The organism is Sphingomonas sp. NCPPB 2930 (assembly GCF_042867205.1).
GTDB lineage: Bacteria > Pseudomonadota > Alphaproteobacteria > Sphingomonadales > Sphingomonadaceae > Sphingomonas.
Window position 1 is genome coordinate 53,241 of record NZ_JBHZQU010000009.1, and the last position, 56,742, is coordinate 109,982.

At 67.5% G+C, this 56,742-nt stretch carries 50 protein-coding genes and 1 riboswitch (1 of these 51 cut by a window edge); of the genes, 21 read left to right on the plus strand and 29 right to left on the minus strand.

Annotated features, from left to right (window positions below; genetic code table 11):
* Window positions 1-22: 22 nt before the first annotated feature.
* Window positions 23-535 (plus strand): thioredoxin family protein, encoded by a 513-nt coding sequence (locus tag ACFX59_RS11785; RefSeq protein WP_387432455.1) that lies wholly within the window; start codon window positions 23-25, stop codon window positions 533-535.
* Window positions 536-750: 215 nt separating this feature from the next.
* Here ACFX59_RS11785 and purB read toward each other — a convergent pair whose 3' ends face one another.
* Window positions 751-2,064 carry an adenylosuccinate lyase gene (gene purB / locus ACFX59_RS11790; protein WP_387432456.1) on the minus strand — a complete coding sequence of 438 codons (1,314 nt, stop codon included), beginning with the start codon at window positions 2,062-2,064 and terminating at the stop codon, window positions 751-753.
* 215 nt (window positions 2,065-2,279) lie between these two features.
* Here purB and ACFX59_RS11795 point away from each other — a divergent pair, with 215 nt between their 5' ends.
* Window positions 2,280-2,738, plus strand: a complete 459-nt coding sequence (locus ACFX59_RS11795; protein ID WP_307103132.1) for an EF-hand domain-containing protein — start codon at window positions 2,280-2,282, stop codon at window positions 2,736-2,738.
* A 178-nt stretch (window positions 2,739-2,916) separates the two neighbouring features.
* Here ACFX59_RS11795 and ACFX59_RS11800 read toward each other — a convergent pair whose 3' ends face one another.
* The 5 genes from ACFX59_RS11800 to ACFX59_RS11820 form a co-directional block, all read right to left on the minus strand.
* Window positions 2,917-3,522, minus strand: coding sequence for a 50S ribosomal protein L25/general stress protein Ctc (locus ACFX59_RS11800; protein ID WP_307103134.1), 606 nt, complete (start codon window positions 3,520-3,522; stop codon window positions 2,917-2,919).
* Window positions 3,523-3,644: 122 nt separating this feature from the next.
* The gene (locus ACFX59_RS11805; protein WP_387432457.1) at window positions 3,645-4,532 is read right to left on the minus strand and encodes a TraB/GumN family protein; all 888 of its coding nucleotides are present in this window, start codon (window positions 4,530-4,532) and stop codon (window positions 3,645-3,647) included.
* Window positions 4,533-4,573: 41 nt separating this feature from the next.
* On the minus strand, window positions 4,574-5,008 hold the full coding sequence (locus ACFX59_RS11810; protein WP_307103138.1) for a hypothetical protein: 435 nt from the start codon (window positions 5,006-5,008) through the stop codon (window positions 4,574-4,576).
* The gene (locus tag ACFX59_RS11815; protein WP_387432458.1) at window positions 5,005-5,184 is read right to left on the minus strand and encodes a hypothetical protein; all 180 of its coding nucleotides are present in this window, start codon (window positions 5,182-5,184) and stop codon (window positions 5,005-5,007) included. Before ACFX59_RS11815 ends, ACFX59_RS11810 begins: the two co-directional genes overlap by 4 nt.
* 81 nt (window positions 5,185-5,265) lie before the next feature.
* Window positions 5,266-5,469, minus strand: coding sequence for a helix-turn-helix transcriptional regulator (locus ACFX59_RS11820; protein WP_261269196.1), 204 nt, complete (start codon window positions 5,467-5,469; stop codon window positions 5,266-5,268).
* A 246-nt stretch (window positions 5,470-5,715) separates the two neighbouring features.
* Between ACFX59_RS11820 and ACFX59_RS11825 the strand changes: the two genes are divergently transcribed.
* The 3 genes from ACFX59_RS11825 (at window position 5,716) to ppdK (ending at window position 11,574) form a co-directional block, all read left to right on the plus strand.
* Window positions 5,716-6,555 carry a glycine--tRNA ligase subunit alpha gene (locus tag ACFX59_RS11825; RefSeq protein WP_314732876.1) on the plus strand — a complete coding sequence of 280 codons (840 nt, stop codon included), beginning with the start codon at window positions 5,716-5,718 and terminating at the stop codon, window positions 6,553-6,555.
* Window positions 6,555-8,789, plus strand: a complete 2,235-nt coding sequence (gene glyS, locus ACFX59_RS11830) for a glycine--tRNA ligase subunit beta (protein WP_387432459.1) — start codon at window positions 6,555-6,557, stop codon at window positions 8,787-8,789. Before ACFX59_RS11825 ends, glyS begins: the two co-directional genes overlap by 1 nt.
* Before the next feature lie 124 nt (window positions 8,790-8,913).
* Window positions 8,914-11,574: a pyruvate, phosphate dikinase gene (ppdK, locus tag ACFX59_RS11835; protein WP_387432461.1), complete on the plus strand. Its 2,661-nt coding sequence runs from the start codon at window positions 8,914-8,916 to the stop codon at window positions 11,572-11,574.
* Window positions 11,575-11,801: 227 nt separating this feature from the next.
* Here ppdK and ACFX59_RS11840 read toward each other — a convergent pair whose 3' ends face one another.
* The 8 genes from ACFX59_RS11840 to ACFX59_RS11875 form a co-directional block, all read right to left on the minus strand.
* On the minus strand, window positions 11,802-12,164 hold the full coding sequence (locus ACFX59_RS11840; protein WP_307103149.1) for a hypothetical protein: 363 nt from the start codon (window positions 12,162-12,164) through the stop codon (window positions 11,802-11,804).
* Between the two features lie 63 nt (window positions 12,165-12,227).
* Entirely contained in the window at window positions 12,228-13,232 is a 1,005-nt protein-coding gene (locus ACFX59_RS11845; protein ID WP_387432463.1) for a type II secretion system F family protein, read from the minus strand.
* On the minus strand, window positions 13,233-14,210 hold the full coding sequence (locus tag ACFX59_RS11850; protein ID WP_387432464.1) for a type II secretion system F family protein: 978 nt from the start codon (window positions 14,208-14,210) through the stop codon (window positions 13,233-13,235). It lies immediately after the preceding gene.
* A 4-nt stretch (window positions 14,211-14,214) separates the two neighbouring features.
* A complete protein-coding gene (locus tag ACFX59_RS11855) occupies window positions 14,215-15,474 on the minus strand; it encodes a pilus assembly protein CpaE (RefSeq protein ID WP_387432465.1) in 1,260 nt (419 codons plus the stop codon).
* Window positions 15,471-16,139 carry a CpaD family pilus assembly lipoprotein gene (locus ACFX59_RS11860; RefSeq protein WP_387432467.1) on the minus strand — a complete coding sequence of 223 codons (669 nt, stop codon included), beginning with the start codon at window positions 16,137-16,139 and terminating at the stop codon, window positions 15,471-15,473. The genes ACFX59_RS11855 and ACFX59_RS11860 overlap by 4 nt, the downstream gene beginning before the upstream one ends.
* Window positions 16,140-16,165: 26 nt before the next feature.
* Complete coding sequence (locus ACFX59_RS11865) at window positions 16,166-17,695, minus strand: type II and III secretion system protein family protein (protein ID WP_387432468.1); 1,530 nt, start codon at window positions 17,693-17,695, stop codon at window positions 16,166-16,168.
* A gap of 2 nt (window positions 17,696-17,697) precedes the next feature.
* Window positions 17,698-18,705, minus strand: coding sequence for a Flp pilus assembly protein CpaB (gene cpaB, locus ACFX59_RS11870; protein WP_387432469.1), 1,008 nt, complete (start codon window positions 18,703-18,705; stop codon window positions 17,698-17,700).
* 52 nt (window positions 18,706-18,757) lie between these two features.
* A complete protein-coding gene (locus ACFX59_RS11875) occupies window positions 18,758-19,252 on the minus strand; it encodes a prepilin peptidase (protein ID WP_387432471.1) in 495 nt (164 codons plus the stop codon).
* Window positions 19,253-19,302: 50 nt separating this feature from the next.
* Between ACFX59_RS11875 and ACFX59_RS11880 the strand changes: the two genes are divergently transcribed.
* Window positions 19,303-20,238 carry an alpha/beta fold hydrolase gene (locus ACFX59_RS11880; RefSeq protein ID WP_387432473.1) on the plus strand — a complete coding sequence of 312 codons (936 nt, stop codon included), beginning with the start codon at window positions 19,303-19,305 and terminating at the stop codon, window positions 20,236-20,238.
* Window positions 20,235-21,314, plus strand: coding sequence for an NAD(P)/FAD-dependent oxidoreductase (locus ACFX59_RS11885; protein ID WP_387432474.1), 1,080 nt, complete (start codon window positions 20,235-20,237; stop codon window positions 21,312-21,314). Before ACFX59_RS11880 ends, ACFX59_RS11885 begins: the two co-directional genes overlap by 4 nt.
* A gap of 21 nt (window positions 21,315-21,335) precedes the next feature.
* Here the strand turns inward: ACFX59_RS11885 and rnhA are convergent, their stop codons facing one another.
* From rnhA to ispH, 3 genes are read right to left on the minus strand one after another with little or no spacing between them, the layout of a single operon-like run.
* The gene (gene rnhA / locus ACFX59_RS11890; RefSeq protein WP_307103169.1) at window positions 21,336-21,773 is read right to left on the minus strand and encodes a ribonuclease HI; all 438 of its coding nucleotides are present in this window, start codon (window positions 21,771-21,773) and stop codon (window positions 21,336-21,338) included.
* Window positions 21,770-22,723: a homoserine kinase gene (gene thrB / locus ACFX59_RS11895; protein ID WP_387432475.1), complete on the minus strand. Its 954-nt coding sequence runs from the start codon at window positions 22,721-22,723 to the stop codon at window positions 21,770-21,772. The genes rnhA and thrB overlap by 4 nt, the downstream gene beginning before the upstream one ends.
* A gap of 3 nt (window positions 22,724-22,726) precedes the next feature.
* Window positions 22,727-23,683, minus strand: a complete 957-nt coding sequence (ispH, locus tag ACFX59_RS11900; protein ID WP_387432476.1) for a 4-hydroxy-3-methylbut-2-enyl diphosphate reductase — start codon at window positions 23,681-23,683, stop codon at window positions 22,727-22,729.
* A gap of 101 nt (window positions 23,684-23,784) precedes the next feature.
* On the opposite strand from ispH, the gene ACFX59_RS11905 reads away from it, so the two are divergent.
* From ACFX59_RS11905 to gcvPB, 5 genes are all read left to right on the plus strand, one after another.
* The gene (locus ACFX59_RS11905; protein ID WP_387432477.1) at window positions 23,785-24,435 is read left to right on the plus strand and encodes a hypothetical protein; all 651 of its coding nucleotides are present in this window, start codon (window positions 23,785-23,787) and stop codon (window positions 24,433-24,435) included.
* A gap of 291 nt (window positions 24,436-24,726) precedes the next feature.
* Window positions 24,727-24,834: riboswitch (glycine riboswitch) on the plus strand.
* Window positions 24,835-24,995: 161 nt separating this feature from the next.
* A complete protein-coding gene (gene gcvT / locus ACFX59_RS11910; protein WP_387432478.1) occupies window positions 24,996-26,171 on the plus strand; it encodes a glycine cleavage system aminomethyltransferase GcvT in 1,176 nt (391 codons plus the stop codon).
* Window positions 26,172-26,173: 2 nt separating this feature from the next.
* A complete protein-coding gene (gene gcvH, locus ACFX59_RS11915; RefSeq protein ID WP_307103178.1) occupies window positions 26,174-26,545 on the plus strand; it encodes a glycine cleavage system protein GcvH in 372 nt (123 codons plus the stop codon).
* Between the two features lie 188 nt (window positions 26,546-26,733).
* Window positions 26,734-28,092, plus strand: coding sequence for an aminomethyl-transferring glycine dehydrogenase subunit GcvPA (gene gcvPA / locus ACFX59_RS11920; RefSeq protein WP_387432479.1), 1,359 nt, complete (start codon window positions 26,734-26,736; stop codon window positions 28,090-28,092).
* Window positions 28,089-29,645 carry an aminomethyl-transferring glycine dehydrogenase subunit GcvPB gene (gene gcvPB / locus ACFX59_RS11925; protein ID WP_387432481.1) on the plus strand — a complete coding sequence of 519 codons (1,557 nt, stop codon included), beginning with the start codon at window positions 28,089-28,091 and terminating at the stop codon, window positions 29,643-29,645. Before gcvPA ends, gcvPB begins: the two co-directional genes overlap by 4 nt.
* Before the next feature lie 124 nt (window positions 29,646-29,769).
* Here the strand turns inward: gcvPB and ACFX59_RS11930 are convergent, their stop codons facing one another.
* Entirely contained in the window at window positions 29,770-30,009 is a 240-nt protein-coding gene (locus ACFX59_RS11930) for a SemiSWEET family transporter (RefSeq protein WP_042484722.1), read from the minus strand.
* Window positions 30,010-30,127: 118 nt separating this feature from the next.
* Between ACFX59_RS11930 and bluB the strand changes: the two genes are divergently transcribed.
* A complete protein-coding gene (gene bluB, locus ACFX59_RS11935) occupies window positions 30,128-30,751 on the plus strand; it encodes a 5,6-dimethylbenzimidazole synthase (protein ID WP_387432482.1) in 624 nt (207 codons plus the stop codon).
* 29 nt (window positions 30,752-30,780) lie between these two features.
* Here bluB and ACFX59_RS11940 read toward each other — a convergent pair whose 3' ends face one another.
* Window positions 30,781-31,677, minus strand: a complete 897-nt coding sequence (locus tag ACFX59_RS11940) for a DMT family transporter (protein ID WP_307103186.1) — start codon at window positions 31,675-31,677, stop codon at window positions 30,781-30,783.
* Window positions 31,678-31,748: 71 nt separating this feature from the next.
* On the minus strand, window positions 31,749-32,840 hold the full coding sequence (locus ACFX59_RS11945; protein ID WP_387432483.1) for a helix-turn-helix transcriptional regulator: 1,092 nt from the start codon (window positions 32,838-32,840) through the stop codon (window positions 31,749-31,751).
* Window positions 32,841-32,989: 149 nt separating this feature from the next.
* Between ACFX59_RS11945 and ACFX59_RS11950 the strand changes: the two genes are divergently transcribed.
* Together ACFX59_RS11950 and proS are read left to right on the plus strand one after the other, a co-directional pair.
* A complete protein-coding gene (locus ACFX59_RS11950) occupies window positions 32,990-33,193 on the plus strand; it encodes a hypothetical protein (protein WP_387432484.1) in 204 nt (67 codons plus the stop codon).
* 64 nt (window positions 33,194-33,257) lie between these two features.
* Window positions 33,258-34,790, plus strand: a complete 1,533-nt coding sequence (gene proS, locus ACFX59_RS11955) for a proline--tRNA ligase (RefSeq protein WP_387432485.1) — start codon at window positions 33,258-33,260, stop codon at window positions 34,788-34,790.
* Window positions 34,791-34,916: 126 nt separating this feature from the next.
* Here the strand turns inward: proS and ACFX59_RS11960 are convergent, their stop codons facing one another.
* A complete protein-coding gene (locus ACFX59_RS11960; RefSeq protein ID WP_387432486.1) occupies window positions 34,917-35,885 on the minus strand; it encodes a glutathione S-transferase family protein in 969 nt (322 codons plus the stop codon).
* Window positions 35,886-36,063: 178 nt separating this feature from the next.
* Window positions 36,064-38,262, minus strand: coding sequence for a ribonuclease R (rnr, locus tag ACFX59_RS11965; protein WP_387432488.1), 2,199 nt, complete (start codon window positions 38,260-38,262; stop codon window positions 36,064-36,066).
* Between the two features lie 144 nt (window positions 38,263-38,406).
* Here rnr and ACFX59_RS11970 point away from each other — a divergent pair, with 144 nt between their 5' ends.
* Window positions 38,407-40,905, plus strand: a complete 2,499-nt coding sequence (locus tag ACFX59_RS11970; RefSeq protein ID WP_387432489.1) for a family 20 glycosylhydrolase — start codon at window positions 38,407-38,409, stop codon at window positions 40,903-40,905.
* Here ACFX59_RS11970 and ACFX59_RS11975 read toward each other — a convergent pair.
* Together ACFX59_RS11975 and ACFX59_RS11980 are read right to left on the minus strand one after the other, a co-directional pair.
* Window positions 40,889-42,838 carry a beta-N-acetylglucosaminidase domain-containing protein gene (locus tag ACFX59_RS11975; RefSeq protein ID WP_387432490.1) on the minus strand — a complete coding sequence of 650 codons (1,950 nt, stop codon included), beginning with the start codon at window positions 42,836-42,838 and terminating at the stop codon, window positions 40,889-40,891. The genes ACFX59_RS11970 and ACFX59_RS11975 overlap by 17 nt on opposite strands.
* Before the next feature lie 246 nt (window positions 42,839-43,084).
* Window positions 43,085-44,872, minus strand: a complete 1,788-nt coding sequence (locus ACFX59_RS11980; RefSeq protein WP_387432491.1) for an ABC transporter transmembrane domain-containing protein — start codon at window positions 44,870-44,872, stop codon at window positions 43,085-43,087.
* A gap of 228 nt (window positions 44,873-45,100) precedes the next feature.
* Here ACFX59_RS11980 and ACFX59_RS11985 point away from each other — a divergent pair, with 228 nt between their 5' ends.
* Entirely contained in the window at window positions 45,101-46,318 is a 1,218-nt protein-coding gene (locus ACFX59_RS11985) for a polyhydroxyalkanoate depolymerase (RefSeq protein ID WP_387432492.1), read from the plus strand.
* Between the two features lie 204 nt (window positions 46,319-46,522).
* On the opposite strand, the gene ACFX59_RS11990 is transcribed toward ACFX59_RS11985, so the two are convergent.
* Window positions 46,523-47,002, minus strand: coding sequence for a pyridoxamine 5'-phosphate oxidase family protein (locus tag ACFX59_RS11990; protein WP_387432494.1), 480 nt, complete (start codon window positions 47,000-47,002; stop codon window positions 46,523-46,525).
* A gap of 578 nt (window positions 47,003-47,580) precedes the next feature.
* Here ACFX59_RS11990 and ACFX59_RS11995 point away from each other — a divergent pair.
* Complete coding sequence (locus tag ACFX59_RS11995; RefSeq protein WP_387432495.1) at window positions 47,581-50,511, plus strand: L-glutamate gamma-semialdehyde dehydrogenase; 2,931 nt, start codon at window positions 47,581-47,583, stop codon at window positions 50,509-50,511.
* A 124-nt stretch (window positions 50,512-50,635) separates the two neighbouring features.
* On the opposite strand, the gene ACFX59_RS12000 is transcribed toward ACFX59_RS11995, so the two are convergent.
* Entirely contained in the window at window positions 50,636-51,802 is a 1,167-nt protein-coding gene (locus ACFX59_RS12000; protein WP_387432496.1) for a mechanosensitive ion channel family protein, read from the minus strand.
* A 25-nt stretch (window positions 51,803-51,827) separates the two neighbouring features.
* Window positions 51,828-52,829, minus strand: a complete 1,002-nt coding sequence (locus ACFX59_RS12005) for a DNA topoisomerase IB (protein ID WP_387432497.1) — start codon at window positions 52,827-52,829, stop codon at window positions 51,828-51,830.
* A 121-nt stretch (window positions 52,830-52,950) separates the two neighbouring features.
* On the opposite strand from ACFX59_RS12005, the gene ACFX59_RS12010 reads away from it, so the two are divergent.
* A complete protein-coding gene (locus ACFX59_RS12010) occupies window positions 52,951-53,523 on the plus strand; it encodes a type 1 glutamine amidotransferase domain-containing protein (protein WP_309693136.1) in 573 nt (190 codons plus the stop codon).
* Window positions 53,524-53,650: 127 nt separating this feature from the next.
* Window positions 53,651-54,577, plus strand: a complete 927-nt coding sequence (locus tag ACFX59_RS12015; RefSeq protein WP_387432498.1) for a right-handed parallel beta-helix repeat-containing protein — start codon at window positions 53,651-53,653, stop codon at window positions 54,575-54,577.
* Here ACFX59_RS12015 and ACFX59_RS12020 read toward each other — a convergent pair.
* Window positions 54,552-55,910, minus strand: coding sequence for a putative O-glycosylation ligase, exosortase A system-associated (locus ACFX59_RS12020; protein WP_387432499.1), 1,359 nt, complete (start codon window positions 55,908-55,910; stop codon window positions 54,552-54,554). The genes ACFX59_RS12015 and ACFX59_RS12020 overlap by 26 nt on opposite strands.
* The gene (locus tag ACFX59_RS12025; RefSeq protein WP_307103216.1) at window positions 55,903-56,055 is read right to left on the minus strand and encodes a hypothetical protein; all 153 of its coding nucleotides are present in this window, start codon (window positions 56,053-56,055) and stop codon (window positions 55,903-55,905) included. The genes ACFX59_RS12020 and ACFX59_RS12025 overlap by 8 nt, the downstream gene beginning before the upstream one ends.
* 95 nt (window positions 56,056-56,150) lie before the next feature.
* Here ACFX59_RS12025 and ACFX59_RS12030 point away from each other — a divergent pair, with 95 nt between their 5' ends.
* Window positions 56,151-56,742 carry the 5' end (the start) of a TIGR04063 family PEP-CTERM/XrtA system glycosyltransferase gene (locus ACFX59_RS12030; protein ID WP_387432501.1) on the plus strand. 623 nt of this gene lie beyond the right edge of the window, so 592 of the gene's 1,215 nt are visible here — the first part of the coding sequence; its start codon is at window positions 56,151-56,153; the stop codon falls past the right edge of the window.

Below are 56,742 nucleotides of genomic sequence, written 5' to 3' on the forward strand. Positions count from 1 at the left end.
GGTCATCAGGATGGAGATTGTCATGTCGCCGTGGAAAGCCGCTTTGCCCCTTCTTGCTGCGTGCGCGCTGCTCCCCGCCGCCGCGCCGGTCGCCGCGCCGCGCGTCGGGATCGCCAGTTTCGAGGCGCTGCCCAAGCCCCTGCCGCTGCCCTATCATGCGGGCGACGCCAAGGCGGCCATCGCGGCGGCCCGCGCGCGGGCGGTCAAGGCGCACAAGCGCGTGCTGATCGATATGGGCGGCAACTGGTGCCTCGACTGCCGCCTACTGGCGGGGATGATGGAGTCGCCGAAGATGCGGCCCTTCGTCGCCCGGCATTTCGAGGTGGTGACGGTCGATGTGGGCCGGTTCGACCAGAATATGGATGTCCCGGCCTCTTACGGCATCACCGGGCGGCTGGCGGGCGTGCCCGCGGTGCTGATCGTCGATCCGAAGACCAACAAGCTGGTTAATGCCGGGCGAGAAACCGCGCTGGCCGATGCGCGGGCGATGACGCCGCAGGCGGTGGCGGACTGGCTGGCGCAGTGGGTGGGGTGAGGGGGCTCACGGCCGGTTGATCGTCATGTGACGACTTATGGGCCGATCGTATTTGATTGGCCGGGTTCCCTCCCCCAGCCCCTCCCGCTTGCGGGAGGGGAGAGGAAAGAGGGTAAGCGCTTCCCCAGGCAACTCCCCTCCCGCAGGCGGGAGGGGTTGGGGGAGGGGAGTCCGTCTCGGCGGGACAAGCCGCCAATGGGACTCCCCCCGACCGATTACGCGCCGAACACCCGCGCGAAGATCGTGTCGACATTCTTGTAATGGTAATCGAGGTCGAACCGCGCCTCGATCTCTTCGGGCGACAGCGCCGCCGTCACGTCCGCATCGGCCTTGAGCAGTTCCATCAGCGACAGTTCGCCGTCGGACTCCCACACCTTCATCGCATTGCGCTGGACGAGGCGATAGCTGTCCTCGCGGCTCACGCCCGCCTGGGTCAGCGCCAGCAGGACGCGCTGCGAATGGACCAGGCCACCCATCTTGTTGAGGTTCTTCTCCATCCGCGCCGGATAGACGACCAGCTTGTCGATCACGCCGGTGAGGCGGGCGAGCGCGAAGTCGAGGGTGATGGTCGCGTCGGGGCCGATATAGCGCTCGACCGAGCTATGGCTGATGTCGCGCTCATGCCACAGCGCGACATTCTCCAGCGCCGGGGTGACATAGCCGCGCACCATGCGGGCCAGGCCGGTCAGGTTCTCGGTCAGCACCGGGTTGCGCTTGTGCGGCATCGCCGACGAGCCCTTCTGGCCGGGCGAGAAATATTCCTCGGCCTCCAGGACTTCGGTGCGCTGCAGGTGGCGGACCTCGGTCGCCAGCCGCTCGATCGAGCTGGCGATGACGCCCAGCGTCGCGAAGAACATCGCATGGCGGTCGCGCGGGATGACCTGGGTCGAAACGGGCTCGACGGTCAGGCCCATCTTCTCGGCGACATGGGCCTCCACGCGCGGGTCGATATTGGCGAAGGTGCCGACCGCGCCCGAGATCGCGCAGGTGGCGATGTCGGCGCGCGCCGCGACCAGGCGAGCGCGGTTGCGGTCGAACTCGGCATAGGCTTGCGCCAGCTTCAGGCCGAAGGTGACCGGTTCGGCATGGATGCCATGGCTGCGGCCGATGGTCGGGGTCAGCTTGTGCTCCAGCGCGCGGCGCTTGATGACGGCGAGCAGCGCGTCGAGGTCTTCGAGCAGAATGTCGGAGGCGCGCGCCAGCTGCACCGCCAGGCAGGTGTCGAGCACGTCGGACGAGGTCATGCCCTGGTGCAGGAAGCGTGCTTCCGGCCCGGTCCGCTCGGCGACATGGGTCAGGAAGGCGATGACGTCGTGCTTGGTCTCCGCCTCGATCGAATCGATCCGGTCGATGTCGAAATCGCCCGCCGCCTTGTCGGCTTCCCAGATGCGCGCGGCGGCTTCCTTCGGGACGACGCCCAGCTCGGCGAGCGCGTCGGTGGCGTGCGCCTCGATCTCGAACCAGATGCGGAAACGGGTCTGGGGATCCCAGATCCGGGTCATGGGAGCACGGGAATAGCGCGGAATCATCGGGGCACCTTCAGGTCGTGGAAACGGCACGGCTTACCGTGCACTCCCTCTCGGAATCACGGTGTGCCGTGCCGTTAGCAGGGACGAGCCGAGCCTTCAAATCCGAAGATGCAAACCCCATATGGTCAAATGCCGAACGGGATCGTATCACTAAAGGCGAAGATGCGTTTCCGGTCTTCATAGTCATCGATCGACCAGAGTAAGGGAGAGACGAGATGATGAAATATGCTTTTCTTGCCGGTGCCATGATGGCGTCTGCTCCGGTGCTTGCGCAGGTTGCGCCCGCCCCCGCCCAGACCACGCCGGCGGCGCCGCAATCGGCGACGACAACCACGGCTGATCCGATGCAGGCCGCCACGCCGTCGGCAGAACCCGCCGCGCCCGCCCAGGCGGCCCCCGCCGAGGGCCAGGTCCAGGCAACCGGCAGCCAGATCGCGCAGGTCGTCGACACCCAGTTCCCGACCTATGACAAGGACGGTGATGGCCAGCTGAACAAGGCCGAGTTCACCCAATGGATGGTCGCACTGAAGGCTCAGACCGACCCGTCGACCAAGGCCGAGTCGCCTGCGACCAAGAAATGGGTGGGCACCGCCTTTGCCCAAGCCGACACCGACAAGAGCAAGAAGGTGTCGAAGACCGAGCTGACCGGCTTTCTGAGCCAGGGTCAGGGCTGAGCCGGAACACCCCCTCCGTTCCTACGATTCCCCGAGCGGGGATGAGCGGGGCCGTCGGACCACCCGGTTCGGCGGCCCCTTTTTCGTGCCTGTTTGCGGGGCACGAAAAAGGGCAGGGGCGTCGCCGCCACCTGCCCTGATTTTCGTTCGCTCGCTCGTGAGAGAGAGCGAGGCCGGATCAGGCCTCTTCCGAACCTTCCGACGCATCGGCCGCTTCGTCCGCGGCGGTCGGAACCGTCGGCGGAACGATGGTGGCGATCGCGAAGTCGCGGTCGTCGATGGCGGGCTCGGCACCCTTGGGCAGCTTCACGTCCGAGATGTGGATCGAGTCGCCCACGGCCAGACCCTTCAGCGAGATGCTGATTTCGGTCGGGATGTTGGCGGCGTCGACGACCAGCTCGATCTCGTGGCGGGTGATGTTCAGGACACCGCCCTGCTTCACGCCGCTCTCGTCCTCGTCGGTGAAGACGACCGGAACGGCGACCGTGACGGTCTCATGCTCGCCGATGCGCAGGAAGTCGACGTGCAGCGGGCGGTCGGTGACGGGATGGAACGCGACGTCCTTCGCCAGCGTGCGCTGGCCGTCCACCATGATGACCGAGGTGAAGAAGTGGCCGGTCATCAGCGCCTTGACGAGCGCCTTCTCTTCGAGATGGATCGACGCGGCGGCCTTGTTCTGGCCATAGATCACGGCGGGGACGCGGCCTTCACGACGCAGCGAACGGGAGGCTCCCTTGCCAACCTGATCGCGCGTCTCGGCGGCGAGCGTAAGGGTGTCGCTCATTCCAGTAACTCCGAAACAAAAGGGATATAGCTTCCCGATCACGCCTCCAGGGATGACCATGACCGGAAGCGGGGGCGCATAGCCGCAAAGACGGCAAAAGGCAAGGTGTCGGCCGCCGCGCCTCAATAGGCGATGCGCTGCGCCCTGATCCCTTGCTTGGCGAGTTGCGCCTGGACGCTGTCGTCCCCGGCCAGATGGCCTGCGCCGACCGCCATGAAGATCGTGCCGGGCTTGGCCAGCCGCTGCTTGATCCAGCTCGCCCAGCGGCCGTTGCGGTCGGTCAGCAGCGTCTTGGCGACCTCGGGCGAGTCCTTCAGGCTCTCGTTCATGTCGCGGGCCAGCGCATCGGGGTCGCCATGCGCCCATTCGTCGACCATCTTCGCCATTTCCTCGCCCGCCTTGGGCAGTTCGTCCACGGTCGAGGTCAGGAACTCGATCTGCGCCTTGGGCGACAGGCCGTTGAAATAGCCGATCTGCTGCTCGGCGGTCTCCAGCCCCTCGACCGGCTTGCCCTCCGACCTGGCGGCTTCGGTCAGCACCTTTTCCGGCCCGTTGGCGGGATCGTAACCCTGTTTCTGGAGCGGCGCGATCGACAGGGTGACGGCGGCCAGCCATGGCTTCATCCGGTCGAACGCCTGGGGCGGCGCGCCCAGATCGGCGATCGCCTTCAGATAGGCGCCGCGCTTGTCGGCGGGCAGCTGTTCGGTCAGCGTCGGCCCGGTGGGCGAAAAGCCGTTCTTCAGCACGATCTGCTGCATCGTCGCCTTGTCGGGCTCGACCATCTCCAGGACCAGCTGGTCGGACTTGTCGAAGGCGGTCTTCACCGCCTCGTCGAACCAAGTCAGGCCGGGCTTCAGCACATGGATGGTGCCGAACAGATAGATGGTGGTGTCGGCATCCTTGACCACCCACAAGGCGGGGTCCGCGTCATTGGGGGCCTGGGCGGGCTTGCTCTGCGCGCAGGCGGGGAGCGCCAGCATCAACGCGAGCGAGGTGAGGGCGGTCTTCATGATCGTCTTCATGGGATCGGGCTTTCGGAAAGGGAAGGGGATCAAATGTACTTGCGCCACAGCCAGACCAGGCCGGCGACCGCGAGCATCGCGCCGTACACCCATTCGATCTGCACCGGGGGCAACACGCCGCCGCGCCACAGGAACCACCAGACGGGCACGCCCAGGCCGACCGTATAAAAGCTGGCGACCGCACCGTCGCGGTAAGCCTGGCGTTCGTGCTCGTCGACCACCCGATGCCAGCGCCATGAGATGATGGGGATGACCACGCCCCAGATCAGCGCCATCAGCACGGCGAACCAGAGCGGCAGTGGGGAGGACCACAGGTCTGGGCGGGCTGCACCCTGCGGCTGTTGTAAAACGATCAGCGCGGTCGACAACCCCGCGATCCCGCCGACGGCGCCGGATATGGCAAGTAGGCGGTGATTGGCGCGTTCGCTTGGTCCCTTGGCGATACGCGAAGCGTTCATGGTCATGGCCGCACCTCGATGGAAAGATGGACGGAGAAATGCGGAAGCGCAGCCTTGGGGGCGGCCTGCATCTTCGGGCGGAACGTGTCGAACGCGATCCCGCCCACGCGATCGGCGCCCCAGCCGAGCAGCGACAGCGCGATGCCGGTCCCGATCACCGTGCGGGTCAGGCGGCGGCTCATGATCGCACCCGGCGGATCAGATAGGCCGGGCCTCCGCCGCGCGTCATCCGTTCCGGTTCCTGCGGATCGCAGTCCGGCGACTCACTCACCATGATGCTCGTCATCGAAAATCTCCTCGATGGGCATGTCGAACAGGCGGCCGATGCGGAAGGCGAGCGGCAGCGAGGGGTCGTATTTCCCCGTCTCGATGGCGTTGACGGCCTGTCGCGACACGTCCAGCCGCCCGGCGAGTTCCGCCTGGCTCCAGTTGCGTTCGGCGCGCAGCACCTTGAGGCGATTTTTCATGTCCACCTCCTCTTGCATGGCAACCTCCCTTTGTCACCTGTGCATGACGGAATGTCAGGTGACCATGACAAAGTGACAGTGAGTCGTGACCATGTCAACAAGACCTGACAAAATATCATGCTTGGCTGACTGGCGGCATCGCGGGCGCGGCGGCTCGCCTTGACCGCGAAGGGGGCATGAGCCAAAGCCTGCCGCGTTATGCTGACCCGGAACGGACCCCCGGAAGGACCACTTTCCTTCCAGCGCATGATCCTCACCCTCCATGACTATTGGAGCGAGCGCGGATGCGTGATCCTGCAACCCTATGACATGGAGATGGGGGCGGGCACCTTTCACCCCGCGACCACGCTGCGCGCGCTGGGTCCGGATTCGTGGAACGCCGCTTTCGTCCAGCCCTGCCGCCGCCCGACCGATGGCCGCTATGGCGAGAACCCCAACCGGCTCCAGCATTATTACCAGTATCAGGTGATCCTGAAGCCCTCGCCCGCCGACCTGCAGGACCTGTATCTGGGCAGCCTGGCCGCGATCGGCGTGGACATGGCCAAGCACGACATCCGCTTTGTCGAGGACGATTGGGAAAGCCCGACCCTGGGCGCCTGGGGCCTGGGCTGGGAAGTCTGGTGCGACGGGATGGAGGTGACCCAGTTCACCTATTTCCAGCAGATGGGCGGTTACGACATGAAGCCGGTTGCGGGCGAACTGACCTATGGGCTCGAGCGTCTGGCCATGTACATCCAGGACGTCGACAACGTCTACGACCTGCGCTTCAACGATGCGGGCGTGAGCTACGGCGACGTGTTTCTCGAAAACGAAAAGCAGATGTCGACCTGGAATTTCGAGGTGGCCGACACGGAAACGCTGTTCGACGCCTTCCGCAAGGCGGCGGCCGAGTGCGAGCGTTGTCTGGAGGCGAAGCTGCCCATCCCCGCCTATGAACAGGCGATCAAGGCCAGCCACACCTTCAACCTGCTGCAGGCGCGCGGCGTGATCTCGGTGGCGGAGCGCCAGGCCTATATGGGCCGCGTCCGCGATCTGGCGAAGGGCGCGTGCGGCGCCTGGATGGACAAGAACGGCTGGGCCGCGTGATGACCGATTTTCTGCTCGAACTCCGCTCCGAAGAAATCCCCGCCCGGATGCAGGCGGGCGCGCGGGAGAATCTCGCCAAGCTGTTCGCCGCCGAACTCGCCAAGGCCGGTCTGTCGGCGGGTGAGGTCGTCACCTATGCGGGCCCGCGCCGTCTGGCGCTGATCGCCAAGGGGCTTCCGTCCGCGACCGAGGCGGTGTCCGAGGAAGTGAAGGGCCCGCGTGCCTCCGCCCCGCCCCAGGCGCTGGAGGGCTTCCTGCGCAAGACCGGGCTGACGCGCGAGCAGCTGACCGAGCGCGACGGCGTGCTCTTCGCGATCACCGAAAAGCCTGGCCGCGCGACCGCCGAGGTGCTGGCCGAGGCGATCCCCGCGATCGTCCGTGCCTTCCCCTGGCCCAAGTCGATGCGCTGGGGGGCGGAGTCCGCCTCGACCGAGTCGATGCGCTGGGTCCGCCCGCTGCATGCCATCGTCGCGCTGTTCGGCGGCCAGGTGGTGCCGTTCGAGATCGCCGGAATCACCAGCGGCAATGTCACGCGGGGCCACCGCTTCCACGCGCCCGCCGAGATCGTGCTGACCGGCGCCGACACCTATGTCGAGCAGCTGCGCGCCGCCAAGGTGCTGGTCGATCAGGACGAGCGTGCCGCGATCATCCGCGAGCGCGCGTCGGCGCTGGCCGCCGAGGCGGGGCTGGAACTGGTCGAGGACGAAGGGCTGGTCGCCGAGAATGCCGGGCTGACCGAATGGCCGGTGCCGCTGCTCGGCCGCTTCGACGAAGCCTATCTCGACGTGCCGCCCGAGGTCATCCAGCTGACCGCGCGGGTGAACCAGAAGTACTTCGTCTGCCGCTCGGCCGACGGCAAGCTGGCGAACGCCTTCGTCTGCACCGCCAATATCGAGGCGAGTGATGGCGGCGCGAAGATCGTCGAGGGCAATGGCAAGGTGCTTGCCGCCCGCCTGTCCGACGCGCGCTTCTTCTACGAGACGGACCTGAAGACCAAGCTCGACGATCTGCGGCCCAAGCTGGAAAAGATCGTCTTCCACGAAAAGCTCGGCACCGTCGCCGACAAGGTCGAGCGGGTGGCCAAGCTGGCCGAATGGCTGGCGAGCGAGGGCATCGTTCCGAGTTGCGATCCCGCATTGGCGCGCCGCGCGGCCGAACTGGCGAAGGCCGATCTCGTCACCGGCATGGTCGGCGAGTTCCCCGAATTGCAGGGCCTGATGGGCGGCTATTATGCCGCCGCACAGGGCGAAGACCCGGCGGTGGCCGAGGCGGTGCGCGATCACTACAAGCCGGTCGGGCAGGGCGATGACGTTCCCGCCGCGCCGGTGACGGTGGCCGTGGCGCTGGCCGATAAGCTGGATACGTTGTTTGGCTTTTTCTTGATGGACCTGACACCGACTGGTTCAAAAGATCCGTTTGCATTGCGTCGTGCCTGCATTGGCTTGTCGGATTTGATAAACTTGAACGCACTACGCCTTCCGCTCTCTTTGGTGCTGCGTCAGGTTGCTTTTACTTATTTTCTGAAGGCGGTGAGAGCTGGGTGTCAGGAAAGTGGCAATTTCCAAAAGATGTTTGGGGATCTGTCGCGTATTGAGGAAATTAAGAACCATATAAAGTCACCAGAAGGCCCATTGCAGTGGACGGTGGATTTCAACGCCCGTGAAACGTGGGCTCTTCACATTATGATGCGACTGAACTTGAACGACGATGCGGCGATCGAAAAAATTCTTAATTTCTTCGCCGACCGCCTCAAGGTCCAGCAACGCGAAGCGGGCGTCCGTCATGACCTGATCGACGCGGTCTTCGCGCTCGGCGGTGAGGACGACCTCGTCCGCCTGTTCGCCCGCGTTAGCGCGCTGCAAGCCTTCGTCACCACCGACGACGGCATCAACCTGCTCGCAGGCTATAAGCGCGCCGCGAACATCCTGAAGAAGGAAGGCGTCGAGGGCGACCAGGGCTGGACCGCGCCGACCTACACGCCCGAACCCGCCGAGGCCGATTTGATCGCCGCGCTCGACGCCGCCGAGCCCAAGGCGGCCGAGGCGGTGCAGGCCGAGGATTTCGAGGCCGCCATGGCCGCGCTCGCTTCGCTCCGTGCGCCCATCGACCGCTTCTTCGACGATGTCACCGTCAACGACGCCGACCCGGCCAAGCGGGCGGTGCGCCTCGCGCTGCTCGCCCGTGTGCGGGCCGCCGTTCACATGGTGGCGGATTTTTCGAGGATCGAGGGATGAGTTGAGCCGGATCGGGAGACGGACCGACAGCTTCCTGTCTTCCCCTCCGGCAATATCGCCTTATTAACACCGACGCCTGTGTCCCCAGGGCGTCGGACGATACGACCAGTAAAGGATCGAACCGATGACCTATGTGTACCGCTTCGGCGGCGGCGTTTCGGACGGCGGTAAGGGGGACAGGAACCTGCTTGGCGGCAAGGGCGCGAACCTGGCCGAAATGGCGTCGATCGGGCTGCCGGTGCCGCCGGGCTTCACCATCTCGACCGCGATGTGCACCCGCTATTACGAGGATGGCGAGCAGTTTCCGCAGGAACTGCGCGACGAGGTGGCGGACGGCATCGCGCATATCGAGGCGGTGACGGAAAAACGCTTCGGCGACCCGGAAAACCCGCTGCTCGTCTCGGTCCGCTCGGGCGCGCGGGTGTCGATGCCGGGCATGATGGACACGGTGCTGAACCTGGGCCTCAACGACGCCACCGTCGAGGGGCTGGCGAAGAAGGCGGGTGACGAGCGTTTCGCCTGGGACAGCTATCGCCGCTTCATCCAGATGTACGCCGATGTCGTGCTGGAGCTGGATCACGGCGCGTTCGAGGAAGCGCTGGAGATCGCCAAGGAGGATAACGGCTTCACGCTCGACACAGAGATGTCGGCCGCCGACTGGAAGGCGCTGGTCACGACCTATAAGGGGCTGGTCGAGGAGCAATGGGGCAAGCCCTTCCCGCAGGATGTGCAGGACCAGCTCTGGGGCGCGGTCGGCGCGGTGTTCGGGTCGTGGCAGTCGGAGCGCGCGAAGGTCTATCGCCGCCTGAACGACATTCCCGCCGACTGGGGCACCGCCGTCAATGTGCAGGCGATGGTCTTCGGCAATATGGGCGACACCTCGGCGACGGGCGTGGCCTTCACCCGCGATCCGTCCAAGGGCGACCGTGCCTATTATGGCGAGTTCCTGATCAACGCGCAGGGCGAGGATGTCGTCGCGGGCATCCGCACGCCGCAGTATCTGACCAGGGCCGCGCGCGAGGAAGCGAAGGCCAAGCCCGCCTCGATGGAAGAGGCGATGCCGGAGGTCTATGCCGAACTGGCCGCCGTCTTCGACCGGCTGGAAAACCATTACCGCGACATGCAGGACATCGAGTTCACGGTCGAACAGGCCAAGCTCTGGATGCTCCAGACCCGCTCGGGCAAGCGCACCGCCAAGGCTGCGCTGAAGATCGCGGTCGACATGGCCAATGAGGGCCTCATCACCCGCGAGGAAGCGATCGCGCGGGTCGATCCGGCGGCGCTCGACCAGCTGCTCCACCCGACCCTGGACCCCAATGCCCGGCGCGACGTGCTGACCAAGGGGCTGCCCGCTTCGCCGGGGGCGGCCTCGGGCAAGGTGGTGTTCGACGCCGATGCCGCCGAGCGCGCGGCGGCGGCGGGCGAGGCGGTGATCCTGGTCCGCGTCGAAACCAGCCCGGAAGACATCCACGGCATGCACGCGGCCAAGGGCATCCTGACCGCGCGCGGCGGCATGACCAGCCATGCGGCGGTCGTGGCGCGCGGCATGGGTCGTCCTTGCGTCTCGGGCGCGGGTAGCCTGTCGATCGACAACAAGGCGAAGCTGCTACGCGTGGGTTCGCGCGAGGTGCGCGAGGGCGATATCCTGACGCTTGACGGTTCGACCGGCGAGGTGATGGTCGGCGCGGTGGCGACCGTCCAGCCCGAGCTGGCGGGCGATTTCGGCACGCTGATGGAATGGGCCGATCAGGTTCGCCGCCTGAAGGTCCGCGCCAATGCGGAAACCCCGCTCGACTGCCAGACCGCGCGCGATTTCGGCGCGGAGGGCGTCGGCCTGTGCCGGACCGAGCATATGTTCTTCGACGCCGCGCGGATCACCGCGGTGCGCCAGATGATCCTGGCCTCCGACGAAAAGGGCCGCCGCGCCGCGCTCGCCAAGCTGCTGCCCGAACAGCGCGCCGACTTCACCGCGATCTTCGAGGTGATGGCGGGCCTGCCGGTGACGGTGCGGCTGCTCGACCCGCCGCTGCACGAATTCCTGCCGCAGCAGGAGGCCGAATTCGCCGAGGTCGCGACGGCGGCGGGCGTGGACGTGGATACGCTGAAGCGCCGGGCGAGCGAACTGCACGAGTTCAACCCGATGCTCGGCCATCGCGGCTGTCGCCTGGGCGTGACCTACCCCGAAATCTATGAAATCCAGGCGCGGGCGATCTTCGAGGCGGCGCTGGACGTCGCGGAGAAGTCGGGTGAAGCCCCGATCCCCGAGATCATGATCCCGCTGGTCGCCACCCGGCGCGAGCTGGAGCTGATGAAGGCGGTGGTCGACAAGGCCGCGCAGGCCGTGTTCGCCGAGCGGGGCAAGACGGTCGAATATCTGGTCGGCACCATGATCGAGCTGCCGCGCGCCGCGCTGAAGGCCGGGGAAATCGCCGAGGTGGGCGAGTTCTTCTCCTTCGGCACCAACGATCTGACCCAGACGACGCTGGGCGTCAGCCGCGACGATGCGGCGCGCTTCCTGGGCGCCTATGTCGAGAAGGGCATCTACGCCAAGGACCCGTTCGTCAGCCTGGATGTCGAGGGCGTCGGCGAACTGGTCAGCCTGGCCGCCGAGCGCGGCCGCGCGACGCGCCCCGGCATCAAGCTGGGCATTTGCGGTGAGCATGGCGGCGACCCGGCGTCGATCGCCTTCTGCGAGCAGGTCGGGTTGGATTATGTCTCGGCCAGCCCGTACCGGGTCCCGATCGCCCGGTTGGCGGCGGCGCAGGCGGCGTTGAAGGCGCGGTAATCGGTCGCGGGGAGGGGAGCGGTTCGCCGGGAGCCTTCCCTCCCCCATCCCCTCCCGCCTGCGGGAGGGGCGTGCCTAGGGGCGCGGGCAGCGTACATCTCGATCGCGTTGCACGGTGCAATCGGTGATTTGGGGCTGAATGCGCCCCAAGTCCCTCCCCTCCCGCAGGCGGGAGGGGCCGGGGGAGGGCAGGGTGTCTCACCGAGCCCACACCCGATGAAACCCCGTTACCCGCGCGTCGAGACCCGGTTGCCGAAATCGAACCAGCCCCGACGCTCACCCGCCGGATAGGCCGGACGCGCGGCGGTGGCGGCGACCGGGCGGTACGGCGCCCGCTCCGTCACGGGGGCCGCCGCCACGGGTTGCGCACTGGCCAGCCGCTGGTTCTCGCGCTCCAGCTCGGCGATGCGGGCCTGTGCGGCGGACAATTTGGTCTCGGTGTCCTTCACCTGCGCGGCATGGGCGTCGCGCTCGGTCGAATAGCGGGTGCGCCATTTGCGGCCGCCCGGATGGCTCGCCAAGCCGAAGAGCCACCCTGCGATGAGGACCAGCCCCAGCACGGCGAATTGTGTCGTCGAAGTGAACAGCATCGCGGTCGATCCCTGCCTGTTACGTCCGGACAACGACCGGACGCGTCGGTGGTTGCGCGAGTGTTACTGGCCGGTGACGAGCGTATCCTTGATCGAGCAGGCGGCGGGGCCCAGGATCACCACGAACAGCGTCGGCAGGATGAACAGGATCAGCGGCACCGTCATGATCGCGGGCAGGCGCGCGGCCTTTTCCTCGGCGCGCATCATGCGTTCGTTGCGGAACTCGGCCGACAGGACGCGCAGCGCGCTGGCGAGCGGGGTGCCGTATTTCTCGGTCTGGATCATCGTCGTGACGACCCCGCGGACCGAATCGAGATCGACGCGCATCGCCAGATTCTCCAGCGCCTGCCGCCGGTCGGTCAGGAAACCGAGCTCGACCGAGGTCAGCTGGAACTCGTCGCCCAGCTCGGGATAGGCGCGGCGCAATTCGCGCGCCACGCGCATGAAGGCCGCGTCGATCGTCAACCCGGCCTCGGCGCAGATGACCAGCAAATCCAGCGCGTCGGGCAGGCCCTTGCGGATCGCCTGGCTGCGCTTGGTGATCTGGTTCTTCAGCGCCAGATCGGGGGCCTTGTACGCCAGCAGCAGCGTGCCTGCGACCAGGATGTTGCGGCTGAACGGGCTCCAGGTGGCGAAACCGTCGGTGCCGTAGACCCACAAGGCGATCAGCCCGCCTAGCACGATCGGCAGCGCCAAGCGGCCGAAGATCACCGCGACCGCCATCTCCTTGGACCGGATACCCGCCTGGAGCAGCTTGGTCTGGACCGCGCGGACCTGTTCGTCCTGCAACATCTTCAGCGAATCGAGGATGACGTGCATCCGGTTCAGCATCGTGTCGCGGTCGATCAGCCTTGCCCGCGACGGGGGCGGGGCGGCGGTCCCGGCCTTGAGCTGCTCGCGCCGCGCATTGAGGGTGCGCACCCGCGCCTTCATCGGATCGCGGCTGCCGATCAGCAGATAGCCGACGAACAGCAGCGCCAGGATGCAGACGCCCCATAGCAGCGTGGCGGTGGAGGCGGCGTCGAGGCCGAACGGGCCGGTCGCGGAAGAGGGGGCGGGGCTGCGCATTCAAATCTCGAAATTGATCATGCGGGACATGATGAACGCGCCCAGCCCCATCCACAGGATGCCGACGCCGCCGACCAGCATCAGGCGCGGATCGATGAAGAAGCGCGCCATATAGGGCTGGTTGATCAGCCAGATCATGGCGAACACGGCAAAGGGCAGGACGCCGATGATATAGGCCGACGCCTTGGATTCGGACGACATCGCCTTGATCTTCAGCTTCATCTGCGCACGCTTGCGCAGCACATCGGCCAGGTTGGACAGCGTCTCGGCCAGGTTGCCGCCGGTTTCGCGCTGGATGGCGATGGCGATGACGAAGAACTGGAATTCGGGCGTCTCCAGCCGGTCGGCGACGTCCTGAAGCGCGGCATCCATCGTCCGGCCGATCCGCATCCGGTCATAGACCGCGCGAAACTCCTCGCCGACCGGGCCGGGCACCTCCTGGCCGACGACCGCCATCGTCTCGGCGATGGGCAGGCCCGAGCGCAGCCCGCGCACCAGCAGCTCGATCGCGTCGGGAAAGCGGGCGGTGAACTTCGCGATCCGGCGGCCGATCGTCATCGACAGGAAGACATGCGGCAACCACAGCCCGATCCCGATGCCCAGCAGCAGCGCCAGGACAAAGGACAGCCCGATCATCAGGCCCAGTATCAGCGTGACGAGCGCGACGGCGGCGCAGCCCAGGCCATATTGCCCCACCGTCCAGCCGCGCCCCGCCCGGTCCAGCCGCCTGGCCAGCTTCGCCGGGTTGGGCAGCAACCGGCCGAACGCCTTGTCCATGCGGGTATCGGTGGCGAACGCGATCCCGCGCGAGGCGGCCGCCACGGCGGGCTTGTCGAGATCGAGCGCGACCCGCGTGCGCAGGCCCGCCAGCCGCCGCGACTGTGCGCGCGGCGTCGACGGGGCCGACAGTGCGGCCATCACCAGCATCAGCGTCGCGAAGACGCCGACCGCCAGGATCAGGGTCGCCAGGATGCTCACCCGGTCAGGCCGTCCCGGCGCGCTTCGACAGCAGCGCCTTGAAGTCGAACCGGTCGAGCAGTCCGCGCCGCGCGGGGGCGGCGGCGTCCTCCGTGGAGGCGCAGATGCGCTGGACCATGGCGATCATCGGCGCGACGGTGCGCGAGGACTTGCCCAGTTCGGCGATCGGCTTGCCCAGCTTGGCGGCCTGCACGACCAGTTTCTGGTCATAGGGGATGAGGACATCGACGGGGCGCTCGATCGACCCCTCGAAATCGCTCTGCGCGATCTCGCAGAGCGCGGCGGGCTGGACCCGGTTGGCGACGAGCAGGACGGCGGCCTGCGGCGCGTTGAGCTTCAGCCAGGCGAGCATGCGGATCGTGTCGCGCGCGGCGGCCAAAGTGAGTTCGGTCACCAGCACCACGGTCTGGGCGGTGTTCAGCAGCATCGGCTGTTGCAGGGCCATGTCGCGCGGCAGGTCGACCAGCGTCGTCTCGAAGGTCAGCCGCATCTCCTCCTGCAACTGGGCGAAGGCGATGCCGTCGGTCAGGATCGGCGCACTGATCGGCGCCTCGGCGGACAGGATGGCCAGCCGCTCCGACGCCTTGACCATCGCGCGTTCCAGGAACAGCCCGTCGATCCGGCTGGGATTGTCGATCGCGTCGACCAGTCCGCGTCCCGGCTCCAGGTCGAGCGAGAGCGCGGCGGTGCCGAAATGCACGTCCAGGTCGAGCAGCGCGGTCGAACGCCCCAGCCGCTCCGCCATCAGCCAGCCCAGCGAGGTGGCGATGGTCGAGGCGCCGATGCCGCCGCGCACGCCGATCACCGCGACGCCGCAATGCGCCCGCTCGGGCGTCTGGTCGGCGGGGCGGGGGGCGTGCAGGATCGCGCGCGCCTGTTCGAGCGTGTCGCGAAGCTGATCGGCGCTCAGCGGCTTGAGCAGATAATCATGGATGCCGCTGTTCATCAGCGTGCGATAGAGGCGGACGTCGTTGACCTGCCCGATCGCGATGACGATCGTGCCGGGTTCGCACACCTCGGCCAGATTGTTGATCTCCCCCACCGCATCGTCGGTGTCGCTCAGGTCGACCAGCAGGATCTGCGGGCTGGCCGACACCGCCAGCGACTGGATCGCACCGCGCATGCCGGTCTTGAAGACCTTGTCCGGCGACCATCCCTGTTCGTCGGCGATCGGGCGGATCGCCTCGGCCGCCCAGTCGTCGCAGACATAGGCCTGGAACGGGTCGCGCTTCAGCGCGCGTTGGGGATTCCAGGGGGCGTTCACTGGGGCTCTCCGCTGCTGGTCGGCGCGGGGCCGCTGCTCGCGGTCGCGTTGGGATCGCGCAGCGTGGTGCCGCCCGTGCCCGTGGTGCCCGCCCGCCGCATCGCGACGATCGCGCGGGTGGCGGAGCGCGGGTCGGCGGTGGCGGGGCCGTCGGTGCCGCGGACCAGTTCCCGGGGATCGGCGACCATCGCCGCCAGGTTGCGGTTTACCGCGCAGCCATGGTTGGACGAGGTGTCGCCGCTCCAGTCGGGGGCCAGATCGCTGCGCCAGTCGGGGCAGCCGGGCACCGTCGCGCGGGCGCGGGTCACGATCACGCGGATCGTCGCGGGCGCGACCGGGCTCTGCGCGATGGGCGAGGACGGACCGAGCAGCAGGCCATAAGCGCCGATCACCGCCGCGACCTGGCGATAGGCGCCGGTGGCCTCGCCCGCCGGGTCCTCGACGGTCACGCGGTCGCCATAACCCAGCCGCAGGTTGCGCGCCCAGCCGTCGAGGCGGTGATCCTCGTCGGCCGCCAGTTGCCCGCGCGACACGGCGAGGTCGAGCGCATAGTCGGTCTGCGACACGACCGGCTGATGCGCGGTTTCCAGCCCGTGCTGGCCACCGGCGTTACAGGCGGACAGCAGCAGGCCGAGGGACGTCAGGCAAAGCGGGGCGCGGCGCATGGGGCGGGGCATCCTTGGGCGGGCGATCATTCGGAAAAGCCCGGCATGGGAACGGCCTTGCCGGGCCGCGCGGCGGGCGCGGCTCCGACCGGCGCGGCGGCGCCGGATACGGGGCGACCCTGGACCGGCGGGGCCAGGGTGGGGACGGGGCGCGGCTCTCCGGACCCGGCGGCGACCCGTCCCAGCAGGACGCGCTCGGCATCGTTGGGCGGGCGCTGGCCGTCCGTCGGCAGGGCGATGCCCGAGGGGGAATCGACCGGCTTGACCAGATAGGGGGTGATGATGATGACCAGCTCGGTCTCGTTGCGCTTGAACGCGTTGGACCGGAACAGCGAGCCGATCAGCGGCAGGTCGCCCAGCCACGGCGCCTTTTCGATGCTGTTGTCATGGGTATTGGACAACAGCCCGCCGATCATCATGCTCTGCCCCGAACCCAGCTCCAGCGTCGTCTCGGCGCGGCGGGTGGAAAGAGCGGGGATCGAGGTGCCGTTGATCCGGACCGACCCCACCGACGAGATTTGCGAGACTTCGGGCCGGACGCGCAGCGAGATCCGCCCGTCGGACAGCACCGTCGGCGTGTAGGACAGGCTGACGCCATATTGCTTATAGTCGACCGACACCGCGCCGAAGCCGCTGGTGAGCGGAATGGGAATCTCGCCCCCCGCCAGGAAGGTCGCGGTCTCGCCCGACAGCGCGGTCAGGTTGGGATTGGCCAGCGTCGAGACCTGGCCCAGCGTCTCGCCCAGATCGATCGCGGCGAGCAGGTTCATCCCCAGCACCCGTCCGGCCAGCCCCACCGACGTCCGCGCGTCGCCCGAGGTGAAGCCATAGCGGGTGCCGATGATCTGCCCCGTGGTCGGATCGGTGACGTCGCTGATCGTCCCGGCATTGCGGCCCGACGCGACGCCGAACAGGAAGCCGCCACTATTGTCGCGGCTCAGCAAGTTGACGCCGATCGTCTTGACGAAGCTGCGACTGACCTCGGCGATGCGGACCTGGAGGTTCACCTGAAGCGGGGTCGCGGTCTTCAACCGGCTGATGATCCGGGTGTCCTTGCCGACATAGGCCTGGACCAGCCGTTCCGCCTCGGCGACATCATCGGGCGAGGCGACGGTGCCGGTCAGCAGGATCATGCCGTTGATCGGCGTGGCGGCGATCTTGGCCTCCGGCATGGCCAGCCGCAGCATCCGGCCGATCGAATCGGTGTTGTTGCCGACCCGCACCGTCGCCGAATAGACGACCGTCCCGCCGCGCCCGGTGGCCGAGATGGTCGTTTCGCCGGGCTTCTTGCCATAGATATAGAGCTGGGTGGGTGAGCGGACCTGGACGTCGGCGATGCTGTCGTCGGCGACGAACAGATCGGTCATCGGACGGCGCAGGGTGATGAGGCGCGCGCGCCCGGTGTTGATCTCCATCGCGCCCGACCCGTCGCTGACGACCGTGGAGCCTTCCGGATCGGCGGCGGCGGATGGCGCGGGGGCGAGGAGCAGCGGTGCGAGGATCAGCATATGGGCGGCGGCGCGTGCCGAGCCCGCCAGGATGGACCGGGACGCCATGTTCAATTCATCCTTCCAGCTGTGGACGGACCCGAATCGCCCGACCCATGGCCGCGCGTGACCTGCACGCCGCCTTCGCGAACCGGGGCGCCCATGCCCGTGGCCGCGCCCGCACCCGCACCCGCACCGCCCGCCAAGGGCATCGCGCCGCCGGGCATCGGGATCGCGCCGTGATCGGGCCCGGCATTGGCCTGGCGTCCGGGCACCGTCCGGCGCTGATAGCGCGACACGTCGCCGCCGGTGACATAGGAGGCGCGGTCGATCATCGGCTGGCTCGCGCCTGCGGTCCGGTCGGGCTGGTCGGCCAGAGCGCGCAGAGACAGCGACAGCGTGCCGACCGTCTGCGCCACGGCGAGCTGTTCGGCCATTTTCGGCGTCGTCTCGACCGTGACGGTGGTGAAGGGGTGGACCGCCGTCTTGCCGTCCGAGCCCGCCTGATGGTCGGTGCTCTGGTCGGTGGCGAGCACGCGAACGTTGCGCATGATCGTCTCCGACACCTTCAGCGGGGGGCCGTCGCCGCCGCCCGCGACATCCTGGGTCAGCACCATGTCGATGCGGTCGCCGGGAAAGACGAAGCCCGCCACCGCCGTCTGCGCCGATACCGGCACCGTCACCGCGCGCATGCCCGGCGTGAGTGCGGCGGCCAGGAAGCCCCGGTCGCCCGGCGGCACCACCGACCCCTGGGTCAGCGGCTGTCCGGCGGTGATCGCATAGCGCAGCACCGTGCCCTGCAGCTTGGTGGGATCGGCCTGGCCCTTCACATAATAGGCACCCTGGACCATGTCCTTGGGCCAGGGCTGGAATTTCAGCGCGGTCGGGTCGATGATCGTGCCGACCGGCAGGGTGCGGGTCGCGACCAGCACCTCGGGGCCCGATTCGGCGGGCGCGACGATGACGGCGGCGGCGGCTTGCGGCGCGCTGCTGCCCGACGTGATGGTCCGGGCGAACAGCGCGGTCATCCCCGCGACCACCAACGCGCCCAACACCAGTAACAATTTGCGACTGTCCATCCCGCGCTCTTGGCCTCGTCGCCGAACCCTCTGCCCGGCCTGTTCAGGAAAATCAGGTATGATTGAATGGGTTAAAGATCGGTTCCCGCAGGATCATAAGCCCCGCCACCGCGATCGCCACGCCATAGGGAACCTCGATCGGCCGCGCCTCCCCGCGCTGGCGCCGACGCCGCAACCGATGGTCGAGGATCATGGCGAAGGTCACCACGCCGCCCGCGATCGACATGATCAGCAGCATCCGGAACAGCGGTTGCAGCGGCAGCCATAGCGCCAGCGCGGCGATCATCTTCACGTCGCCGCCGCCCATCATGCCGACGCGAAACGCCTGCGCGAACAGCAGGAAGACGAACCCCGCGACCGCCAGCTGCACCACGATATCGGGCCAGACCGACAGTCCCGAGGCCCACCACCAGAGCGGCGCGAGCAGCGCGATGGCGGCGTTCTTGCGGTCGGCGATCTCGCGGGTGCGCGCGTCCTCGATCCCCGCCGCCACCAGCAACAGGGTCAGCGCACCGATCAGCGCGATACGGACAATGGTCCATTCCATCATAGAACCACCTAGACGGCAGGGCTTTCTAAACCGTAACCGGGAGGCGGATGACCGACGCCTTCGCCCTTCGCCGATCCTTCCCCGCGGATGCGCGGCTGTCGCACTGGACCGCGCCCGACGGCTGGGCGCATCGCCGGTTCGACTGGGTGGCGGCGCGGCCGGTCGGCCGGTTGCTGTTCCAGACGGGACGCGCCGACATGATCGAGAAATATCTGGAGGTCTTCGCGCATCTGGTGGCGCGCGGCTGGAGCGTCACCGCGTTCGACTGGCGCGGGCAGGGGGGATCGGGACGCCTGCTCGCCGACCGGCATGTCGGGCATGGCGCCGATTTTTCGGTCTATGTCGCGGACCTGCGCAGCTTCTGGCAGCAATGGCGGGGTGAGGACGGCGTGGGGCTTCGCCATGTCCTGCTCGGCCATTCGATGGGCGGCCATCTGGCGTTGCGCGCCGTGGTCGAGGGCGCGGTCGATCCCGATGCCCTGGTGCTGGTCTCGCCGATGCTGGGGCTTCGCCTACCGACCGGCGCGCTGCTGGGGGCGATTCTCATCCGCGCCATGGCGGCGCTCGGCCGGGGCGAGCGTGCGATCTGGCGCGCCGATGACGGGGCGGGCCGCCATACCCGCCAGCGCAACCTGACCCATGACGTCACGCGCTACGAGGACGAGGCCTATTGGTACGCGCGGATGCCCGAGCTGGCGCTGGGGCCGCCGAGCTGGGGATGGCTGGCGGAGGCGTCGCGCTCGATCCGGGGGCTGTCGCGCGATCCCCGGCTCGACCGGCTGGGCCTGCCGACGCTGATGCTGATCGCCGAGGCCGACCGGCTGGTCGATTCGCGCGTCGCGGCGCGGGTCGCCGCCCGGATCGGCGCGCGCACGGTCCGCTTCGGCGACGAGGCGGCGCATGAGCTGCTGCGCGAGGCGGACCCGGTGCGACTGCGCGCGCTGGAGGCGATCGATACGTTCCTGGCCGGGGTCGCCGCATGAGCCATGACATCGCGATCGTCGGCGCGGGCATGGCGGGGGCGAGCCTGGCGGCGGCGATCGGATCGCGTGCGCGCGTCATCCTGCTCGAAGCGGAGGACATGCCCGGACGCCATGCGACCGGGCGCTCGGCGGCCTTCTGGTCGGAAACCTATGGCGGCCCGGCGGTCCAGCCGCTGACCACCGCCTCCGGCGCGACGCTGCGCGACGGCGGGTATCTGACCCCGCTCGGCTCGCTTCACGTCGGGCGCGCGGAGGATTCGGCGCAGATCGAGCGGCTGCTCGGCGATTTCGCGGGCAGCGGGGTGGACCTGTCGCCGGTCGATCCCGCCACGCGCATCCCCGGCCTTCGCCCCGAATGGGTGCGCGGCATCTGGGAGCCGAGCTGCGCCTATATCGACGTGGCCGCGCTCCATGCCGATTATCTGGCGGCCGCGCGCGGGGCGGGCGCAGTGCTGAGGACCGATGCCGCACTGGTCGCCGCCGAACGCCGCGACGGGCTATGGCATCTGGAGACGCGCGCCGGGCCGGTCGAGGCGCGGATATTGGTCGACGCGGCGGGCGCCTGGGCGGACGAGGTCGCGCGGATCGCGGGGGCCGCGCCGGTCGGCATCACGCCCTATCGCCGGACGATGATGCAGTTGCGCACCGATCCGCCCGCGCCGTCCGGCCTGCCGCATGTCATCGACATCAACGGCCGATTCTATTTCAAGCCCGAGGCGGGCGGGCGGCTGTGGTTGACCCCGCATGACGAGACGCCCAGCATCCCCTGCGACATCGCGCCCGAGGAATGGGACGTGGCGGTCGCCATCGACCGGCTGGAAAAGGTGGTCGACTGGCGCGTCGCGGCGGTCGAGCGCCGCTGGGCGGGGCTGCGCAGCTTCGCCCCCGACCGTGCGCCGGTCTATGGCTTCGACGCCAAGGTGCCGGGCTTCTTCTGGTGCGCGGGGCAGGGCGGCTTCGGCATCCAGACCGCCCCCGCCGCGTCACGCATGGCGGCGGCGCTGCTGCTGGGCCAGGGGGATATGCCGGGCGGCGTGGATGCGGCGCGCTATGCGGCGGCGCGGTTCTCGCGATAGCCACGCGCCGCCCGGAAGCGGCTATTTCCGGAACGTCTCCGCCGCGTCGCTCGCCAGCTTGTCGGCGCGTTCATTGTCGGGGTGGCCGGCATGGCCCTTGACCCATTTCCACTCGATCTGGTGCCGCTCCGCCGCCGCGACCAGCGCCTGCCATAGCTCGGCATTCTTGACCGGCTTCTTGTCCGCCGTGCGCCAGCCATTGCGCTTCCAGCCATGAATCCACTTGGTCAGGCCGTCCATCACATAGCGGCTGTCGGTCGACAGCGTCACCGCGCAGGGGCGCTTGAGCGCGTTCAGCGCCTCGATCGCCGCCATCAGCTCCATGCGGTTGTTGGTGGTCAGCGGCTCGCCGCCCGACAATTCCTTCTCATGCGCGCCCGACCGGATCAGCGCGCCCCAGCCGCCGGGGCCGGGATTGCCCTTGCACGCGCCGTCGGTGGCGATCTCCACGGGGGTCACAGTCCGGCCTTTCCGTCGCGATAGGCGATATAGCGCCGCCAATAGGCGAGCGGATCCTTGCGCGTCACCAGCGCATCGGCCGGGGTGTTCAGCCAGTCCCAGGCGCGGGACAGCGCGAAGCGGAGGCACGCGCCCATCGCCAGCTTCGCGAATGCCGCGCGCTCGGTGTGGGACAGCGGGAAGTGGCGCTCATATCCTTCGATCAGCGCCGCGCCGATTTCGGGTGCATAGGTCTCACCGGCCGCGTCGAAGCTCCAGGCCGAGTGCATCACGGCGAGGTCATAGACCCGATAGTCGGTGCAGGCGAAATAGAAGTCGATCAGACCGGTGACCTGATCGCCCAGCACCAGCACATTGTCGGGGAACAGGTCGGCATGGATAACGCAGGCGTCGAGGCTCTGCGCGTCCCAGCCGTCCAGCACCGTGTCGAGCGCCTCGCCCATCGCATCGTGCAGGCCCGGCTCGATCCGGTCGAGGTCGCGGCCGCATTGTTCGAACAGCGGGTGCCAGCTGGCATGGCCCATCGAATTGGCGCGGCTCTGCGGAAAGTCCGCCACCGCCCGGTGCATCGCGCCCATCGCGTCCGCCGCCGCCAGCGCCTGCGCCGGGGTCGGGTGCGACAGCGACACGCCGGTCAGGAACTGGATCAGGCAGGCCGGGCGGCCCGCCAGTTCCTGGATCTCGACGCCCTGCCGGTCCTTGATCGCGGGCGGCACGGCCAGGCCCTTGGCCGCCAGATGGTCGAGCAGCGCGAGGAAGAAGGGCAGGTCGCCCGCCGCCACGCGCTTTTCATACAGGGTCAGGATGAACCGCGCGGTCGTGGTGTCGACCAGGTAATTGCTGTTCTCGACGCCCTCGGCGATCCCCTTGGCGGAGATCAGCTCGCCCACGTCATAGCGTGCCAGAAACGCCGACAGCGCCTCGGCCGAAACCTGCGTATAGACGGCCATGGTTCAGGCGGCCGCTTCCAGACCGCGCGGCAGCTTGAACGCGATCGTCTCGCGCGTCGTCTCTTCCTCGCGTTCGGTGACGGTGAAGCGTTCGGACAGCCGGTCGACCAGCTCGCGCACCAGCAGCTCGGGCGCCGAGGCCCCGGCGGTCAGGCCCAGCGTCCTGACCCCGTCCAGGAACGCCCAGTCGAGATCGGCGGCGCGCTGGATCAACTGGGCGCGCTTGCCCGCCCGCTCGGCGACCTCGACGAGTCGCAGCGAGTTGGACGAATTGGGCGCGCCGATCACCAGCACCGCGTCGCACTCGGCGGCGATCGCCTTGACAGCGGCCTGGCGGTTGGAGGTGGCGTAGCAGATGTCCTCGCCACGCGGTGCCAGGATGTTGGGGAAGCGGCGCTGGAGCGCCTCGATCGTCGCGGCGGTGTCGTCGACCGACAGGGTGGTCTGGGTCAGGAACGCCAGATTGTCGGGATCGGCGGGGGCGAACGCCTCGACATCGGCGACCGTCTCGACCAGCGACATCGAGCCCTGCGGCACCTGGCCGAAGGTGCCGATGACCTCGGGGTGGCCGGCATGGCCGATGAAGACGATATGGCGGCCCATCTCGACCAGCCGTTCGGCCTGGCGATGGACCTTGGACACCAGCGGGCAGGTGGCGTCGAGATAGTCGAGGCCCCGGCTCTCGGCATCGGCGGGCACCGACTTGGGCACCCCGTGCGCGGAGAAGACGACATGCGCGTGCGGCGGCACCTCGTCCAGTTCCTCGACGAAGATCGCGCCCTTGGCCTTCAGGCTGTCGACGACGAATTTGTTGTGGACGATCTCATGCCGGACATAGACGGGCGCGCCATGTTTTTCGAGCGCCAGCTCGACGATGCGGATGGCGCGGTCGACGCCCGCACAGAAGCCGCGCGGGGCGGCGATCAACAGGTCGAGCGGCGGCTTGGGGGCATCGGTCATGCTGCGGCTCTACGCCATTGCTTGCGCGCGTCCAACCCGGTTCCTATGCTGGCGGCCAAACCGGCATCCTGCTTCGGCATCCAGAATAGGCGTTTCGACCTGTGAAAGCATCGCTCCCCGTTTCCGTCTTGGCGCCCGTTGCCCTTGCGCTCGTGCTGGGGGGCTGCGCCCGCACCGGTGAGATCGATGCGTCGGGCGGGATCACCGCCGTCCGCTCGGCTTGCCCGGTGGTGGGCGTGGCGGCGGGCACCGGCGACGTGACCCTGTTCAAGACGCCGGGCGCGACCGACGAGGGGGCGATCGATCTGGTCGCCAATATGACCAACGTCCGCTCGACCTGCGCCGATGCGGGCAGTGACATCGTCACCACCGTGACCTTCAACGTCGAGGCGCGGCGCACCGACACCGCCGCCGCGCGCGACGTGACGCTGCCCTATTATATCGCGATCGTGCGCGGCGGGACCAATGTCGTCGCCAAGCGGGTGAGCCGCGTGTTGGTCCATTTCGACGCGGGCCAGGCGCGCGGCCAGGTGGCGGGCGAGGCCTCCACCACCATCGCGCGCGCCGCCGCGACCCTGCCCGACGATGTCCGCGAGAAGCTGACCCGTCGCCGCAAGGCGGGCGACGAGGACGCGGCGGTCGATCCGCTGAGCCAGCCCGAGATCCGCCAGGCGGTGGCAAGCGCCAGCTTCGAGGCGCTGGTCGGGTTCCAGCTGACCGAGGCGCAGCTGAAGTATAACGCGACGCGGTGATTCCGGCGTGCCCCGGCGAAGGCCGGGGCCCAGTTGCGGTAAGGCCTGTGGCGCGCCGTGTCGTGGCGTGGGAGGCTCCGGCCGATCGCTCGCTTTTGCCTCCCACGCGATGGGCGCGCGCGCCTCGGACCGTTTGGCATCTGGGCCCCGGCCTTCGCCGGGGAACGAATTGGGGTTGCGGCCCCCGGTCCCCATCCAGCCGCTTAATCCACAATATTGATCGCACCCCCGATTGACTTGGGCACCCCCTGTCGGCAGAGGGCGCGGCGTCGATGTCGGACATGTCCGACATAGGCGCGCGCGGGAGAGCGCCGGGTGCATCTTTCAGATGGCAAGACCCGGCCGCCGAAGGAGCAACCACCCCGGAATCTCTCAGGCAAATGGGACCGCGCGATCGCCATCGACACTCTGGAAAGCGCGCCTCGACCCCGGTCGCGGCGCCACCGAAGGGGTAAGCCGGAATTTCCGGCGAAAGCTCTCAGGTTCCGTGACAGAGGGGGATCGGATCGGGTAGGAGACACGCGTCCCTAGCCGACACCCTTTTGACGGAGACCGGCCCCGTGAGCGACGCAACCGACCTGAATGTAGAAGACGCCCCCGAGGGTCAGGAGATCATCCAGACGCTGCCGCTGGACGCCTGGCACCGCGCGCGCGGCGGGCGGATGGTCCCGTTCGCGGGTTATGAGATGCCGGTCCAGTATGAAGGCATCATGGCCGAGCATCTGTGGACCCGCGAGTCGGCCGGGCTGTTCGACGTCAGCCATATGGGGCAGGTGGTCTTCACCGGCGACAATGGTCTGGCCCCGGTCATCACCGCGCTGGAAAAGGTGCTGCCGGGCGACATCACCGGCCTTGGCTCCGCCAAGAACCGCTATTCGCTGCTGCTGAACGAAGAGGGCGGCATCCTCGACGACCTGATGGTGACCAAGCGCACCCTCGATGGTGCGGAAGAGCTGTACATGGTCGTCAACGGCGCGACGAAGTATGACGATATCGCCTATCTGCTCGACTTCATCCCCGACGATGCGACGCTGAACCTGCTCGACGAGCAGGCGCTGCTGGCGCTCCAGGGGCCCAAGGCGGTCGATGCGCTGTCGCGGATCGTGCCGGGCGTCGAGAACCTCGTGTTCATGACCGCCGCCGACTTCGTGTGGAACGAGGTGCCGCTGTGGATCAGCCGCTCGGGCTATACCGGCGAGGACGGTTACGAAATCTCGATTCCCGCCGAGCATGCTGCCGCTTTCGCCGACGTGCTTTGCGAGCAGGCGGAAGTGAAGCCGATCGGCCTGGGCGCGCGCGACTCGCTGCGTCTGGAGGCGGGGCTGCCGCTCTACGGCCATGACCTCGACCCGGAGACGACGCCGGTGATGGCCGATCTGGGCTTCGCGCTCGCCAAGAAGCGTCGCGAGGCGGCCGACTTCCTGGGTGCGGAGCGCATCCTCGCCGAGCGCGAGAACGGCCCCGCCGTCAAGCGTGTCGGCCTGACCGTCGCGGGCCGCCAGCCGGTGCGCGAGGGCGCGTCGGTGGTCGCCGAGGACGGCTCGGTCATCGGTCGCGTCACCAGCGGCGGCTTCGCCCCTTCGATGGGCGCGCCGATCGCCATGGCCTATGTCCCCACCGAGCTGGCGACGCCCGGCACGGCCCTCAAACTGCTTCAGCGCGGCAAGATCCATGACGCCACCGTCACGGCCATGCCGTTCGTCCCCCATCGTTACGTTCGTTCAGGAGCCAAGTGACCATGAGCCGCTATTTCACCGAAGATCATGAGTGGATCGACGTCGACGGTGATGTCGGCACGGTCGGCATCTCCGATTACGCGCAGGGTGCGCTGGGCGACATCGTGTTCGTCGACGTCCCCGAGGAAGGCCGCGAGCTGTCCAAGGGCGACGAGGCCGCCGTGGTCGAGTCGGTCAAGGCAGCTTCAGACGTGTATGCGCCCGTCTCGGGCACCGTGATCGAGGGCAATGCCCAGCTGTCGGACGAGCCCGCGCTGGTCAACACCGATCCCGAAGGCGAGGGCTGGTTCTTCAAGATCACCCTGTCGGACGCGTCGGAGCTGGACGGCCTGATGGACGAAACCGCCTACGCCGCGTTCGTCGCGAAGCTCTAACCTTCCTACTCCCCTCCCGCAGGCGGGAGGGGCTGGGGGAGGGGACTCGCTCTCCCCCGATCATCAGGCTTGTTGAAGCCGACTGCCCTCCCCCGACCCCTCCCGCCTGCGGGAGGGGAGAAGAAGGGAAGGGCGATGACCCCTCGATCCGCGAGGTTTTCGGGGTGAGGGGCGGAGAAATGGAACGCATGCGCTACCTGCCCCTTACCTCTTCCGACCGGGCTGAGATGCTCTCGGTCATCGGCGCGGGATCGGTCGACGACCTGTTCGTCGACGTGCCCGAATCCGCCCGCCTGTCCGGCCCCATCGAGGGACTGCCTAACCACGCCTCCGAACTGGCGGTCGAGCGGCACATGACCGCGCTCGCGCGCAAGAATATCGTGGCGGGCGATGTGCCCTTCTTCCTGGGCTGCGGCGCCTACCGCCATCATGTGCCCGCCAGCGTCGATCACCTGATCCAGCGCGGCGAGTTCCTGACCGCCTACACGCCCTATCAGCCGGAAATCGCGCAGGGCACGTTGCAGATGCTGTTCGAGTTCCAGACGCAGGTCGCGCGTCTGCTCGGCACCGATGTCGCCAACGCCTCCATGTATGACGGCTCGACCGCCTGCTGGGAAGCGATCGGCATGGCGCGGCGCATCACCAAAAAGTCCAAGGCGATCCTGTCCTCGGGCCTGCACCCGCATTATGTCTCGGTCGCCAAGACGATGGCCAAGTACACCGGCGACACGCTGGAGACCGGCACGCCGGTCCTGACCGCCGAGACCGATATCGACCAGATGATCGCGGCGATCGACGGCGACACCAGTTGCGTCGTCGTCCAGTATCCGGACATTCTCGGCCGTATCGCCGACCTGACCCCGCTGGCCGAGGCGTGCCACGCCAAGAAGGCGCTGCTGATCGCCGTCGTGACCGAGCCGGTCGCGCTGGGCGCGATCCGCGCACCCGGTGAGATGGACGCCGACATCGTCGTCGGCGAAGGCCAGTCGCTGGGCGTCGGGCTTCAGTTCGGTGGGCCCTATGTCGGCCTGATGGGCTGCAAGGATAAGTATATCCGCCAGATGCCCGGCCGCTTCTGTGGCGAGACGGTGGACGCGGACGGCAAGCGCGGCTTCGTGCTGACGCTGTCGACCCGCGAGCAGCATATCCGCCGCGAAAAGGCGACGTCGAACATCTGCACCAATTCGGGGCTGTGCGCGCTCGCCTTCTCGATCCACATGACGCTGCTGGGCGAGGCGGGGCTTCGCCGGATGGCGGGGATCAACCACGCGCAGGCCTGCCGCGCGGCAGACCGTCTGGCGAAGGTGCCCGGCGTCAAGCTGGTCAACGACGTGTTCTTCAACGAGTTCACGCTCGACTTGGGCCGCGAGGCACGTCCGATCGTGCGGACGCTCGCCGAGCGCGGTGTGCTGGCGGGCGTGTCGCTCGGCCGGCTCTATCCGGGCGAGGACGTGCTCGCGAACGGACTGGTGGTGGCGGTCACCGAAACGGTGACGGCGGAGGATATCGAGACGCTTGCCCAAGCGCTTGAGGAGGTGCTGGCATGACGATCAACCAGAGCGGCTGGAAGCCCACGAGCCCCGAGGCCAAGGACGGCGAGGTCAGCGCGACCTTCACCGGCAACCGCGCGCTGATGCTCGAGGAAAAGCTGATCTTCGAGATCGGCGATGCCGAGACGACCGGCGTCGACTTTGCCGAGGGCGATGTCGCGGGTTCGCGTCTGGGCGACCTGAGTCGCAAGGCGCCGATCGGCCTGCCCGGCCTGTCGGAGCCGGAGACGGTCCGCCATTATACCCGTCTGTCGCGTCAGAATTACGCGATCGACCTCGGCCTCTTCCCGCTGGGTTCGTGCACGATGAAGCACAATCCCCGCCTGAACGAGAAGATGGCGCGGCTGCCGGGGTTCAGCGACGTTCACCCGCTCCAGCCCGTCGACACGGTGCAGGGCGCGCTGGAGGTCATTCACCAGCTGGCGCACTGGCTGGTCACGCTGACCGGCATGACCTCGGTCGCGATGAGCCCGAAGGCGGGCGCGCATGGCGAGCTGTGCGGGATCCTTGCGATCAAGGCGGCGCTGGAGAAGCGTGGCGAGGGTCATCGCAAGGTGATCCTGGTCCCCGAATCGGCGCATGGCACCAACCCGGCAACGGCGGCATTCGCGGGCTTTTCGGTCGAGGACATTCCCGCGACCGCGGACGGGCGAGTCGACACCGCGGCGCTGAAGGCGCGGCTGGGGCCGGACGTGGCGGGCGTCATGATCACCAACCCGAACACCTGCGGCCTGTTCGAGCGTGACCTGAAGGACATTTCCGACGCGGTCCATGCGGCGGGCGGCTATGTCTATTGCGACGGCGCGAACTTCAACGCCATCGTCGGGCGCGTGCGTCCGGGCGACCTGGGCGTCGATGCGATGCACATCAACCTGCACAAGACCTTCTCGACCCCGCATGGCGGCGGCGGGCCGGGTTCGGGGCCGGTGGTGTTCTCCGAGGCGCTGACGCCGTTCGCGCCTATGCCGTTCGTCGAGAAGACGGGCGAGGGCTTCCGCCTGGTCGAGGAAGAAAATGCCGAGGACCATCATGCCGACAGCTTCGGCCGCATGGTCGCCTTCCACGGCCAGATGGGCATGTTCACCCGCGCGCTGACCTATATCCTCAGCCACGGCGCCGACGGGCTGCGCCAGGTCGCTGAGGATGCGGTGCTCAACGCCAATTACGTCCTGCGCTCGCTGGAGAGCACGCTCGACGCCCCCTTCGCCAAGAGCGGCCCGTGCATGCACGAAGCCATCTTCTCGGACGAAGGGCTGGCCGAGGGCTTCTCGACGATCGACGTCGCCAAGGCGCTGATCGACGAGGGTTTCCACCCGATGACCATGTATTTCCCGCTGGTCGTCCACGGCGCGATGCTGGTCGAGCCGACCGAAACCGAGTCCAAGGCCGCGCTCGATCAGTTCATCGGCGCGCTGGCCTCGGTGGCGGAACGCGCCAAGGCGGGCGACCCGTCGCTCAAGACCGCGCCGCACTTCGCGCCGCGCGCGCGCCTCGACGAGACGCTGGCCGCGCGCAAGCCCGTGCTGGTGTGGAAGGACAAGGCGGCCTGATCGGCTGTTCCCCGCGCCGCCCGAGCGGTGGCGCGGGGGCATCGTCATCCCGGCGCAGGCCGGGATCTCTGGCGATCGTCAGCTGCCGTCGCCAAAGGCCCCAGCCTTCGCTGGGGCGACATCGCTAGAGCGCCGTGAACAGGCAAATCCCGCCCAAGATTACGCCGGGCGCATTGGCGAAGACGATCGGCCAATCCCGCTTCTCGCGCAAAAACCCATAGGCGACCCAGAGCGAGCAGTTCACCATCGTCGCCAGCGGCTGAATCACCGAACCCTTCTGGCCCGCCAGGTTGAGTTGGATCTGGTCGATATAGGACAGGTACATGGCCACCGCCGTGGCGGTCGCGATCCAGCCGAGCAGCATCAATTTCCGTTCGCTCACAGCCGTTTGGTCTCCTTCTTCATGACAGATAAATCGATTGAAGCCTGGTGCTGCAACGCGCAAGCGGGGCAGGATGCTCCGGGGCGGAAAAGGGACCAGCATGCGCTTTGACACAAGCGACGCAACGACGCTGGAGACGATCCTGCGCTGGCGCCGCGACGTCCGTCATTTCCGCACCGATCCGATCGACGAGGCGGTGCTGGCGCGGCTGGCCGAGGCGATGGCGCTGGCCCCCTCGGTCGGCAATGCCCGGCCATGGCGGGTGATCCGCGTCGAGGACCCCGCATTGCGCGCCGCCGTCCGCGCCGATTTCCGACGCTGCGACGAAGAGGCTGCGGCCGATTATGCCGACGAACAGGCCGCGGCGTACCGCGCGCTGAAACTGGCGGGCCTGGACGCCGCGCCGGTCCAGCTGGCGGTCTTCACCCATGTCGATCCGGCGGAGGGGCACGGCCTGGGCCGTCGCACCATGCCCGAGACGCTGCGTCAGTCGACCGCGATGGCGATCCACACGCTCTGGCTGGCGGCGCGGGCGGCCAATCTGGGGATGGGAATGGTCTCGATCCTCGACCCCGCCGCCATGGAGCGGATCTTCGAGGTGCCCCAGGACTGGAGCTTCACCGCCTATCTGTGCCTGGGTCATGCCGAGTGGGACGACGATACCCCGCTGCTCCACCGTGCGGGTTGGCAGGAAAATGCGCCGACGCGGTGGGAGGTGCGCTGAAAATCCTCCCTGCAAGGGCAGGAATGATGTCAATCTTCCGCAGCGGCGGAGATCGTCTGCTGCTTGCCAAGCCGCTGCTCGCGCCAGACGATGAACAATCCGCTGGCGATGATGACCGGGGCGCCCAGCCAGGTTCCCGCCGTGGGCAAGGCCCCGAAGATCAGCCAGCCATAGACGGTCGCCCAGATCAGCCCCGAATAGTCCATCGGCACGACGGCGGCGACGGGAGCCAGCCGCGATGCGCCGGTCAGCGCCAGCTGCCCCATGCCGCCCGCCAGCCCGATCGAGACGAGCACCACCCAGGTCAGCGGATCATGCATCTTCAGGTGGAAGGCATAGGGCAGGGCGATGAAGGGCAAGGTCAGGATGGTGAAATAGAAGACGGTCGTGGTCGCGGGTTCGTCGCGCAACTGGCGCAGCACGATCGCGACGATCGCTACGAACATCGCCGCCATCAGCCCGACGCCCGCCCCGAACATCGACATGTCGCTCGCCCCCGGCCGCACGACGAGCAGCACGCCCGCAAAGCCGACCAGCACCGCGCTCCACCGTTGCAACCCGGTCTTCTCCCCCAGCACCAGCGCGCCGAGCAAGGTGGCGAAGATCGGCACGGTGAACTGGAAGGTCGTCGCTTCGGCCAGCGGCAGCAGCATGACCGCGCCGAAGGTGAAGACCATGCCGACCAGCCCGACCATCGCCCGCTTGGCATGGCCCTTCAACCGGGTGGTGCGCAGCGACGCCAGCCCCGGCCCCGCCATGACGAAGGCGAGCACGACCGGCAGCGCGCAAAGCTGTCGAAAGAACATGGTTTCGGACAAGGTCGCCCCACGCGACTCGGCCAGCTTCACGAGCGCCGACATGGTCGACAGGAAGAAGATGGCGATCAGGCGCAGGCCGATGCCTTTGAGCACGCGGTCGCCGGTCATGACCCTGCGCTTAGAAGAGCATTTCAAAAACGGCAATGGGCGAGGCTGGTCTGGGGCCGCCCTATGCCCGGCTACGGCGTGGCCTGGCCCACCGACAGGGCGGGGTGGCAGAGCATGGCAACCAGTTCGCTTTGACGGGTGCAACCGATCTTGCCGAATATGGAGCGCAAATGCGTGCGCGCGGTCGCATAGCTGATGCCGCGGATGATCGCCGCCTCCTGGAGTGATCGACCGGCCGCCAGTTCGACCGCCAGCATCGCCTCCGCCGGGGTCAGGTCGAACAGCAGTTTGAGCAGCCCCGCCTTCGGGACGGACCGGTTGGCAGGGTCTGCGGCTATGATGATGAAGCCGTCGGCGTCGAAACGCGACCTGGCCATTTGGCGCAGCGGGATGAAGTGGAGGGCGCAGGGCGGCATCATGGCATGCGCGTCCAGCAGGATCGTCGCGCTGACCACCGCATCGGTGCGGCTGGCGGCCAATGCCCTTCGGATCTTGGCATCGATGGCGGTGTTCCGAAAGCGAATCCGTCCCTGGACCGTCGTGATACGATCGCCCATCCCGACCTCGAATTGTCGGTTATGGGCGCGCAGCCGTCCGCTGCGTTCGATGACGGCGGCGGGGGTGTTGAGCAGGTCTAGCGCATCGACCGTCGCCTGGGCGGCGACCTGGTTCATCTGCATCGAAAGGCTGGCCGCGCGCGCCAGATGCGGGCGCAGCCGATCCAGCTGAGGCAGGGCGGCGCGGGCACTGGCTTCGCTGGCAAAACCCTCCAGCGTGACGGTGATCATCTTGTCCGCCACGCCCTGGATGACGGTCCCGGCACCGATCGCATATCCTTCGGGGATCAGAAAGTCGCGATAGACCGGGAGAGTGGCCATCATGTCCGGATGATGCAGGTCGCTGTCGGTACGGAACCGGGGCGCGTGTTCGGCGACGAGCGGCGCGGCTCTGACATTGGGTTCCAACCACCCCTGATCGATGTAGCGTTGGAAGAAATCATCATGTCTCAATGACATGATGAATAAATTCTGCCATTCCGAAGTGGCGAAGAGGCAGGCACAGCGAGCACCAAAGTGTCTCGAGAGATTTTCGAGAAGTTGCGGCCAGCGATTGCGATCCGCAACCGTCGCATATATTTCGTCCAAAAGCCTTGGGTCGACCATGGAGTGGTCGCTATCGGAAATTCCTTTACGCGACATACCACAAATGGATGATGTAGACGCAATATGCGGCCGCTTATGATGACAGAGATGACATATGGCCATTATGCCATACATCCTTGTTTTCATACCAGAGATGAGCGGCGGGGGATATGATCGATCAGCATGAAGGGCGCGTGGACATTCGTAACTTGTCGGCGCGTCCGCAAGGAAGCGATAGCGAAGATGGTTCGCATCTATCGAAAAAGACTGATGAAGTCGTGCGCGACAACGGGCGGATGAAGCCGAGAATGGCCCTTTTGGTCATCCTGTTCATTACGATCCTGTCCTGGTCCTGGATTTTCCTGCTTTTCTGATTGTCGATGCCCTGCGGTGCGTAGCGGCTTGGCGAAACCGGGTCTTTGCCGCTATCGGGCGGGCATGAAGCATGCTCTGTCCGTCACCCGCGACGCGGATTTCTCCGCCTGGTATCAGTCCGTCATCGCCGAAGGCGATCTGGCCGAGGAATCGGGTGTCCGGGGCTGCATGGTCATCCGCCCCTGGGGCTATGGCATATGGGAGCGTATCCAGCGGCTGCTCGACGATCGCATCAAGGCGACAGGGCATGAAAATTGCTATTTCCCGCTGTTCATCCCGCTATCCTATTTCGAAAAGGAGGCCGAGCATGTCGACGGCTTCGCCAAGGAGATGGCGGTCGTCACGCATCACCGGCTGATCGCGGACGGCAAGGGCGGCCTGGTCCCCGATCCCGAGGCGAAGCTAGAGGAGCCTTTGGTCGTGCGCCCGACCTCGGAAACGGTGATCGGCACCGCCTTTGCCCGCTGGGTCCAGTCGTGGCGCGACCTGCCGGTGCTGATCAACCAGTGGGCCAATGTCGTCCGCTGGGAAATGCGCACCCGCATGTTCCTGCGCACCGCCGAATTCCTGTGGCAGGAGGGGCATACCGCCCATGCGACGGTGGACGAGGCGCGCGCCGAGACGATCCAGATGCTGGAAGTCTATCGCAGCTTCGCCGAGGACTGCCTCGCCATGCACGTCATCGCGGGCGAGAAGCCCGAGAATGAGCGTTTCCCCGGCGCGGTCGAAACCTATTCGATCGAGGCGATGATGCAGGATGGCAAGGCGCTTCAGGCCGGAACCAGCCATTTTCTGGGCGACAATTTCGCCAAGGCGCAGAATATCCGCTTCCAGAATGCCGAAGGCGGTCTGGACTTCGCGCAGACGACCAGCTGGGGCGTGTCGACCCGGATGATCGGCGGCATGATCATGGTCCACGGCGACGATGACGGGATGCGCGTGCCGCCCAAGGTTGCGCCGTGGCAGGTGGTGATCGTGCCGATGTTGCGCGATCAGCCCGAGGACGAGGCGCTGCTCGCCTATTGCCGTGATCTGCAGAAGGAACTGGTGGGCCAGTCGGCGCTTGGCGAGCCGATCCGCGCCATGGTCGATGCGCGCGCGCAAAAGGCTGCCAACAAGCGCTGGGGCTGGGTCAAGAAGGGCGCGCCGGTCATCATCGAGGTCGGCGGCCGCGACATGGCGGGCGGCAACGTCTCGGTGATCCGCCGCGACCGGCTGTACCGCGAGGACGGCAAGCTCGACTCGGTTGTAAGCCCGCGCGGTGACTTCGTGTCGGGGATCGAGGCGCTGCTCACCGATATCCAGGGCGAACTCCATCGCCAGTCGGCCGAGCGGTTGAAGGCGCAGATCGTCCCCGTCGACGACTGGGCGGGCGTCGAGGCGCATTTCGCCGAAGCGCGCAAGAACCCCGGCTGGGTCGATGTCCGCTGGGCCAAGCCGACCGGCGAGGAACTGGAGCAGGTGGTCGAGAAGCTGAAGGGCTTGAAGCTGACCATCCGCAACGCGCCGATGGGCCAGACGGGATGCGATGACGGCCCCTGCATCTTCACCGGCCGCGCGGGCGTAGAGCGGGTGCTGATCGGCCGGGCGTATTGATCCTCCCCCATCCCCTCCCGCAGGCGGGAGGGGATGGGGGAGGGTAGGCCACAGGCGATGGTCTCTGCGAGACTCCATGCCCTCCCCAAACCCCTCCCGCCTGCGGGAGGGGCTTAAGAAGAGGGGCTAGCCTCGCACCAATCCCGCCCAGGGCAGGTCCGGCCCGGCGGGTACGATCCCGGTCGGGTTCAGCTCCAGATGGCTGGCGTAATAATGCGTCTTGATGTGATCCAGATGCACCGTCTCCGCGATCGCGGGAATGGCCAGCATCCGCTCCAGCAGGCCCTCCAGCGCCGGATAGTCCTGCACCCGGCGGACATTGCATTTGAAATGGCCGTGATAGACCGCATCGAAGCGGACAAGCGTGGTGAACAGCCGGATATCCGCCTCGGTCATCCGGTCGCCGACCAGCCAGTCATGCCCCGTCAGCCGTTCTTCCAGCGTATCGAGTTCGGCGAATAGCGGGGCGACCGCCGCGTCATACGCCTCCTGGCTCTTGGCGAAGCCGCATTTGTAGACGCCGTTGTTCACCCGGTCATAGACGGTTTCATTGATCGCATCGATCTCACCGCGCAGCGTAGACGGGTAATAGTCGCCCTCCAGCGCGCCCAGCCCGTCGAACGCGCCGTTCAGCATGCGGATGATCTCGGCGGATTCGTTGCTGACGATCGTGTCGCGGTCCTTGTCCCACAGGACGGGCACCGTCACCTTGCCGCTATAGCCGTCGCGCGCGCGGGCATAGAGTTGCCACAGATAGTCCGCGCCGTGCAGCCTATCGCCGGTGCCGCCGCGCTCGGTCGCGAAGGTCCAGCCATTCTCGCGCATCAGCGGATCGACCACCGACAGGTCGATCATCGACTCCAGTCCCTTGAGCGCCCGCACGATCATCGTCCGGTGCGCCCAGGGACAGGCATAGGAGACATAGAGGTGATAGCGCCCCGGCTCGGCCCGGTGGCCGGGCTGGCCATCGGGGCCGGGGCCGCCGTCCGCCGTCACCCAGTCGCGGAAACCCGAGTCCGGGCGCTTGAAGCTGCCCTTCTCGTCCGACTTGAACAGCCCGTCGGCGTGCCAGACGCCGTCCACCATATTGCCCATGCGCGTGTCTCCTATGGGGACGGTACGCATGGGGGCGGGGGAGCGATCCAATCCTCCCCGGCACGGGGAGGGGGACCGCCGCGAAGCGGTGGTGGAGGGGGGCTTCCACATAGGACAGAGCTTGCGGCGCGCCCCCTCCACCAGCTGCGCTGGTCCCCCTCCCCGTGCCGGGGAGGATTTACCGCCGCTTGCCGTTGTGGCGGATGTTCGCGGGCCTACCGCGCCGTTTCAGCACGCGGCGCGGCTCGGGCTTGGCGCCCTTGCCGTCGGGCAGTTCGAAGCGCAGCGCCCCCGATACCGGGTTCGCCTCCGCCAGACGCAGCGGCAGGCGCTGGCCCAGCTTGTAGATTTCGCGGCTCTTCTCGCCCAACAATTGCTGCGAGCTTTCGTCATAATGGAAATAGTCGCCGCCCAGATCGCGGATCGGCATCAGTCCGTCGCCACCCACGCCGTCGACCGTCGCGAAGAAGCCGAAATTGGTAACGCCGGTGATCCGCGTCTCGACTACCTGGCCGACATGCTCGGCGAGGTACGCCGCGACATAGCGGTCGATCGTCTCGCGCTCCGCCTCCATCGCGCGGCGCTCATATTGGCTGATCGACGTGCCCAGCCGCTCCATCTCCTCGCCCTCGGGCAGCAATCCGCCATCGCCCAGCTTGTACGCGCCGACCAGCGCGCGGTGGACGACAAGGTCGGCATAGCGCCGGATCGGCGAGGTGAAATGCGCATAGGAGCCCAGCGACAGGCCGAAATGCCCCTGATTGACCGGCGCATAATAGGCCTGGGTCTGCGAGCGCAGGATCTGCTCCATCACTTGCGGCTTGAAGTCCGCGTCGCCGATCTTGTCGATGATCCGGTTGAAGGTCGCCGGGCGGATCACCTGGCCCATGGCAAAGGGGATGTCGAAGGTTTCGAGATACTCCTTCAGCGCGACCAGCTTGGTGCGGCTGGGCACCTCATGGACGCGGTACATCACGGGTGCCTTCTTCGCCTCCAGCGCCTTGGCGGCGGCGACATTGGCGGCGATCATGTAATCCTCGATCAGCCGGTGCGCATCCAGCCGCGCGCGCGGCGCGACCGACAGGATGCGGCCATTCTGGTCGAGCACCACCCGCCGCTCGGGCAGGTCGAGGTCGAGCGGCTCGCGCGCATCGCGCGCCTTGGCGAGCGCGGCCCAGCAGTCCCAGAGCGGCCGTAGCGCCGTTTCGGTCAGTGGATGCGACAGCTCGCCGTCGATCGCGGCTTGCGCGTCTTCATAAGCGATGTTCGCCGCCAGCCGGACGACCGCGCGGGTGAAGCGGAAGCCCTTGAGCTTGCCGTCCTTCGTCACCTGCAAATGACAGGCGAGCGCGGCGCGGTCCTCGCCTTCCTTCAGCGAACAGACATCCGCCGACAGGATCTCGGGCAGCATCGGCACGACGCGGTCGGGGAAATAGACCGAATTGCCGCGCCGTCGCGCATCCTTATCGATCGCCGAGCCGGGGCGGACATAGAAGCTGACATCCGCGATCGCCACGATGGCGCGCCAGCCTTCGGGATTGGCGGGATCGTCGTCGGGCGCGGCCCAGACCGCGTCGTCATGGTCGCGCGCATCGACCGGGTCGATCGCGACGATCGGCAGGTCGCGCAAATCCTCGCGGTCGTCGCCCAGCGGCTGGCGCGCGACCCGCTCGGCCTCCTCCAGCGTTTCGGGCTGGAAGCGGTCGGGAATCTCGAACTTGTGGATCGCGATCAGCGAGAAGCTGCGCGGGGCGAAGGGATCGCCCAGCCGCTCGACCACCTTCGCGGTGATGCGCGGCGGGCGGCCCGCCTTCTCGGCCAGCACCAGGTCGCCCGCTTCCGCGCCGCCGGTGTCCGACACCATCATCTCGCGCCGGTCCTTCTTGTCGACGGAGGTCAGCCAGAAGCGCCCCGCTTCCTCGCGCAACACGCCCAGCACCTGTTCGGAGGCGGGCGCGATCGTCTTCATGACATGCGCGATCCAGCCACCGCCCGCTTCCTCGGTGCGCGCCAGCACCCGCTGGCCGATGCCCAGACTCCCCCGCTTGCGTTCGCGGATGCGCAGGCGGGGGATGGGGATGCCGTCGGCTTCCCAGCGTTCCGGCTGGCCCCAGACATTACCGCCGTCATCGACATCGACGACACGCAGCACCGTCACCTTGGGCAAGCCGCCCATCTTGTGAAAGGCGCGGCCCGGCGCGCTGTCGATCAGCCCTTCGTCGGCCATGTCCTTGAGCAGCGCCTTCAGCCCGATCTTTTCCTGTGCGGACAGGCCAAAGGCGCGTGCGATCTCGCGCTTGCCCGCCGGTTGGTCCGACTGTTCGATGAAGGCGAGGATTTGCTCACGGGTCGGCAGACCCGGCTGGGGTTTTTTCATGGGATGGAGATAGGCGGTGGGGCGGGCGACGTCACCCCCGGCATTCTATTCCCTCCCCTTGCGGGGGGAGGAATGTGTTTGGCTTGCGCGCCCAGCCTTGTCATGATCCAATGTAATACCAGTACGGCGTAGCGGGACGGGCAGATGATGATGACTTTATGGGCTTCGGCCGCGATCCTGGCGGTGGCTCCGGCGCAGGCCGATCTGGACCGGCTGGCCGCGACGATGGGCTATCGATACACCATCCTGACCAACCGTTCGGCATCCTGCCCCACCGGCATTCCGCGCTGTTTCGAGGCGGATATCGCCATCGCCGTGCCCAGGGACGCGCCCAGCCTGCCGGTCGAGATCCGCTATAGCCTGGTCAACCCGGTGTTGAAGGTCGAGAGCGACCTGTTCGACAATCGGACGATCAACGGCGACCTGAACGTCCTGACGCTGAAACCCGGCCGGAGCCTGACGCCGGGGCAGGTCTATCATGTGAAGCTGACCGGGCTGGGCGCGTTCTTCTCGCGCAATCACATGATGCCCAACGCGACGCTGGCCGCCGCCGGTCTCGCGCCGCGCGTGATCGCAGCGACCCGGACGGGGACCGATGCGGAGACGGGGCTGGAGACCTTGCCCTTCGTCGCGCCGATGACCGACGAGGCCACGCTCGCCCGCAGCGCACCCGACGACCAGACGCTGTGGCGGACGCCCGAGCGCGCTTTTGCGCTCTATGCCGAGCGGGGGGCGGCGAGCCCGGTCGACGTGGCGATCCTGCCCAGGCCGATGACGGTCAGGCGGCCCGCCGGTGCGCCGATCGATCTGTCCGGGGGACTTCGCGTGACCACGGACGGCATCGCTCGCGCCGCCATCGCGCCCGCGCTGGCCGGATTGCCGGTGGGCCGCGTGCCGCTGACCATCCGCAAGACGGCGGGTCTGGCGGCGGAGGGCTATCGTCTGACCATCGGCCAGGGCGGCGTGACCATCGCGGCGGCGGATGCGGCGGGGGCGTCCTATGCCCTGCGGTCGCTGGCGCAGCAGATGGCGGCGGAGGGCCCGCGCCTGCGTCCGCTGATCGTCGAGGACGCGCCGCGCTACGGCTTTCGCGGGCTGCACATCGACCTGGCGCGCAATTTCCACAGCAAGGCCGAGATCCTCAAGCTGATCGAGCAGATGGCGGCGTATAAGCTCAACACGCTGCACCTGCATCTGGGCGATGACGAGGGCTGGCGCCTCCAGATCGCGGCGCTGCCCGAACTGACCGAGATCGGCGCCTATCGCTGCGAGGACCTCAGCGAGAAGACCTGTCTCTCGCCCCAGCTCGGCGCGGACCCGGCGCGCGATGCGCCGAGCAACGGCTATCTGACCGCCGCCGATTATACCGACATCCTGCGCGCCGCCGCCGCGCGGCAGATCGCGGTCATCCCCTCCTTCGACATGCCGGGCCATTCGCGCGCGGCGATCCGGTCGATGGAGGTCCGCTATCAGCGGCTGATGGCGAAAGGCGACCGCGTGGGCGCCGAACGCTTCCGCCTGGTCGAGCCGGGCGACACCACCCGCTATTCCAGCGTCCAGCATTATGACGACAACACGCTGAACGTCTGTATCGACAGCACCTATCGGTTCATCGACACGGTGATCGACGCCATCGCGGGCCTGCACAAGGCGGCGGGGGTGCCGCTGACCACCTATCATATCGGCGCGGACGAGACGGCGGGCGCCTGGACCCAGTCGCCCGCCTGCAAGGTGATGATGGCCAGGACCGGCCTGCAACCCAAGCAGCTGGGCGCCTATTTCATCGAGCGGATTTCGGCCGATCTCGCCAGGCGCGGCATCGCGGTCGCGGGGTGGAGCGACGGCCTGGGCCATACCGACCCCGCAAGGATGCCCGCCAAGGTCCAGACCAACATCTGGAGCAACCTTCACGCAGGCGGCGTCGCCGAGGCGCATGGACAGGCCAATCACGGGTGGAAGACCGTGCTGTCGATCCCCGATCTCGGCTATTTCGACATGCCCTATGCCGCCGATCCGGACGAGACGGGCTATGACTGGGCCTCGCGCGGGGTGGACAGTTTCCAGGTGTTCGGCTTCATGCCGGGCAATCTGGCCGCCAATGCCGCGCTGATCCCCAATATCCTCGCCCAGCCCAAGTCCATCGCCGACACCGTGCCGCTCCAGCCCGGTCGCGAGATCGCGGGTATCCAGGCGCAATTGTGGAGCGAGACGGTCCGCCGCGACAGCCAGGTCGACTATATGCTGTTCCCGCGCCTGCTCGCGCTGGCCGAGCGGGCGTGGCGCAAGCCGGACTGGGAGCCCGCCTATGTCGCGGGGGCGGGCTATGAACCCGGCGATGCGCGGGTGGACCGGGCAAAGCTGCTGGCGGGCTGGCGCGACTTTGCCGGGCGGATAAGCGTGCAGATGCGGATGCTCGACCGGGCGGGCGTGACCTATCGCCTCGCCCCGCCGGGTGCGCGGATCGCGGGCGGTCGGCTGGAAGCGAACGCCGAGTTTCCCGGCACCCCGATCGAGTATCGCATGGGCGGCGCCACCGCGTGGCGGCGCTATGACGGGCCGGTGGCGGTGACGGGGGCGGTCGAGCTTCGCACCCGCACCCCCGATGGCCGCCGCGCCAGCCGAACGGTTACGGTTTCGCCGTAACCGCGATCAGGTTGGGCGCGTCCGCGACGAATGTATCGAGCACGCCGTCCGCGATCTTGACCGGCCCGCCGAAGCGGGTGGCGCCGGGGATGGTCTGCACCGCGGCGGCCTGGGCGGCGATCCGCTTGGCATCGGCGAAATAGCGCGTTGCGGCCGGGTTGCCCCGGTCGGCGGCGTCGAGCCCGGCGGCGGTCTGTTGCAGCGCGCGGCCCCAGAGCTGCATCGCATCGAGCCAGGGGGCGGCCTGTTCGGCAAAGCCCGGATCGGCCACGCCCGCGCGGATCGTGTCGGGCGCATCGGCCAGCGCATCGGCCTTGTGGCCCAGCGCCGCGATCGCCGCGCGCCGCTCGGCCTCGTCGCCATTGGCCAGCGCCTCGCGGACATGGTCGAGCAGCGCCTTCAGCTTCGGCGCCTGTTCCTGCCAGGGCTGGCTGCCGAAGGTGGGGGCCAGATGCTGGGTATCAAACAGTTCCAGCAGCGCGGCCGTCGCGCGCGCGTCATTGCCCGCCAGATCGTGCGCGGCATAATGCCAGGTGCGGTCCGCGTCATAGCCCTTGTCGTTCCAGCCAAAGGCCAGCACGCCCGTCACCGCGATCCGGCTGGGCGCTTCCTGGTTCATCGGGTTGGACAGGATGCCGGTCAGCTCGGACGACAGCCCCGCCTCGCGCTTGGCATAGGGAGCGAGCAGCAGCCGCCCGGCCGAGCTGGCATAGTCGTTGACCGGATAATTGTCCCATAGCAGCGTCTTGCGCCCGAACGCCTTGGTTGCGGCCTTGGCATCGGGGATGGAGATGGCGGGGGGCACGACATCGGTGCCGGTCCATTGCACGACGATGCGCGGGTTCAGATGGGCACGCAGCGCGGCCTTGTAGGGGCTTTCCTTGGCGTCGTAATATTCGGTCGGCACCATGATCAGCGGACGCGAGGCGGGGTCCTGGCGCAACAGGTCGGCCTGTACCGCGTTCAGCAGCTTCGACTGGGCGACCCCCGCCGCCTCCGCGCCCGAGGGGCCGAACGCCGCCTTGTCGGCGTCGCAGTTCCACTTCTGATATTCGATGTCGTCCAGCGCGACATAGAAGCTGTGCACGCCGATCCCGCGCAGCGCCGCGAATTTGCGCAGCAGCGCCTGTTCGTCCGCCGGGTTGGAGAAGCAGATGCTCGGCCCCGGCGAGATGGCATAGACGAAATCGACATGGTTCGCCCGCGCCCGCGCGACCAGCGTGCCGAGCTCGCTCAGCGTGGCCGCCGGATAGGCCTCGCGCCACTTGTCGCGCGCGAAGGGGTCGTCCTTGGGGCTGTAGACATAGGTGTTGGCCTTCATCTCCCCCAGGAAGTCCAGATGCCTGGTCCGGTCGGTCATCGACCAGGGCTTGCCGTAAAAGCCCTCGATCGTGCCGCGGATCGGCATGGCGGGATGATCGCGGATGGTCAGCGCGGGGATGGTCGGCCGGGCGAGCAACTGGCGCAGCGTCTGCACCGCATGGAACAGGCCGTCGGCGTCATGCCCCGCCAGCGTGATCAGCCCCGCGCCCGTGCTGCGGGTCGTCAGCGTATAGCCTTCGGTCCGGTCCTCGGCGGTCGCGCCGCTCCGTGCGAGTGCCTCGCGGACGATCGCGGCGCTGTCGGGACCGATCACGATCGTCGGGCGGTCGGGGGTGGCGGGCAGGCGGCTGGCGGTCGCGACCTCGCGGATCCCCGCCTTGGCGAGAAGCGTGCGGACCAGCGCGGCGGTGGCGGGCTCGGTGCCGGGCGCGACGATCAGTGTAACCGGGCGACCCAGCGCGATCGCCCCGTCGCCCAGCGTCATCGTGGTCGGCGCGGGGAAGATGGCGGGAAGGGTGGGGGTGGCGGCCTGCGCCGAGGGGGCCGAGAGGCTCGCGAATGCGACCGCCGCGATGACGCCGCCGTTCCACCTGTTTGCCCGCCGCGTCATCCTCGTTCTCCGGTATTGAAATGGTATTGTCGGAGACTAGGGGAGAGGGGCGTGGGCCGCAAGCGGGTTTAGGTTATGGGGTAATGGTTTGAGTTTTCGGGATTTTGTCGGGGCGGCGGGGCGTGGCCTTCGACTGCGCTCAGGCTGAACGGCGATAGGAAACGGATTAAATCCTGACACCCGTTCCGCCTGAGCGAAGTCGAAGGCCACGCCCCTCCAGAAGTAACTGGTACTAAACCGGCCCTATCAGTCGTGGAATTGCAGGCTGGCCAGCCGCGCATAGAGCCCGCCATGCGCGATCAGTTCGGCATGATGGCCCTGCTCGACGATCCGGCCCCCGTCCATCACCACGATCCGCTCGGCCGCCCGGACCGTCGCCAGCCGGTGCGCGATGACCAATGTGGTCCGGTCCGCCATCAACCGCTCCAGCGCCTGTTGCACCAGCTGCTCGCTCTCGGCGTCGAGCGCGCTGGTCGCTTCGTCCAGCAACAGGATCGGCGCATCGCGGAGCAGCGCGCGGGCGATGGTGATCCGCTGGCGCTGCCCCCCGGACAGGCGCGCGCCGCCTTCGCCCAGGAAGGTGTCGAGCCCCTGCGGCAGCGCGCGCAGGAAATCGGCGGCGTTGGCGGCCTCTGCGGCGGCCCAAAGCTCATCGTCGCCGGCGTCCCACCGGCCATAGCGTAGATTGTCGCGCGCCGAGGCGCCGAAGATCACCGTCTCCTGCGGCACCATCGCGATCCGCGCCCGGATCGCGGCCGGATCGGCATCGCGCAGCGACACGCCGTCGAGCGAGATCTGGCCGCCCTGCGGATCGTAGAAACGCTCGGCCAGCTGGAACAGCGTCGACTTGCCCGCGCCCGAGGGGCCGACCACCGCCACCGTCTCGCCCGGTCGGATGTCGAGCGAGAAGTCGTTCAGCGCGGCGACCTCGGGCCGGGTCGGATAGTGGAACACGACATGCTCGAACCGCAACGCGCCCATGGGCACGACCGGCAGGACGGCGGGGGCGGGGGGCGGGGCGATTTCGGGCTGTTCGGCGAGCAGCTCGGCCAGGCGCTGCGCCGCGCCCGACGCGCGCAAAATGTCGCCCCACACCTCGGTCAGCGCCTGGAACGAACCCGCGACCAGCATCCCCGTCACGACGAAGGCGGTCAGCGACCCGCCCGACAGCCGCCCGCTGGCGACATCGGCGACCGCTTCCCAGAGCAGCAGGGTCAGCCCGCCGAAGAACAGCCCGATCACCATCGCGGTCATCACCGCGCGCAGCAGGAAGCGCTTGCGCGAGGTGGCGAAGCCGTTGCTGACGGCATGTTCGAACCGCTCGGCCTCGCGCCGCTCCTGGCCGAACGCCTGCACGACCTTCATTGCGCCCAGCGTCTCGACCGCGATCGCGCCGATATCGGCCAGCCGGTCCTGGCTGTCGCGCGAATAGCTGCGCACCTTCTTGCCCAGCAGCACGATGGGCAGCACGACGAGCGGGATGCAGACCAGCAGCGACAGGGTCAGCTTGGGCGACAGCGCGAACAGATAGATGGTGCCGCCGATCCCGATCACGACATTGCGCAGCGCGATCGAGATGGTCGATCCGACCACTTGCTCGATGATCGCGGTGTCGGCGGTCAGCCGGCTGGCGATCTCGGAGGGGCGATTCTCCTCGAAATAGCGGGGCGCCAGCCGCAGCAGATTGGCCTGCACCGCGACGCGGATGTCCGCGACCGTCCGCTCGCCCAGCCAGGACACGAAATAGAAGCGGAACGCCGTCGCCAGCGCCAGGACGACGACCACCGCCAGCAGCCCCTGGAAATAGGGGGTGATATCCTCCCCCTTGGTCAGGTTGCCGAAGCCATGGTCGATCACCTTCTGGAAGGTGCGCGGGATGAACAATGTCGCGCTGGCCGCGACCAGCAGCGACAGCGCGGCGGCGGCGAGATGCGCTGGGTAGCGCAGCGTGAACCGCCAGACCATCTTCAGATTGCTGATGCGGCGGCTGGCCGGAACGGGGGCGGAGTCGCGGGGGGCGGCGGGTTTGGCCATGATCGCTGCGGCCTAGCAGCGCGGAGGCGGCGGCTCAACGCCGGGTGTCGACTCTCCGGCATCGTTTGGCCGCTTTGAAGCGTTCAGCGGCATGTAATCGTGAACATGATCCTGTCATCGACCCGGCACTATGACCGGTCGGCCATATTATGGTCATCTCGCGCAAACGGTTTCGTGCTAGACCGATGGCAATCAGGGCTCCCGCTGGGGAGCGCAGGGGAATCGACGATGTTGTACGACGCCTATGAAATGCAGCGTTCGATGCTGGCGGGTGCGAGTGCGCTGGCCAATTTCGGCGCGGGCCTGCTCCAGAACCCGGCCAATCCCTTCGCCTATCTGGGCGGCGGCGCGATCATGGGGTCGGCGCTGGAGGTGTTCGCCCATGCCGCCGCGCCGCGCGGCAAGCCCGCCTTCGGTCTGACCAAGACCGAGATCGACGGGCGCGAGGTTGCGGTCCATGAGGAGATCGTGCTGCGCAAGCCCTTCGGCCAGCTCAAGCGGTTCCGCCGCGAGGGCGTGGAGGGCAGCCCCAAGCTGCTGATCGTCGCGCCCATGTCGGGCCATTATGCGACGCTGCTGCGCGGCACCGTCCAGCGGATGCTGCCGACCTGCGAGGTCTATATCACCGACTGGCGCGACGCGAAGCTGGTGCCGCTGTCGGACGGGCGGTTCGATTTCGACGATTATGTCGACTATCTGATCGACTTCCTGACCGAGATCGGGCCGAACGCCCATATGCTGGCGGTGTGCCAGCCTTCGGTGCCGTCCTATGTCGCGGCCTCGGTGATGAGCGCGGACAAGCATCCCTGCACGCCGCGCACGCTGACCCTGATGGGCGGTCCGGTCGACACGCGCGAGGCGCCGACCGCGGTCAACCTGCTGGCGACCGAGCGGCCCCATGCCTGGTTCGAGCAGAATGCGATCGCGACCGTGCCGATGACCTATCCGGGGGCGGGGCGGCGGGTCTATCCGGGCTTCCTGCAACTGGCTGGGTTCATGTCGATGAACCTGGGCAACCACATGATCTCGCACTGGGAAATGTTCAAGCATCTGGTCCAGGGCGACGACGAGAGCGCTGAGGCGACCAAGCGCTTCTATGACGAATATCGCGCGGTGTGCGACATGACGTCGGAATTCTATCTCCAGACCGTCGAACTGGTGTTCCAGCGGCACGCGCTGCCCAAGGGCGAGATGCTGCACCATGGCAAGCGCGTCGATCCGGGCGCGATCACCGATATCGGCATCCTGGCGATCGAGGGCGAGCGCGACGATATTTCCGGCCTGGGCCAGACCCGCGCCGCACTGACGCTGGCGACGAACCTGCCCGACGAGAAGAAGCGCTATTACATGGCCGAGCAGGTCGGCCATTACGGCATCTTCAACGGCTCCAAATGGCGCAACCGCATCGCGCCGGTGGTCGAGGAATGGATCAAGGCCAACGGGTGAGGGGCTGAAGCTCCACACCGAACCTGTTCTCCCACGCTCCGTTCAGCCTGAGCGAAGTCGAAGGCCACGGGGTGCCCTCGGCCAGAAGCGTGTGGCGAGCCGTTTCCCTTGGCCTTCGACTTCGCTCAGGCTGAACGGCGGGGGAAATAGGAAAACGCCCGGAAGCCATGGCCTCCGGGCGTTTCGCAATCCAGCGATCGCGAATTACGCGACCGAGCCGACCACCGCATGGCTGGATGACTCCTCCGAACGGATCGTGCCGCCGAACAGCATCTTCACCCGGCCCGACAGCGAGATGTCGGTTTCCCACAGCTCGGCCGAGCTGATGTCGAAGCGCAGCAGGGTCAGATTAGGGTCCGACTTGCCCTGCGGGAACCAGGCCTCGACCTGATTATTCCACAGCTTGTCGATCTGCGCCCGATCATCGTCCTTCGAGACATGGCCCGCGAGGCAGGCGAAGAAGTCATGTCCCTTGCCCACGAACTGCGCCATCGCCTCGCCACCGCTCGCGATGCGGTTGTCGCGGCCCGCGAAGAAGAACAGCGTGTTGGGCTGATCGTCATCGATCTGCGCGGTCATCGGTTCGGAATGCTGGCCGTCATTCAGGCCAATCATGACGAACGGGCTATCCTTCAGCTTGTCGAGGAATTTGGCGGCGATTTCCTGGGGGCTGTCGTCGGCCATCATGGCTCTCCTTTCATGGGTTTGTCGGGAGAACGATGCGGGGGCGGGGATGGTTGCGCGTCTTGTAGAGAGCCTATCTACAAGACTTCCCCCTGACGCCGTTCAACAGGATGTGCCACAAAGCCTCTGACGGCACTTCCGCCGTCACTCACAGAAAGGACCACGGATGTCCGTTGCCGATCTGTGCCTGATCCTGGGCGTCATCATCGCCTTCGCGACCTTGGTCGTGAAGATCGTGGATGTTCGCAACAGGTAAGGTGCCCGGCGGGGCTCGGGTAGCAGCCTGAGCCCCAAAGGATTTGAGCCCCGGCCGTAGCAGCGACCGGGGCTCTACAGAAAGGCGGATGTCCTCGCCTGCGAATCATATAGTCCGAAATCGTTCAAAATTCAATTTTGGACACGGGGCGATCTCGGGCGAGATGGTCGTATCAAACGATACCCATTCCCCACATTTCCCGCTAAGCGCTGGTCCATCACAGCATCGTAATGCGGTTCACGGCGCACCTCGGTCGCGCCGGGCCGCTCGACCGGAACCTGGACCTATGACCTCTGCCGTTACCGCCGACGCGCGTAAGACCATGAAATCGCTGTATCGTGCCCCCGAACCCGATGTCCTGAAGCCGCTGCTCGACCGCGCCGCCGCGACGCCGGAGATGCGCGAGCGGATCATGGGCCATGCCTCAGGGCTGCTCGCGGACCTGCGCGCCGCGCAGAATCGCGGCTGGGTGAACCAGTTCCTCCAGGAATATCGCCTCAACTCGTCCGAGGGCGTGGCGCTGCTGAGCCTCGCCGAGGCGTTCCTGCGCGTCCCCGATCCCGAGACCGCCGACCTCCTCATCGCCGACAAGCTGGGCGAGGCGGACTGGCGCGCGCATACCGGGCGGTCGGCGTCCAAGCTGGTGAACTCGGCCACCTGGGGCCTGGTCGTCGGCCGTGCGCTGGTCGGTGAGGGCGAGGCGGGGCCGCTCAAGCGGCTGTTGTCGCGCGCGGGCGAGCCGTTCGTGCGGCAGGCGGTCGGCGCCGCGATGCGGATGATGGGCGAGATCTTCGTGATGGGGCGCACCATCGAGGAAGCCATGCGCCGCATGAAGAAGCCCGAGAATAAGGGCTTCACCGCCAGCTTCGACATGCTGGGCGAGGCGGCGCGGACGCATGAGGATGCCGAGCGTTATTTCCAGGCCTATGTGAAGGCGATCGACGCGGTCGGCTCCGACCCGGCGGCGGGCCATTCGGTGTCGGTCAAGCTGTCCGCGCTCCATCCGCGTTACGAGCTGCCGCGCGCCTATGAGTGCGTGCCGGCGCTGACCGATATGCTGGCGCAGCTCGCGCGGCAGGCGGCGGACAAGGGCATCGCGCTGACCGTCGATGCCGAGGAGTCCGAGCGGCTGGAGATGAGCTTGGACATCATCGGCGGTGTCGCGGCGATGCCGGCGCTGAAGGGTTGGGACGGCTTCGGCATGGCGGTGCAGGCCTATGGCAAGCGCGCGCGCGCGGTCATCGCCTGGGCCAATGGCCTCGACCGGATCATGAACGTGCGGCTGGTCAAGGGCGCGTACTGGGACAGCGAGATCAAGCGTACCCAGGTCGAGGGGCTCAACGACTATCCGCTGTTCACCCGCAAGGCGGCGACCGACGTGTCCTATCTGGCGGTCGCCAAGGACATGCTGGCGGCGGAGAATATCCGCCCCGCCTTTGCCAGCCACAATGCGCTGACCGTCGCGACCATTTTGGAATGGGCGGGCAACAGCCACGACTTCGAGTTTCAGCGGCTGCACGGCATGGGCGACGGCCTGTACGAGCGGCTGGTGCGCGAACAGGGTCATAAGTGCCGCATCTATGCGCCGGTCGGCGGGCATCGCGATCTGCTGGCCTATCTGGTCCGCCGGTTGCTGGAAAATGGCGCGAACTCCAGCTTCGTCCACCAGCTCGCCGATGCGCGGCTGACCGAGGCGGAGATCCTCGCCGATCCGGTCGCCAAGATCGCCGCAGTCGGTGGTGCGCGCCATCCGAGCATCCCGCTGCCCGTCGAGCTGTTCGCGCCGGGCCATCGCAACTCGACCGGCATCGACCTCAGCGACATCGCGACGCTCGACGCCACGGTGAAGGCGGTCAACGCGCCTGCCGTGACGCCGGTCGCCGCCACCGCCGATGTGGCGGCACTGGTCGCGCGCGCCCATGCGGCGTTCCCGGCCTGGAACGCGACGCCGCTCGACACCCGCGCTTCCGTGCTGGAAAAGCTGGCCGACCTGCTGGAGCAGGACCGCGAGCGGCTGATGGCGATCCTGGTGCAGGAGGCGTTCAAGACCATCCCCGACGCGATCGGCGAGGTTCGCGAGGCCGCCGATTTCTGTCGTTACTATGCGCAGCAGGCGCGGGCGCGGCTGGGTTCGGTCGAACTCCCTGGGCCGACCGGCGAGCGCAACACGCTGCACCTCGAAGGGCGCGGCGTCTGGGCGACGGTGGCACCGTGGAACTTCCCGCTGGCGATCTTCCTGGGCCAGACGGTCGCGGCGCTCGTGACCGGCAACACCGTCGTCGCCAAGCCCGCGCCGCAGACGCCCGCCATCGCGCAAGCCGCGGTCGAGCTGGCGTATCGGGCGGGCGTGCCGCGCGACGCGCTGCTGCTCGCGGTCGGCGGGCCGGAGGTCGGCCAGGCGCTGACCGAGGATCACCGGATCGCGGGCGTGGCCTTCACCGGCTCGACCGCCACCGCCAAGCGGATCGCGCGGACCCTGGTGGCCGATGACGACCGCCCGATCGTGCCGCTGATCGCCGAGACCGGCGGCATCAACGCGATGATCGTCGATTCGACCGCGCTGCCCGAACAGGTGGTCGCGGACGTCATCACCTCGTCCTTCCGCTCGGCGGGGCAGCGTTGCTCGGCGCTGCGGCTGCTGCTGGTGCAGGCGGATGTCGCGGACAATGTCATCGAGATGCTCAAGGGCGCGATGGAGACGCTGGTGCTCGGCCCCACGGGCCAGCCGGCGACCGATGTCGGGCCGGTGATCGACCGCGCTGCCTATGACAAGCTGATGGCCTATCGCGCGGCCATGACGGCGCGCACGATCAAGACGCTCGACGCCCCGTCCGAGGGCCTGTTCGTGCCGCCGACGCTGATCCGGCTCGACCGCGTCGAGGACCTGACCCAGGAATGGTTCGGCCCGATCCTGCACGTCGCCACTTGGGAAGCGGGCACGCTGTCCGAGACGATCGCGAAGGTGAATGCCAAGGGCTATGGCCTGACCATGGGCCTGCACAGCCGCATCGCCCGCGCCAGCGAGGTCGCCGAGAGCGAGGCGGCGGTCGGCAACCTCTATATCAACCGCTCGATGATCGGCGCGGTGGTGGGCAGCCAGCCTTTCGGTGGCGAGGGGCTGTCGGGCACCGGGCCGAAGGCGGGCGGGCCGCATTACCTGTACCGCTTCTGCGCGGAGCGGGCGGTGTCGGTCGACACGACCTCGGCGGGCGGCAACGCCACGCTGTTGTCGCTGGACGAAGGCGGGATCTGATCCGATCTATTCCTCCCCTGTAAGGGGAGGGGGACCATGCGAAGCATGGTGGAGGGGTGTCCCCGCTGGCCGTGACACCCCTCCGTCAGTCCTTCGGGCTGCCACCTCCCCTTAAAGGGGAGGATTAATCTGCCCGATGCACCTCGACCGGCTGGACTTGCGGATAGGGCATGACCAGCGTCCCGTCCGGGGCCGCCGTATAGGTCGTCTGCGTCGGATAGGGGATGGAAATCCCTTCCGCCGCGAACCGCTTCATCAGCGTGACGAGCATCCGGTTGCGCAGGTCGTGCGCGGTGGCCCAGTCGTCGCCGGGCACGTCGAACTGGAGCGCGAAGTCCAGGCTCGACGCGCCGAAATTCTCGAACCCGGCGCGGGCGACCTTGCCACCTTCACCCTCGACGATCTCGGTCAGCAGGGCCGGGATGCGCGCCAGCGTCTCGGGCGGGGTTTCATAGGCAACGCCGATCATGAACGACAGCCGGACATGGTCGCGCACGGTCGTGTTCTGGATTTCCTTGTCGAGCAGCTGGCGGTTGGAGATGATCCGCAACTCGCCGGTAAAGGCGCGGATGCGGGTGGATTTCAGGCCGATCGCCTCGATCACGCCGTTCGTATTGTCGTAACTGATCTTGTCGCCGCGCCGGAACGGGCGGTCGAAGATGATGGCGAGTGCGGCGAACAGGTCGCCGAAAATCCCTTGCGCCGCCAGACCGATGGCGATGCCGCCGACGCCCAGACCCGCGACCAGGCCGGTGACGTTCACCCCCAGATTGTCGAGCACCACGACCAGCGCGACGGCGAACAGCACCGCCGTGACCAGCAGCCGGATCAGCCCCATTGCCGAGAGCAGCGCCTCGCCCGAATAATGTTCGGACTGGGTGCGGTGCTCGATCGTGCCGAGGATCAGTTCCCGCGCCCAGATCGCGGCCTGGAACGCGCTGGCGATGGTGAAGAAGAAGCTGATCGTCTTGGCGACTTCGCCCGGCGCGCCCGCATAGCCTGCGACCAGTTGCGCGGCGAGCGTGACGATGAAGAACATGTTTGTCCGCGCGATGGCGTGGCCCAGGATTATGCCCCAGCCCCCTGCGAAACCGGGGCGGCTGCACAGCTTGTCGCCCAGCCTGCGGACCCAGAGCAGCGCCAGTACGATAACGGCACCTATGCCGATCGCGATAAGCACCTTGAGCCAGTAATCCTGCACCCATTGATAGGTCGCGTTGACGATGCCCCTGACCTGGTCGGGGATGCGGGAGCCGTCGAAGATCGGCGCCTTGGGCGAGGATTTCGCCATGGGGACTCCTTGAGTACGGGGGCGGTCAGGCCGCCTTGCTGGCCGGGGTTCCGGCCTCCAGAAATGCGATCAGCCCGCACTCGACGCGGGACAGCCCCGCGCGCGCACGCGGCAGGCGCAGGGTCTTGCGAAACGCTGCTTGGCCCTCTTTGACGAGCGCGATCAGCGAGGGGTGGACATAGGATTTGCGCGCGATGGCGGGGGTGTTGCCCAGCTTTGCGACGACGGGCTCCAGCATCGCCTTCAGGCTGAGGTCCGCCTCGGCCAGCGCCAGCGCCTCGAACGCCGCCACGCTGGCGGCCCAGGTGCGGAAATGCTTGGCGGTGAAGTCGCAGCCCGTGGCTTCGCGGATATAGCCATTCACGTCCGACGAAGTGACCGGATTGGCCTCGCCATCCTCGTCCACCCAGGCGAACAGATGCTGTTCGTCCAGATCCTGGCACCGCTTCACGAAGCTGGCGAGCGAGCGGTCGGTCAGGGTCATGTCGCGCATCTTGCCCGACTTTCCCCGGTAACGCAGGCGCAAGGTGGTGCCCTTCACCTGCCCGTGGCGCTTGCGCAGCGTCGTCGCGCCGAAACTCTTGTTGGTGGCGGCATAGGCTTCGTTGCCGACCCGGACATGGCCGTTGTCGAGCAGCCGGACGACGGCGGCGACCGCGCGATCCTTGCACAGGCCGCGCTTCTTCAGGTCCGCCTCCACCCGCTTGCGGAGCCGGGGCAGGGCATGGCCGAACGCGGCGCAGCGTTCATATTTCGCCGCTTCCTGCGCCTCGCGGAAATCGGGGTGGTAGCGATATTGCTTGCGCCCCTTCTCGTCCCAGCCGACCGCCTGGATATGGCCGTTGGCGCGCGGGCAGAACCAGGCGTCCCGATAGGCGGGGGGCAGGCCGATGCGATTGAGCCGGTCGATTTCGTCGCGATCGGTGATCCGCTCGCCCTTCGGGCTCCAATAGGCCCAATGCCCGCGGACCTTGGTCCGGGTGATGCCGGGCTTGCTGTCGTCGCAAAAGACTAATCGGGTGGCCATCGCTCTCTCTCGGGTCGTCCTTGCAAATGCGTCGCTGGTCGCTTCGTTCCGGAACGGCCGATGCGGTCGCGGGTTCTGACTGGGCCGATCCCCCCAGGCATTCCCGACAGGAGTTTTCATCATGGCCGATCTTTCCCAGGCACGCGTCCTGATGCTCGCCGCCGACGGATTCGAGACCGTCGAGCTGTTCAAGCCCCGACAGGCGCTGGAAGACGCCGGTGCGAAGGTGACGCTCGCCTCGCTCAAGTCCGACCCGATCCAGGGCATGGAAGGCGACATCAACAAGGCGGAGACCGCGACCCCCGACCTGACCGTCGACGAGGTCGATACCGACGATTACGATGCGCTCGTCATCCCCGGCGGCACCTGCAACCCCGACAAGCTGCGCCTGAACGAGCGCGCGGTCGAGATCGTCACCGAATTCATGGAGGACGACAAGATCGTCGCCGCCATCTGCCACGGCCCCTGGCTGCTGGCCGAGGCGGACGTGATCGATGGGCGTCGCCTGACCAGCTATCCCTCGATCCGCACCGACCTGTCCAATGCGGGCGCGGATGTGGTGGACGAGGAGGTCGTGGTCGACGGCAATTTGATCACCAGCCGCAAGCCGGATGACATCCCCGCCTTCAACCAGGCGATCCTGACCGCGCTGGAAGACGAACTGGCCGACGAGGAAGAAACCGAAGAGGCGTAAACTCAATCCTCCCCATCGCAGATGGGGAGGATAGGCATCATCCCTTCGCGGGACGATCGCGGGCGTCGCATCCTTTGCCCATGCATGGCAGGATGCGGCGCCCGTTCGCTTTTTCAGGATGTCCTCCATGCGCCTGGTTTCGCTCCTATTCCTCGGCATGACGTCGGCCGCCGCCCTCGCGCAGGGCAGTGGTCCGCCCTTCACGGTCGGCGGGCGTGGCTTCGGCACGTTGCAGGAGGCGGTGACGGCGATCGGCGATGGCGACGGGACCATCCGGATCGCGCCGGGCACCTATCGCGAATGCGCGGTGCAGACGGCGGGGCGGATTGCCTATATCGCCGCCGAGCCGGGCAAGACGATCTTCACCCGCATCGCCTGCGAGGGGAAGGCGGCGCTGGTCCTGCGCGGGCGCGGCGCGCAGGTGCAGGGCATCGTGTTCAGCCATATCGAGGTCGGCGACGGCAATGGCGCGGGCATCCGCATCGAGAAGGGGCCGCTGTCGGTCAGCAACGCGATGTTCCTGGACAGCCAGTCGGGCATCCTCTCCGCCGACGATCCCAACGGCACGGTCAGCGTCGACCATTCGACCTTTTCGGGGCTGGGCCATGACCCGACCGGCACCGGCGCGCATGGCATCTATATGGGCCGCTACCGATCGCTGCGCGTCACCGCCTGCCGGTTCGAGCGCGGGCAGGGCGGCCATTATGTCAAGACGCGCGCGCCTTATGTCGAGGTGCTGGACAGCAGCTTCGACGACAGCCAGGGCCATATGACCAACTATATGATCGACCTGTCCAACGGGGCGAAGGGGCGGATCGCGGGCAACGAGTTCGTCTTCGGCCGCGACAAGGACAATCACTCGACGCTGATCACCGTCGCGCCGGAGGGGGCGAAGAACGACTCGTCGGGGCTGGTGGTCGAGAATAACCGCGCGCGGCTGGCGCCCGGCGCGGGCTTCAATCCGGTGTTCGTCGGCAACTGGGCGGGCGAGCCTTTGGTGATCCGCGGCAACATCCTGGGCCCCGGCATCACGTCGACGGCGCGAAAGTGGTAGGGCGGAACAGCGGCTTGTGCCGTGCCTCGCGCGTCTTGCGGGTCAGATAGGTGTCGAGCCCGATCTGCGCGGCCATCAGTTGATAGAGGAAGGGGTTGAACGCGATCCCGACGAACGCCCCGCCCAGCAGATAGATCAGGTGCCCGTGCTGGAGCGCGCCCGCCAGCTGCCCGCCCCAGTGCAGCGGATCGCTGGCGGCCCGGTAACGGCGGCGCAGCGCCTCCATCCGCAGGATCCCCGCCAGGTTGATCCCCAGCCACAGGAACAGCCCCGGCCAGCCCTGTTCGCCCAGCATCTCGAAATAGCTGGAGTGATAGGCGCGGGCACGGTCGGTAGTGACGCGCTTCTCCACCTTCGAGTCATGCGCCGAGCCCTCGACCGAGGTCAGGTCGAACCGCACCGAATTTTGCAGATAGGCCTCGAACCCGCCGCCGAACGGGTTGGAGGTCGCATAGTCGAGCGTCCATTTCCACACCGCCAGCCGGGTCGAGGCGGACTCGTCCCCCTGATAGGTGCGGATGGTGTTCATCCGCTGCGTATAGGAGGAGGGCAGCAGCGGCACGACCGCCACCCCGGCGACCGCCAGCGCGCCGATATAGAGCAGCCGCCGCTTGACGTCGCGCAGCATCAGGATCGCCAGCAGCCCGATGCACAACAGCCCGGTCCGTGCCGAGGTGCCGACCGGGATCAGCAGACAGGCGAAGACCAGCCCCAGCCCGAACACCCGCACCCGCCAGTCGGGTGGGAAGATCGTGCCGTGCCGCATCAGCCATAGAATGGTCGGAATGACCGAGATGGCGACCGCCGAGATGATGCTGCCCTCGTACAGCCCGGTATTGTTGTTCACCATCAGGTTGAGTTCGCCGTAACCGCCGCCGCTGACCAGCGTCTTGACCCCGCCGACGATGACGATCGACGCCAGCGACAGGACCATGAACAGCAGCAGCGCCTCGATCCGCAGCCGGGTGCGCAGGGTCAGCGGCAGGAAGACGGCAAAGGCCAGCGCCTTCCACACCCATCCCCATTTGTCCGCCGCCTCGATCGGGAAATCGGCCCCGAAATAGGTGGTGATCCCGCAATAGATCAGCAGCATCAGGATGCCCGCCTGCCGCGCGGTGAACCGGCTGTCGCGCTTGTCGTCGACCAGCGCCCAGGCCCCGACCGCCGCGACCACCGCGATCAGCGAGATCGGCACCGTGTTCAGCAGATAATAGGTCAGCCGCTGGGGCGAGACGATGTCGATATAGATATAGGTCAGCACCAGCAGGAACGGGCGGCGCAGGCCCATGCCGAACAGGCTGACCAGAAAGCCGATCAGGAACAGGTCACGCATCGCCGCGTGGCCGTTCGCCGGGGCGTTTGATTCGCGACGGACGCTCGACCTCGCCCTCCTGGTCCAGATCGCGGCGGGTCAGCAGGCGCCACGCCGCCAGCAGCATCAAGCCATGGGTCAGCAGCAGGGCGAAACTGTCGATCATCGCCCCTCCTTCCCATTCCAAAACGGCGCGGTCGGCCATGCTTATAAACCCACGGTTGACGCGGCGTTAAGGGGTGGCATGACAGGCATAACGCCATGCGTATCCTGCATATCCTCGACCACGGTCTGCCGCTGCAAAGCGGATACACGTTCCGGACGCGCGCGATCCTGAAGGCACAGGTCGCCCAGGGGCATGAGGTGGCGGCGGTGACCGGGCCGCGTCAGGGCAAGGGCGAAGGCGGGGTCGAGATGCTCGACGGGCTGACCTTCTACCGCACCCCCAGCGCGACCGGCACGCCCGACGGGCTGGTCGGCGAGGCGAGGGGGATGGCCGCGCATGTCCGGGCGATCGGCGCGGCGGTCGACGCGTTCCGGCCCGATATCCTTCACGCCCATTCGCCCGTGCTCGATGCGCTGGCCGCCTGGGTCGTGGCCCGGCGGCGCAAATTGCCGCTGGTCTATGAAATCCGCGCCTTCTGGGAGGATGCGGCGGTCGGCAACGGCACGGGTGTCGAGGGCAGCCGCCGCTACCGCGCGACCCGCGCGCTGGAAGGCTGGGCCTGTGCGCGCGCCGATGCGGTCGCGGTCATCTGCGAAGGGCTGCGCGGCGACCTGATCGCGCGGGGAATCGCGGCGGACAAGATTATCGTCTCGCCCAATGGCGTCGACCTGACCCTGTTCGGCCGCC

Coding starts and splice junctions, on each gene's coding strand:
- ACFX59_RS12020 (WP_387432499.1), bottom strand. CDS start 55,910: ATGCGTGACCTGTTCCTGATCGGCTTTCTGGTCAGCCTGTTCGGCATG.
- gcvH (WP_307103178.1), top strand. CDS start 26,174: ATGAGCCGCTATTTCACCGAAGATCATGAGTGGATCGACGTCGACGGT.
- ACFX59_RS11975 (WP_387432490.1), bottom strand. CDS start 42,838: ATGACGCGGCGGGCAAACAGGTGGAACGGCGGCGTCATCGCGGCGGTC.
- ACFX59_RS11940 (WP_307103186.1), bottom strand. CDS start 31,677: ATGACCGGCGACCGCGTGCTCAAAGGCATCGGCCTGCGCCTGATCGCC.
- ACFX59_RS11930 (WP_042484722.1), bottom strand. CDS start 30,009: ATGCTGCTCGGCTGGATCGCGACCGCCACGGCGGTGGCCATGTACCTG.
- cpaB (WP_387432469.1), bottom strand. CDS start 18,705: ATGGACAGTCGCAAATTGTTACTGGTGTTGGGCGCGTTGGTGGTCGCG.
- ACFX59_RS11800 (WP_307103134.1), bottom strand. CDS start 3,522: ATGAGCGACACCCTTACGCTCGCCGCCGAGACGCGCGATCAGGTTGGC.
- gcvPA (WP_387432479.1), top strand. CDS start 26,734: ATGCGCTACCTGCCCCTTACCTCTTCCGACCGGGCTGAGATGCTCTCG.
- ACFX59_RS11820 (WP_261269196.1), bottom strand. CDS start 5,469: ATGAAAAATCGCCTCAAGGTGCTGCGCGCCGAACGCAACTGGAGCCAG.
- ACFX59_RS11945 (WP_387432483.1), bottom strand. CDS start 32,840: ATGGTCGACCCAAGGCTTTTGGACGAAATATATGCGACGGTTGCGGAT.
- bluB (WP_387432482.1), top strand. CDS start 30,128: ATGCGCTTTGACACAAGCGACGCAACGACGCTGGAGACGATCCTGCGC.
- ACFX59_RS12000 (WP_387432496.1), bottom strand. CDS start 51,802: ATGGCGAAATCCTCGCCCAAGGCGCCGATCTTCGACGGCTCCCGCATC.
- ACFX59_RS11810 (WP_307103138.1), bottom strand. CDS start 5,008: ATGACCATGAACGCTTCGCGTATCGCCAAGGGACCAAGCGAACGCGCC.
- ACFX59_RS11795 (WP_307103132.1), top strand. CDS start 2,280: ATGATGAAATATGCTTTTCTTGCCGGTGCCATGATGGCGTCTGCTCCG.
- gcvPB (WP_387432481.1), top strand. CDS start 28,089: ATGACGATCAACCAGAGCGGCTGGAAGCCCACGAGCCCCGAGGCCAAG.
- ACFX59_RS11985 (WP_387432492.1), top strand. CDS start 45,101: ATGTTGTACGACGCCTATGAAATGCAGCGTTCGATGCTGGCGGGTGCG.
- ACFX59_RS11950 (WP_387432484.1), top strand. CDS start 32,990: ATGATCGATCAGCATGAAGGGCGCGTGGACATTCGTAACTTGTCGGCG.
- rnr (WP_387432488.1), bottom strand. CDS start 38,262: ATGAAAAAACCCCAGCCGGGTCTGCCGACCCGTGAGCAAATCCTCGCC.
- ACFX59_RS11885 (WP_387432474.1), top strand. CDS start 20,235: ATGAGCCATGACATCGCGATCGTCGGCGCGGGCATGGCGGGGGCGAGC.
- glyS (WP_387432459.1), top strand. CDS start 6,555: ATGACCGATTTTCTGCTCGAACTCCGCTCCGAAGAAATCCCCGCCCGG.
- ACFX59_RS11970 (WP_387432489.1), top strand. CDS start 38,407: ATGATGATGACTTTATGGGCTTCGGCCGCGATCCTGGCGGTGGCTCCG.
- ACFX59_RS11805 (WP_387432457.1), bottom strand. CDS start 4,532: ATGAAGACCGCCCTCACCTCGCTCGCGTTGATGCTGGCGCTCCCCGCC.
- ACFX59_RS11875 (WP_387432471.1), bottom strand. CDS start 19,252: ATGGAATGGACCATTGTCCGTATCGCGCTGATCGGTGCGCTGACCCTG.
- ACFX59_RS11980 (WP_387432491.1), bottom strand. CDS start 44,872: ATGGCCAAACCCGCCGCCCCCCGCGACTCCGCCCCCGTTCCGGCCAGC.
- ACFX59_RS11815 (WP_387432458.1), bottom strand. CDS start 5,184: ATGAGCCGCCGCCTGACCCGCACGGTGATCGGGACCGGCATCGCGCTG.
- ACFX59_RS12005 (WP_387432497.1), bottom strand. CDS start 52,829: ATGGCCACCCGATTAGTCTTTTGCGACGACAGCAAGCCCGGCATCACC.
- ACFX59_RS12015 (WP_387432498.1), top strand. CDS start 53,651: ATGCGCCTGGTTTCGCTCCTATTCCTCGGCATGACGTCGGCCGCCGCC.
- proS (WP_387432485.1), top strand. CDS start 33,258: ATGAAGCATGCTCTGTCCGTCACCCGCGACGCGGATTTCTCCGCCTGG.
- ACFX59_RS11840 (WP_307103149.1), bottom strand. CDS start 12,164: ATGCTGTTCACTTCGACGACACAATTCGCCGTGCTGGGGCTGGTCCTC.
- ppdK (WP_387432461.1), top strand. CDS start 8,914: ATGACCTATGTGTACCGCTTCGGCGGCGGCGTTTCGGACGGCGGTAAG.
- ACFX59_RS11825 (WP_314732876.1), top strand. CDS start 5,716: ATGATCCTCACCCTCCATGACTATTGGAGCGAGCGCGGATGCGTGATC.
- ACFX59_RS12025 (WP_307103216.1), bottom strand. CDS start 56,055: ATGATCGACAGTTTCGCCCTGCTGCTGACCCATGGCTTGATGCTGCTG.
- ACFX59_RS11785 (WP_387432455.1), top strand. CDS start 23: ATGTCGCCGTGGAAAGCCGCTTTGCCCCTTCTTGCTGCGTGCGCGCTG.
- ACFX59_RS11990 (WP_387432494.1), bottom strand. CDS start 47,002: ATGGCCGACGACAGCCCCCAGGAAATCGCCGCCAAATTCCTCGACAAG.
- thrB (WP_387432475.1), bottom strand. CDS start 22,723: ATGGCCGTCTATACGCAGGTTTCGGCCGAGGCGCTGTCGGCGTTTCTG.
- ACFX59_RS11860 (WP_387432467.1), bottom strand. CDS start 16,139: ATGCGCCGCGCCCCGCTTTGCCTGACGTCCCTCGGCCTGCTGCTGTCC.
- ACFX59_RS11995 (WP_387432495.1), top strand. CDS start 47,581: ATGAAATCGCTGTATCGTGCCCCCGAACCCGATGTCCTGAAGCCGCTG.
- ACFX59_RS11880 (WP_387432473.1), top strand. CDS start 19,303: ATGACCGACGCCTTCGCCCTTCGCCGATCCTTCCCCGCGGATGCGCGG.
- ACFX59_RS11960 (WP_387432486.1), bottom strand. CDS start 35,885: ATGGGCAATATGGTGGACGGCGTCTGGCACGCCGACGGGCTGTTCAAG.
- purB (WP_387432456.1), bottom strand. CDS start 2,064: ATGATTCCGCGCTATTCCCGTGCTCCCATGACCCGGATCTGGGATCCC.
- ACFX59_RS12010 (WP_309693136.1), top strand. CDS start 52,951: ATGGCCGATCTTTCCCAGGCACGCGTCCTGATGCTCGCCGCCGACGGA.
- ACFX59_RS11865 (WP_387432468.1), bottom strand. CDS start 17,695: ATGGCGTCCCGGTCCATCCTGGCGGGCTCGGCACGCGCCGCCGCCCAT.
- ispH (WP_387432476.1), bottom strand. CDS start 23,683: ATGACCGATGCCCCCAAGCCGCCGCTCGACCTGTTGATCGCCGCCCCG.
- ACFX59_RS11845 (WP_387432463.1), bottom strand. CDS start 13,232: ATGCGCAGCCCCGCCCCCTCTTCCGCGACCGGCCCGTTCGGCCTCGAC.